Annotated in this window: 57 protein-coding genes and 2 pseudogenes (1 of these 59 running past the window's edge); 18 read left to right on the plus strand and 41 right to left on the minus strand. The window is 37.7% G+C overall.

Going from position 1 to position 57,671, the window contains the following annotated elements; all coding sequences use genetic code 11:
• Positions 1 to 172 precede the first annotated feature (172 nt).
• On the plus strand, positions 173 to 529 hold the full coding sequence (gene tnpB, locus BHU72_RS01870) for an IS66 family insertion sequence element accessory protein TnpB (protein ID WP_069700937.1): 357 nt from the start codon (positions 173 to 175) through the stop codon (positions 527 to 529).
• 92 nt (positions 530 to 621) lie between these two features.
• Positions 622 to 2,151: pseudogene (gene tnpC / locus BHU72_RS01875) on the plus strand (IS66 family transposase).
• Positions 2,152 to 2,288: 137 nt separating this feature from the next.
• Here tnpC and BHU72_RS01880 read toward each other — a convergent pair.
• The 10 genes and pseudogenes from BHU72_RS01880 to BHU72_RS01920 all read right to left on the minus strand — a co-directional run bounded on the left by BHU72_RS01880 (position 2,289) and on the right by BHU72_RS01920 (position 12,295).
• A complete protein-coding gene (locus BHU72_RS01880) occupies positions 2,289 to 3,467 on the minus strand; it encodes a sensor histidine kinase (RefSeq protein ID WP_176720375.1) in 1,179 nt (392 codons plus the stop codon).
• Between the two features lie 137 nt (positions 3,468 to 3,604).
• Positions 3,605 to 4,795, minus strand: a complete 1,191-nt coding sequence (locus tag BHU72_RS01885) for a beta-ketoacyl synthase N-terminal-like domain-containing protein (protein WP_069700939.1) — start codon at positions 4,793 to 4,795, stop codon at positions 3,605 to 3,607.
• 30 nt (positions 4,796 to 4,825) lie between these two features.
• Positions 4,826 to 5,212 carry a response regulator gene (locus tag BHU72_RS01890; RefSeq protein ID WP_069700940.1) on the minus strand — a complete coding sequence of 129 codons (387 nt, stop codon included), beginning with the start codon at positions 5,210 to 5,212 and terminating at the stop codon, positions 4,826 to 4,828.
• A gap of 160 nt (positions 5,213 to 5,372) precedes the next feature.
• Positions 5,373 to 5,960 (minus strand): annotated as a pseudogene (locus tag BHU72_RS01895) (SpoVR family protein); the annotation flags it as partial.
• Positions 5,961 to 5,992: 32 nt separating this feature from the next.
• The gene (locus tag BHU72_RS01900; protein ID WP_069700942.1) at positions 5,993 to 6,967 is read right to left on the minus strand and encodes a hypothetical protein; all 975 of its coding nucleotides are present in this window, start codon (positions 6,965 to 6,967) and stop codon (positions 5,993 to 5,995) included.
• Positions 6,960 to 8,834, minus strand: a complete 1,875-nt coding sequence (locus BHU72_RS01905) for a DUF3696 domain-containing protein (protein ID WP_069700943.1) — start codon at positions 8,832 to 8,834, stop codon at positions 6,960 to 6,962. Before BHU72_RS01905 ends, BHU72_RS01900 begins: the two co-directional genes overlap by 8 nt.
• 478 nt (positions 8,835 to 9,312) lie before the next feature.
• Positions 9,313 to 9,786, minus strand: coding sequence for a hypothetical protein (locus BHU72_RS01910; RefSeq protein ID WP_069700944.1), 474 nt, complete (start codon positions 9,784 to 9,786; stop codon positions 9,313 to 9,315).
• Positions 9,787 to 9,897: 111 nt separating this feature from the next.
• Positions 9,898 to 10,293 (minus strand): recombinase family protein, encoded by a 396-nt coding sequence (locus tag BHU72_RS16455; RefSeq protein ID WP_083248211.1) that lies wholly within the window; start codon positions 10,291 to 10,293, stop codon positions 9,898 to 9,900.
• Positions 10,236 to 10,913: a recombinase family protein gene (locus BHU72_RS01915; protein WP_069700945.1), complete on the minus strand. Its 678-nt coding sequence runs from the start codon at positions 10,911 to 10,913 to the stop codon at positions 10,236 to 10,238. Before BHU72_RS01915 ends, BHU72_RS16455 begins: the two co-directional genes overlap by 58 nt.
• 143 nt (positions 10,914 to 11,056) lie before the next feature.
• A complete protein-coding gene (locus BHU72_RS01920) occupies positions 11,057 to 12,295 on the minus strand; it encodes a recombinase family protein (protein ID WP_069700946.1) in 1,239 nt (412 codons plus the stop codon).
• A gap of 239 nt (positions 12,296 to 12,534) precedes the next feature.
• Here BHU72_RS01920 and BHU72_RS01925 point away from each other — a divergent pair, with 239 nt between their 5' ends.
• Entirely contained in the window at positions 12,535 to 12,894 is a 360-nt protein-coding gene (locus tag BHU72_RS01925; protein ID WP_069700947.1) for a helix-turn-helix domain-containing protein, read from the plus strand.
• 126 nt (positions 12,895 to 13,020) lie between these two features.
• Here BHU72_RS01925 and BHU72_RS01930 read toward each other — a convergent pair whose 3' ends face one another.
• On the minus strand, positions 13,021 to 13,248 hold the full coding sequence (locus tag BHU72_RS01930) for a hypothetical protein (protein WP_069700948.1): 228 nt from the start codon (positions 13,246 to 13,248) through the stop codon (positions 13,021 to 13,023).
• 121 nt (positions 13,249 to 13,369) lie between these two features.
• Here BHU72_RS01930 and BHU72_RS01935 point away from each other — a divergent pair, with 121 nt between their 5' ends.
• Positions 13,370 to 14,836, plus strand: a complete 1,467-nt coding sequence (locus BHU72_RS01935) for a recombinase family protein (protein WP_069700949.1) — start codon at positions 13,370 to 13,372, stop codon at positions 14,834 to 14,836.
• A 445-nt stretch (positions 14,837 to 15,281) separates the two neighbouring features.
• Here BHU72_RS01935 and BHU72_RS01940 read toward each other — a convergent pair whose 3' ends face one another.
• Complete coding sequence (locus tag BHU72_RS01940; protein WP_069700950.1) at positions 15,282 to 16,217, minus strand: hypothetical protein; 936 nt, start codon at positions 16,215 to 16,217, stop codon at positions 15,282 to 15,284.
• 38 nt (positions 16,218 to 16,255) lie between these two features.
• Positions 16,256 to 16,642 (minus strand): hypothetical protein, encoded by a 387-nt coding sequence (locus BHU72_RS01945; RefSeq protein WP_176720376.1) that lies wholly within the window; start codon positions 16,640 to 16,642, stop codon positions 16,256 to 16,258.
• A gap of 851 nt (positions 16,643 to 17,493) precedes the next feature.
• Between BHU72_RS01945 and BHU72_RS01950 the strand changes: the two genes are divergently transcribed.
• On the plus strand, positions 17,494 to 18,093 hold the full coding sequence (locus tag BHU72_RS01950; protein ID WP_069700952.1) for a copper amine oxidase N-terminal domain-containing protein: 600 nt from the start codon (positions 17,494 to 17,496) through the stop codon (positions 18,091 to 18,093).
• 249 nt (positions 18,094 to 18,342) lie between these two features.
• Here the strand turns inward: BHU72_RS01950 and BHU72_RS01955 are convergent, their stop codons facing one another.
• From BHU72_RS01955 to BHU72_RS02000, 10 genes are all read right to left on the minus strand, one after another.
• Entirely contained in the window at positions 18,343 to 19,071 is a 729-nt protein-coding gene (locus BHU72_RS01955) for a Fic family protein (RefSeq protein WP_069700953.1), read from the minus strand.
• Positions 19,072 to 19,518: 447 nt separating this feature from the next.
• The gene (locus tag BHU72_RS01960) at positions 19,519 to 20,271 is read right to left on the minus strand and encodes a hypothetical protein (protein WP_069700954.1); all 753 of its coding nucleotides are present in this window, start codon (positions 20,269 to 20,271) and stop codon (positions 19,519 to 19,521) included.
• Positions 20,268 to 20,993 carry a hypothetical protein gene (locus BHU72_RS01965; RefSeq protein ID WP_069700955.1) on the minus strand — a complete coding sequence of 242 codons (726 nt, stop codon included), beginning with the start codon at positions 20,991 to 20,993 and terminating at the stop codon, positions 20,268 to 20,270. The genes BHU72_RS01960 and BHU72_RS01965 overlap by 4 nt, the downstream gene beginning before the upstream one ends.
• A gap of 43 nt (positions 20,994 to 21,036) precedes the next feature.
• A complete protein-coding gene (locus BHU72_RS01970) occupies positions 21,037 to 21,444 on the minus strand; it encodes a hypothetical protein (protein ID WP_141709225.1) in 408 nt (135 codons plus the stop codon).
• A gap of 312 nt (positions 21,445 to 21,756) precedes the next feature.
• On the minus strand, positions 21,757 to 21,996 hold the full coding sequence (locus tag BHU72_RS01975; protein ID WP_069700957.1) for a hypothetical protein: 240 nt from the start codon (positions 21,994 to 21,996) through the stop codon (positions 21,757 to 21,759).
• A 105-nt stretch (positions 21,997 to 22,101) separates the two neighbouring features.
• The gene (locus tag BHU72_RS01980; protein ID WP_069700958.1) at positions 22,102 to 22,833 is read right to left on the minus strand and encodes a SpoVR family protein; all 732 of its coding nucleotides are present in this window, start codon (positions 22,831 to 22,833) and stop codon (positions 22,102 to 22,104) included.
• A complete protein-coding gene (gene yhbH / locus BHU72_RS01985) occupies positions 22,784 to 23,989 on the minus strand; it encodes a sporulation protein YhbH (protein WP_069700959.1) in 1,206 nt (401 codons plus the stop codon). The genes BHU72_RS01980 and yhbH overlap by 50 nt, the downstream gene beginning before the upstream one ends.
• A 177-nt stretch (positions 23,990 to 24,166) precedes the next feature.
• Positions 24,167 to 24,397, minus strand: coding sequence for a thioredoxin family protein (locus BHU72_RS01990; RefSeq protein ID WP_069700960.1), 231 nt, complete (start codon positions 24,395 to 24,397; stop codon positions 24,167 to 24,169).
• 9 nt (positions 24,398 to 24,406) lie between these two features.
• A complete protein-coding gene (locus BHU72_RS01995) occupies positions 24,407 to 24,658 on the minus strand; it encodes a hypothetical protein (protein WP_069700961.1) in 252 nt (83 codons plus the stop codon).
• Between the two features lie 67 nt (positions 24,659 to 24,725).
• On the minus strand, positions 24,726 to 26,195 hold the full coding sequence (locus tag BHU72_RS02000; RefSeq protein ID WP_069700962.1) for a dihydrolipoyl dehydrogenase family protein: 1,470 nt from the start codon (positions 26,193 to 26,195) through the stop codon (positions 24,726 to 24,728).
• A gap of 117 nt (positions 26,196 to 26,312) precedes the next feature.
• Between BHU72_RS02000 and BHU72_RS02005 the strand changes: the two genes are divergently transcribed.
• Positions 26,313 to 26,861: a TVP38/TMEM64 family protein gene (locus tag BHU72_RS02005; RefSeq protein ID WP_069700963.1), complete on the plus strand. Its 549-nt coding sequence runs from the start codon at positions 26,313 to 26,315 to the stop codon at positions 26,859 to 26,861.
• A 37-nt stretch (positions 26,862 to 26,898) separates the two neighbouring features.
• On the opposite strand, the gene BHU72_RS02010 is transcribed toward BHU72_RS02005, so the two are convergent.
• On the minus strand, positions 26,899 to 27,609 hold the full coding sequence (locus tag BHU72_RS02010; RefSeq protein WP_301553472.1) for a response regulator transcription factor: 711 nt from the start codon (positions 27,607 to 27,609) through the stop codon (positions 26,899 to 26,901).
• 41 nt (positions 27,610 to 27,650) lie between these two features.
• On the minus strand, positions 27,651 to 29,030 hold the full coding sequence (locus tag BHU72_RS02015) for a sensor histidine kinase (RefSeq protein WP_069700964.1): 1,380 nt from the start codon (positions 29,028 to 29,030) through the stop codon (positions 27,651 to 27,653).
• A 207-nt stretch (positions 29,031 to 29,237) separates the two neighbouring features.
• Between BHU72_RS02015 and BHU72_RS02020 the strand changes: the two genes are divergently transcribed.
• The 4 genes from BHU72_RS02020 to BHU72_RS02035 are packed head-to-tail and all read left to right on the plus strand — an operon-like array spanning position 29,238 to position 32,299.
• Positions 29,238 to 29,558, plus strand: coding sequence for a hypothetical protein (locus tag BHU72_RS02020; protein ID WP_069700965.1), 321 nt, complete (start codon positions 29,238 to 29,240; stop codon positions 29,556 to 29,558).
• 15 nt (positions 29,559 to 29,573) lie between these two features.
• On the plus strand, positions 29,574 to 30,359 hold the full coding sequence (locus BHU72_RS02025) for a hypothetical protein (protein WP_069700966.1): 786 nt from the start codon (positions 29,574 to 29,576) through the stop codon (positions 30,357 to 30,359).
• Between the two features lie 13 nt (positions 30,360 to 30,372).
• Positions 30,373 to 30,963, plus strand: coding sequence for a hypothetical protein (locus BHU72_RS02030; protein ID WP_069700967.1), 591 nt, complete (start codon positions 30,373 to 30,375; stop codon positions 30,961 to 30,963).
• Positions 30,956 to 32,299, plus strand: coding sequence for a 4Fe-4S binding protein (locus BHU72_RS02035; RefSeq protein ID WP_069700968.1), 1,344 nt, complete (start codon positions 30,956 to 30,958; stop codon positions 32,297 to 32,299). The genes BHU72_RS02030 and BHU72_RS02035 overlap by 8 nt, the downstream gene beginning before the upstream one ends.
• 115 nt (positions 32,300 to 32,414) lie before the next feature.
• Here the strand turns inward: BHU72_RS02035 and BHU72_RS02040 are convergent, their stop codons facing one another.
• The 6 genes from BHU72_RS02040 to BHU72_RS02060 all read right to left on the minus strand — a co-directional run bounded on the left by BHU72_RS02040 (position 32,415) and on the right by BHU72_RS02060 (position 37,942).
• Entirely contained in the window at positions 32,415 to 34,310 is a 1,896-nt protein-coding gene (locus BHU72_RS02040) for a PrkA family serine protein kinase (protein ID WP_069700969.1), read from the minus strand.
• 211 nt (positions 34,311 to 34,521) lie between these two features.
• A complete protein-coding gene (locus BHU72_RS15565) occupies positions 34,522 to 34,674 on the minus strand; it encodes a FeoB-associated Cys-rich membrane protein (protein WP_141709226.1) in 153 nt (50 codons plus the stop codon).
• A gap of 9 nt (positions 34,675 to 34,683) precedes the next feature.
• Positions 34,684 to 36,684, minus strand: a complete 2,001-nt coding sequence (feoB, locus tag BHU72_RS02045) for a ferrous iron transporter B (RefSeq protein WP_069701048.1) — start codon at positions 36,682 to 36,684, stop codon at positions 34,684 to 34,686.
• Positions 36,685 to 36,824: 140 nt separating this feature from the next.
• Positions 36,825 to 37,037 carry a FeoA family protein gene (locus tag BHU72_RS02050; protein WP_069701049.1) on the minus strand — a complete coding sequence of 71 codons (213 nt, stop codon included), beginning with the start codon at positions 37,035 to 37,037 and terminating at the stop codon, positions 36,825 to 36,827.
• A 99-nt stretch (positions 37,038 to 37,136) separates the two neighbouring features.
• On the minus strand, positions 37,137 to 37,517 hold the full coding sequence (locus BHU72_RS02055; RefSeq protein WP_069700970.1) for a metal-dependent transcriptional regulator: 381 nt from the start codon (positions 37,515 to 37,517) through the stop codon (positions 37,137 to 37,139).
• A gap of 215 nt (positions 37,518 to 37,732) precedes the next feature.
• On the minus strand, positions 37,733 to 37,942 hold the full coding sequence (locus tag BHU72_RS02060) for a zinc ribbon domain-containing protein (RefSeq protein ID WP_069700971.1): 210 nt from the start codon (positions 37,940 to 37,942) through the stop codon (positions 37,733 to 37,735).
• A 220-nt stretch (positions 37,943 to 38,162) separates the two neighbouring features.
• Between BHU72_RS02060 and BHU72_RS02065 the strand changes: the two genes are divergently transcribed.
• The 4 genes from BHU72_RS02065 (at position 38,163) to BHU72_RS02080 (ending at position 41,383) form a co-directional block, all read left to right on the plus strand.
• The gene (locus BHU72_RS02065) at positions 38,163 to 38,585 is read left to right on the plus strand and encodes a hypothetical protein (protein ID WP_069700972.1); all 423 of its coding nucleotides are present in this window, start codon (positions 38,163 to 38,165) and stop codon (positions 38,583 to 38,585) included.
• Between the two features lie 12 nt (positions 38,586 to 38,597).
• A complete protein-coding gene (locus BHU72_RS02070; protein ID WP_069700973.1) occupies positions 38,598 to 39,221 on the plus strand; it encodes a gluconate 2-dehydrogenase subunit 3 family protein in 624 nt (207 codons plus the stop codon).
• A gap of 39 nt (positions 39,222 to 39,260) precedes the next feature.
• Entirely contained in the window at positions 39,261 to 40,826 is a 1,566-nt protein-coding gene (locus BHU72_RS02075; protein ID WP_176720377.1) for a GMC family oxidoreductase, read from the plus strand.
• A 68-nt stretch (positions 40,827 to 40,894) separates the two neighbouring features.
• Positions 40,895 to 41,383 (plus strand): ferritin-like domain-containing protein, encoded by a 489-nt coding sequence (locus BHU72_RS02080; protein WP_245671836.1) that lies wholly within the window; start codon positions 40,895 to 40,897, stop codon positions 41,381 to 41,383.
• Positions 41,384 to 41,498: 115 nt separating this feature from the next.
• Here BHU72_RS02080 and BHU72_RS02085 read toward each other — a convergent pair whose 3' ends face one another.
• The 3 genes from BHU72_RS02085 to mgtE all read right to left on the minus strand — a co-directional run bounded on the left by BHU72_RS02085 (position 41,499) and on the right by mgtE (position 45,600).
• Positions 41,499 to 42,251, minus strand: coding sequence for a lysophospholipid acyltransferase family protein (locus BHU72_RS02085; protein WP_069700975.1), 753 nt, complete (start codon positions 42,249 to 42,251; stop codon positions 41,499 to 41,501).
• Positions 42,252 to 42,260: 9 nt separating this feature from the next.
• Positions 42,261 to 44,015, minus strand: a complete 1,755-nt coding sequence (locus tag BHU72_RS02090; protein WP_069700976.1) for a UbiD family decarboxylase — start codon at positions 44,013 to 44,015, stop codon at positions 42,261 to 42,263.
• 220 nt (positions 44,016 to 44,235) lie between these two features.
• Complete coding sequence (mgtE, locus tag BHU72_RS02095; protein WP_069700977.1) at positions 44,236 to 45,600, minus strand: magnesium transporter; 1,365 nt, start codon at positions 45,598 to 45,600, stop codon at positions 44,236 to 44,238.
• A 446-nt stretch (positions 45,601 to 46,046) separates the two neighbouring features.
• Between mgtE and uppP the strand changes: the two genes are divergently transcribed.
• Together uppP and BHU72_RS02105 are read left to right on the plus strand one after the other, a co-directional pair.
• The gene (gene uppP / locus BHU72_RS02100; RefSeq protein WP_069700978.1) at positions 46,047 to 46,853 is read left to right on the plus strand and encodes an undecaprenyl-diphosphatase UppP; all 807 of its coding nucleotides are present in this window, start codon (positions 46,047 to 46,049) and stop codon (positions 46,851 to 46,853) included.
• Between the two features lie 105 nt (positions 46,854 to 46,958).
• The gene (locus BHU72_RS02105) at positions 46,959 to 47,957 is read left to right on the plus strand and encodes an arsenic resistance protein (RefSeq protein ID WP_245671835.1); all 999 of its coding nucleotides are present in this window, start codon (positions 46,959 to 46,961) and stop codon (positions 47,955 to 47,957) included.
• Between the two features lie 137 nt (positions 47,958 to 48,094).
• Here BHU72_RS02105 and trmL read toward each other — a convergent pair whose 3' ends face one another.
• Positions 48,095 to 48,556, minus strand: coding sequence for a tRNA (uridine(34)/cytosine(34)/5-carboxymethylaminomethyluridine(34)-2'-O)-methyltransferase TrmL (trmL, locus tag BHU72_RS02110; protein ID WP_069701052.1), 462 nt, complete (start codon positions 48,554 to 48,556; stop codon positions 48,095 to 48,097).
• Positions 48,557 to 48,767: 211 nt separating this feature from the next.
• Here trmL and BHU72_RS02115 point away from each other — a divergent pair, with 211 nt between their 5' ends.
• Together BHU72_RS02115 and BHU72_RS02120 are read left to right on the plus strand one after the other, a co-directional pair.
• Positions 48,768 to 49,571: an IclR family transcriptional regulator gene (locus BHU72_RS02115; RefSeq protein ID WP_069700979.1), complete on the plus strand. Its 804-nt coding sequence runs from the start codon at positions 48,768 to 48,770 to the stop codon at positions 49,569 to 49,571.
• 71 nt (positions 49,572 to 49,642) lie between these two features.
• The gene (locus tag BHU72_RS02120; protein WP_069700980.1) at positions 49,643 to 51,577 is read left to right on the plus strand and encodes an aconitate hydratase; all 1,935 of its coding nucleotides are present in this window, start codon (positions 49,643 to 49,645) and stop codon (positions 51,575 to 51,577) included.
• A 76-nt stretch (positions 51,578 to 51,653) separates the two neighbouring features.
• On the opposite strand, the gene BHU72_RS02125 is transcribed toward BHU72_RS02120, so the two are convergent.
• The 6 genes from BHU72_RS02125 to queG all read right to left on the minus strand — a co-directional run.
• Positions 51,654 to 52,184 carry a hypothetical protein gene (locus BHU72_RS02125; RefSeq protein ID WP_069700981.1) on the minus strand — a complete coding sequence of 177 codons (531 nt, stop codon included), beginning with the start codon at positions 52,182 to 52,184 and terminating at the stop codon, positions 51,654 to 51,656.
• A 346-nt stretch (positions 52,185 to 52,530) separates the two neighbouring features.
• On the minus strand, positions 52,531 to 52,845 hold the full coding sequence (gene arsD, locus BHU72_RS02130) for an arsenite efflux transporter metallochaperone ArsD (protein WP_069700982.1): 315 nt from the start codon (positions 52,843 to 52,845) through the stop codon (positions 52,531 to 52,533).
• A 10-nt stretch (positions 52,846 to 52,855) separates the two neighbouring features.
• Positions 52,856 to 53,110 (minus strand): SGNH/GDSL hydrolase family protein, encoded by a 255-nt coding sequence (locus tag BHU72_RS02135; RefSeq protein WP_069700983.1) that lies wholly within the window; start codon positions 53,108 to 53,110, stop codon positions 52,856 to 52,858.
• 183 nt (positions 53,111 to 53,293) lie between these two features.
• Positions 53,294 to 55,144 (minus strand): TRC40/GET3/ArsA family transport-energizing ATPase, encoded by a 1,851-nt coding sequence (locus tag BHU72_RS02140; protein WP_069700984.1) that lies wholly within the window; start codon positions 55,142 to 55,144, stop codon positions 53,294 to 53,296.
• 81 nt (positions 55,145 to 55,225) lie between these two features.
• Positions 55,226 to 56,290 (minus strand): ACR3 family arsenite efflux transporter, encoded by a 1,065-nt coding sequence (gene arsB / locus BHU72_RS02145; RefSeq protein ID WP_069700985.1) that lies wholly within the window; start codon positions 56,288 to 56,290, stop codon positions 55,226 to 55,228.
• A gap of 364 nt (positions 56,291 to 56,654) precedes the next feature.
• On the minus strand, positions 56,655 to 57,671 hold the 3' portion of the coding sequence (gene queG / locus BHU72_RS02150) for a tRNA epoxyqueuosine(34) reductase QueG (RefSeq protein WP_069700986.1). 36 nt of this gene lie beyond the right edge of the window; the window shows 1,017 of its 1,053 coding nt (coding positions 37–1,053); its start codon lies beyond the right edge, outside the window — the gene reads right to left on this strand; it ends in the stop codon at positions 56,655 to 56,657.

Here is a 57,671-nt window from a genome sequence, read left to right on the forward strand (position 1 = left end):
CGATTACACATGTGGATCAAAAACCAGTGGAGTTTGCAAAACTATCATTCGACACAAGACCCACGCAAACACTAGGCTTCATCACCATTCATTTTCCGATTGCAACAGTAGAAGTAAAAGAAGGTACTTCTAAAGAAACACTTGAAACTGTTTTGCTAGCTTTAAAATCTATATGCTAGGCGACATCACAGTAGCAAAGGAAATCTACTTTGCCTGTGGCTATACAGATATGCGCAAATCGATAGACGGGCTTGCTACCCTTGTTCAAGAAACCTTCGGAATGGATCCTTTTACCCCTAGACTCTATCTGTTCTGTGGCAGAAGACGTGATCGCCTCAAAGCACTGCTTTGGGAAGGCGATGGATTCATCCTCTTGTATAAACGTCTTGAAAACGGAAGCTTCCAATGGCCCCGATCGACAGAGCAAATCAAATCTCTTACCTGGCAGGAATTGAAATGGTTATTAGATGGCTTAGCAATTGAACAACCAAAGGCGATTAAACCAGTAAAACCAGGCGCAATTTGTTGAATAAAAAGTTGCTACAAACCGCGCCAATACTGGTTTTTTGCCTGTTTTCATGGTATAATTTAACCATGAAAATGATGGGAGACAAGCCGTTCATGGATGCTAAGGATACCTATATTCAACAACTAGAAAACACCATAAAGAACTTAGAACAACAACTCCAGAACCTTACCGAGATGGTCATTAACCTCCGTAAAGGTAAGTTCGGTAGCTCCAGCGAAAAGACACATCGTGAAGAGATCAGTGCCCAACTCAACCTGTTTAATGAGGCGGAACTAGAAGCAAATCCTCATATTCCTGAACCCATCGTAAAAAACGTACACGGCTATACGAGACGTGATCCAAAAACCAAACGCGAGATACTACTAAAGGATCTTCCTGTAAAAGAAATCCTATGCGATATTTACAAAGATGATCAGTACTGCGGGAACTGTGCCACCACCCTTAATCCGATTGGTAAAGAGTTTGTGCGTGAGGAACTCGAATACATACCTGCCAAATTACAAATCATCCGTTATGTCCGCATGTCCTATGAATGTTCAAAGTGTAAACATACGGATACACCGTATATAGAAAAGGCGTTAACACCGTCTTCCTTAATGAATCATTCTTTAGCATCTCCTAGTACAGTCGCTCATGTCATGTACCAGAAGTATGTGAATGCCGTACCACTCTATCGTCAAGAAAAGGACTGGGAGCAACTGGGTTTTGCCCTATCCAGAGCAACAATGGCGAACTGGATGATTCGCTGTTCGCAGGATTATCTGTATCCTGTCATCGATTACCTACGGCAACAGCTCCTAAAGCGGGATGTCCTTCATTGTGATGAGACTCCGGTCTAGGTATTAAAGGAAGAAGGCAGAAAGCCGCAGTCCACCTCTTACATGTGGCTGTATCGTTCAGGAAATGATGGGAAACAACCAATCATCTTGTTCGATTACAAAACCACCCGTAGTGGTGAAAACGCTTCCGAATATCTGAAGGGATTTAAAGGATTCCTACACTGTGACGGATACTCTGGGTATAACAAACTTAAAGATGTCATCCGCTGTGGTTGCTGGGCTCACCTACGTCGCAAATTTGTCGAGGCAATCCCCGACAACCAGGCAAAAGATGCTCCACTCACAAATGCAGAAATCGGTCGGGACTACTGTAACCAGCTTTTCAAAATAGAGGAAGAGCTGTCTCAGTTTACACCCGAAAAAAGATACATAAAGCATCTGGAAAAAGCAAAACCAATTCTAGATGCCTTTTGGAGTTGGCTACATTCTGTTCATGCACTAAAGAATTCTACTCTCGGCAAAGCAGTAACATATGCAATGAACCAGAAACCATTTATGGAAAATTATCTACTTGACGGTAGATGTGCCATATCCAATAACGCTGCTCGTCCCTTTGCAGTAGGGAGAACGAATTGGCTATTTGCAGCTACTCCTAAAGGAGCAACTGCAAGTGCGGCAATATACAGCATCATCGAGACAGCAAAAGCAAATGGACTGAACATATACAGCTACCTGAACTATCTTCTCTTATACATGCCGGATACTGATTACCGGAATAGGCCAGAAGATTTAGAAGATTTAATGCCTTGGTCTCCGCGTATACTAGCTGAATGCAAGAACTAGTGCCACATGGTATTAGTTCTTTTTTGGCACCCTGTTATTGAGCGGTTACAAAAAAATTGCTTTTATCACTTATCTTACCTCATAAAAAGAAAGTCCACAAAGTGGTTTGCACTTTGTGGACTGCTTTGTCATACAGTTTAAATCGCTCTTTTCAAAGTTAATTGTATAATCTTCTCTTCCGAATCATCGCTTTTGTTTATAATATTGAACTTCCCATCTTGATATAACATCAGCTTGCTACACGCTAATAGCCCTATTCCAAATCCGTCTTGTTTTTTTGACTCAAATATCTTAAAGATATCTGTCTCAAAGTTGTAATCAAGGGTTCCATTGCTATCTATTATCTTGATGTCAGCGTTGTTGTCATCTGTATCAATATCAAAGTTGATAACGCATGGTATATTCAGTTTTCGAGACTCTTCTGATGCGTTTTTTATGATATTAAACAACACTTGCTTTAGAAAAGTTACATTTGCGATTACGCTTGCATTGCCGTTTATATTTATCTTAATATCATCGCTGTAATAAAACTGAGTATAAACCTTTTGTATGATGTTCGTCATATCACATGATTCAAGTTTCAGGGTGCCATGCTTTATAAATTCGCCATATTGCGTGATAAGAAGATTGATATTTCCTATAGCAGTATTTATCTGATTTGTAAATTTTTGCGTCCTTGCGTCATTATTTTCTAGCATGATGATATCATTAAAACCTTTCACTACTGTTGCGTTGTTTCTTATCTCATGTATTAAGTCGGATGAAAAAACATTCAGTGATTTATCCATGATGATTTTTTCAATCAATCGTTTGTGCTTATTCAGTGTTATGTTGTAAGTATATAAAAGGGTCGAGATTAAGGAAATAATCATAATATAATTCCCAATAACTCCAGGTATTAGTCCGTGAGTTCCCACTACATTTAAGCTCGTGATAGTGCTACCTGTCAACATCGCTATCATTGTAACTTTGACAAATGTTCGCAAATTGATGTTGTGTAATAAATTGACATATCTAAGGACTAGTAGAGGAAATAATAGAGTGAATAAAACGTAAACCTTGTAAACAGTCGCTAATGTTCCGTATTGTGGGAAGTAATAGTCATCAACAATATTGAGTTGAAGAATCCCTAGACTAGTAAAATTTATTACAATTACCATCAATGAACAAGCCATGGATATGAGTAATATAAACGTAGTGAATCTATTTTGAATAATCGTGTATAAAATGGCGGCTAAAGCTGGTAAAAGGAGCAATTGGCCAACTCTAAACACACGAAATAACCATAGAGCTGTGTCTGGACTAAGTTGTATCATAAATAATATGGCAAGGCTGAACTGCCATAAAGATATTGCTACGAGTAGCGCATATACCGAATTTGTAGTTTTATTGTTACCGTATATCTTTCTCAAAAAAGCTATTAGAACAATTGTATAGAGTGAAATTAGTATAGTTAATATAGACATTTGTATTTCCCTACCCTCACAACGCCATTGGTGCCGCCGTATCCATGTGATGTAATGATGAAATCATCTACATTGGTGTGTTTTTTCTCAAATAAGATACCATCATGATATGTGTAATTGCCCTTGCGATATGTTTTAGGAATAAATCCTTCCTTCATTCCAACTAGCGAGGCTATAATTTGACAACCGGCGCTTGCCGCATATGAATGCCCGTACACCCCTTTGATAGACGTGATAGGAATCTCTTTGTTTGTTAGCTCATAGTAATTCTGTAACTCTATTGTATCATTTTCACAGAGACCTAAGGCCTGACTATTTATGTATGATGGTAATCTGTTCCCAATACTCTTAACTAGGATACTTTTTAATTGAGTCCCCTTGGGATCACTTTGAAAGATATTCACTGCATCATTATTAATATAAACGTTCTCTATAGCTCCGTAACATAAATTGCCATTTCTTTTCATAAAGCGTTCTTCTGTCTCCAGTATGAGTAAAGAGCTACCTTCAGAAGGGGTAAATCCGTTACTCGAAAAATCAAATGGGCTTCCTACATCATCAGATGTCTTGCCAATTCCAACGAATTTCATTTTTGCATTCAGTGGGATTGTTCGGTCGCAAATGTTTGCATCTGTTCCACCAACAATTGCTATATCAGCAAATCCAGCTTCCATCAATAATTTTGCATAAAAGATAGCATCTACTCCTGTGGAACAAGAGTTAGTAAGGGTAGATGTAATATTAGTAGTACCGACATATGATGACACGGATAGAGCAATACTATTGTTATTGGCTCTAGCACAATCAAACATCGAGGGATTATCGCTGTATGTTATATCTATAATGTCAGTCATGGTCGTTAAAGTTGATCCGATTAGAACAACTGCATTGCCGAAATCTTCTCGTTTCAAATCGCACGTAGTTAATGCTTGTTTGAAAGCATTCAAAGCTAAGATGCTAGTCCTAGGATACTTTCTGTAAATGCCCGTGGTAAATTCAGAATCTAATTTAGCATTGTCCAATCTACCAGCATATGTTTTTCTACCTTTTTTATCACCGAAATCTACTTCTTCAAAACTCTTAATACTAGAGTCCATGTTTTTTATGAATATATCGTTGTTCTCTCCGTTAAATGAACAAACGCCATAACCAGTGATTAGAATATTTATAAACTTCACTCCCCTTTGCTCTATAGCGAATGATTATTTTCAATTAGAGTTGCATTTTGTATCCGAGGCTGAATGCTCAATAATTTCTTTCACTACGTCCTGCAAATTATGAATGTCAAATGGCTTCGAAATAAATGCATAAATACCATATACTTTTAGAGTATCAATATTATCTTCACTTATATAGGAAGAACTGATTATAATTTTCGCCTCTGTATTTACTTCACGTATTGCTTTGCAAATATCATACCCTAATAATTGACTTCCAAAAAACAAGTCAACAATATAGATGTCTGCCTTTCTCTCCTTTAAATCTTTGTAAAATTCATTAGGATTTGAAAAGCAATCAATCTCAACTATATCTTCAAAAATTGTTGTGTAAATCATGTTAATCTGTTCATTGTCTTCTACTGGTATTAGTAACACCTGTTTATTCCTCCTATAAAGGGGTTCGCTTTTTATATTACAATCTTTTAACTTTTTCGACAATTTCTTGTAAAATCCTTTAAATTCTATTTAAATTAAACTACGACATATCCAACAAAAAATAATGACCTTCTGAACGAAGGCCATTTCAAAAGAACTTTTAAATAAATCTCCTATGGGTCCGTTTACCATCGTATGTGAATACGACATTGCGAGTCTCGACTACTGTCTTTAAGTGGACGTTTCTTCCCCATAAGTAATGTAAATGAGGGATCGTCTTCTCTAGATACTTAATATCAAGTTCAATACCTTCGTACTGGTGCTCTATGAATAGTTCACCGTTAGACATATAGTCCCCGTCTTTTACAAGCAGAACTGGGAACCCACCATTGGTTTTCGAATTTGCTAGAGTATCACGAATGTTCTCCCATCCTTTGTCTACAACCTTCCACTGAAGACCGACTTTTCCGAACAAATATAAGTCTAGCTTTTCCACTAGGTCTTTCGTTAAATAATTGCGTAAGAAAGACTGGTCAGAGTCAACTTCACGAATCTCAAACATAGCATCTCTACCATGTTTACCTTCAATATCTTCGAACATCTTAAGGCCTAAATAGTAGGGATTGATACTAGTCTTGGATGGTTGAATCACCTGTGCATTTAACTTCGCATAATCAATTGATTCCTGACCTGTAAGTGGCAGCTCACGCAGTATTCGCATATGCCAATAGGAAGCCCAGCCTTCGTTATTCTAAGGTGCTTATATTCTTTTAATCAATATTATATAGGTATGCTCATATCATCATGAATTACAATCTTTGCAAATTCTACACTATTCATACCTAACCAATAATGCAAATGAAAGGTATAGTCAATATCTCGTCTCCAAGCCTTGTCTTCACCCCTCTTCTTCTGAGGATCTTCGGGCCCTTTGCCAGTTCTTAACGCATGTGTATCTACCATATTTTCTTGAAAAATTTTCACTGATAAGATAAATTTTTTACCAAAATCCCATTTAGAAATTGCTTCAATTGAATTATTTAGTCCAGACTCTATATTCCGTTGGTATATATATATTAACAACGCCATTTTATATTGTTCATCACTTTTAGACGTTTTCCACATCTTAATGGGGTCGATTGATTTATATAATCCAAGCATATTTTTACTACATTTAAAATTATAGTCTATATCATATGGAAAGTGTGGTATTTTTTTACTAAAGTTATTTTGATTACATTTTAAAATCTTCGCTGATATATTTAATTCTTTAAACTCAAAATTCAAAATTCTGTTAATGTATATTTGTTCGGTCTCGCTACTATTTATATAATAGTCTACTAAAGCCATCTGTACCATTAGATTAAGGCTAGATATCCTGTACTCTTCAGGCAGGCTTTGAATTAATTCGAGTGGATTACAAGTACAGTCCTGATAAATTATATCCTCATTTTTTAAATAATGCTCAACTGTTGTAGTTTTTAATAACCCTTCTACTACATCGATTATATCTTTCGCTTGTATTTCAACCAATCCATACGATAAAATTGATGATTTAATATTATCCCACAATGGATAATCACCTGTATCAAATAGTATTTCCATTGTTCTTTCAGTGATTAATATATTAGCCCAATCCGTATTTTTAAAATCATTCCATAAAAGTAGGTTATTTACGTAATCCTCAAATTGTTGCATATTTCCATCCTGTTGAGGGCATGCAAAGTTAAACGGGTCAATATAAATATTAATCATACTGACTCTCCCTTTTACGCTTTATCATGCCTGCTCTTAATATCGCTGCAGCATTATCTTCATTTTCATCAAAGAAACCTTTTGGCCATTTCTCAATTACTCCATACTTGTTTATTTTAACTGGTCTATATAGAGATTGTCCTCCCTCTTTCTCCACAAAGTATATAATTATCTCTTTAGATAAATTATCTTTTTCTGAAATTGCAGAATGAAATCTTAACCTATTTATGAAATATTCGCTATGCGTTTCTATGATACATTGTTTTTTTAGTTTTATCATTGATACAAAAAAATCAGCTAGTCTATTTTGAACTCGTGGATGAAGATGTAGTTCAGGTTGTTCAAACACGAGCGTTGAACCAGTATCTGCCAATAAAGACTGTACTAATATTGGTAATACCTGACTCACGCCTACACCTACGTGGGTTAAATCATGTAATGTCTCTGCTCCAGGAGCTGAAACCTTTAATTCATGTCCTAATTTTCCTTTATCGGCAGTTTTTACACCGCTTGCAACTCCCATGTATTTTAGCCAATCTAATACTGCTTCTGACAAAGGAACTTGTTCTTCATATGTCTCTATAATATTATTAAAACAACTACTTGGTATATACTTTATCAACATGTTTCTATGAATCTCTAGTACAGCAGCAGTGTTTTCTCCTCTAAATCCAATATCCATTGAATCAGTACCTCCAGAAAAAGGATATACTGGTTTCGGATCATCTCTTAGTGGTCCTAAATATTTCACTTTTCTTCCAAAATACATTTTTATGTAGTCAACAGCTGCATTTGATATATCTGGCAATGGAACAGATGTTAAAGAATATTCTGATCTATTACCTAGCATAATCTTTTTTAAATCAGTTGATATTTTAGCTAAATGTTGTTCAAGTAATCTACGTTCATACTTTTGGGGTAATGACCTTAAACATTTTTTAAAGTTTTCAATATTAAAGTTATTTTCTAATTTATTTTTTGATTTGTTAAACCTATTTTTTATAGTGTCACTATCAATAATTTTATCAAATATGTTAAGCTCTTTTAGGAATACTTCTTTTAGTGAGTCATTAGAGCTTAGAATCTCGTTAAAAGTTTTTATATTCTCAGAATCTAAATATTCATAATCGGAAATTAGATATTGTATTATTCGCTCAACTTTTTCTTCGATAACATCATATATATATGTGATTCTGCCAGGTAAAAAATGCATTAACGATGCCCCAACTAATTTGCTGTTGCTTAAAAAACGTCTCCCATAAAGATTTTTCCCTAAGTTATTGACCTTAACTACTTCATAGTCATTAAAGTGTGCATTTAATGAATCTCTAATTTTGTAATTCTTTAATCTATTCTCTATTCCTTTCTCGCTACGTTTTAAGTGTATTTCTGAATCATGATCAGCAAAAACTGACCTAACCCTTAGCTGCGAACTCTCCAATCTTGGTTGGAGCTGGTGAATATCTTTTTCATCGTAAGCCCCTTTTGCAGAGAATATATAACGACAATCTATCTCTTTAATGTCTTCGCTATTATGACTAAATTCTATATAGTAATTCCTGTGAGATGGAATCATTTTACTTTCTTTATTTAAAGGTGATAGATTAAAGCCAATAAGTATTTCATCCTCAACTGCATTGTTTGATATCACATCATCAAATGCCCCTAGTCGTATAATGTGACCATTTAATATCACTGCCTTAGAATTTACTGGATTTTGAAGAGTTTGTGTAGTTAATAATATGCTTTGAATAATAGTGCTTTTACCAGAACTATTAGCACCTGCAAAAATCGTAAGGGGTGCAAATTCTAAAGTAGTTTCTTTATAGATGGATTTAAAATTCCTTAAGGTCCAGTTTTTAATCATAGTCGTATACCCTCACTTTCATATTTTTCATTCATAAATTTTTTAGATTTTACAGCATGTCTTATTTGATTACTACACTATACTATCATTTCACAAAAGTTTTGTATTATCTTCTACATTAAACATGTTTCACCTTTGTTGCAATTTGTCGCATATTGTCGAATCGAAATATTTTTTATCATTTCTTTCCAAACACCGATAGACATCTTCTATCTTTACTGTTATTTCTTTCCTAATAACCGAATCAGTGTTTATAACCTTGTCCATCTGTCTATAATGATGAACATGGACAAGCGAGGACAACCTATACAGGGTAGGACAAGCTATCAAAATGTTGCTATATCAACTCGGTAATTGGCAGCGTTCGGGATGCCAAACATGCTTAATCCCCGAACATCCCCAAACTTGTCCCACTTTCATTCTTGCCTAATTACCGAAATTGCTCATAAAAAGAGCTTGCCCGAAGGACAAGCCAGTTTTATGTAATATCAGAGAAGTTAATTTGATCTCTTTTTAACTCTAGCATTTGGTTATAGGTAAACTTTGAAGATGCTAGTTCATATTTTAAATTTATTTCAATTTCGTACTTATCTTTTCTTAGAGCCTTGACAACAATCGAATCTACTATATCCGTGACAAGCATTCTCCACTCTCGGTCGGTAACATCGCTGCGATGCTTACCTAAACTGCTTAATATAGGAATCCAATGCTCTTTATGGGTAAATACTTCCTTGATTTTCTCTATATTATCTAAAATATCGTTAATTCGATTTTGTATGTTTATCTTTTGCTGAACCAAGTGGTTTCGATATAGTGTGAAGCTTTCGAGAATATCACTATTATCTTGATTGTATACTCTTCTAGACAGACGGCTTAATTTAAATTCGACTACTGTTATCTTATTGTTGTAACTATCGATATCATCAGAAATAGCGGCTTTTTCTTGTCGCATTTGCTTGATGTCATTTTCTAAGCTTTCTTTAATTTTATTAATAATTTTCTCATTGTCTGTATTAATGATTAACTCTAATCGCAGACGATTTTGGATATTTAAATCAAGGCGTTAGGACACTAATCTGACTTTTTTACAAGAACGGTTCGTACACAAATATAGCCTACTCCCAGATCTACCACTATTTGTTTCTTGATTCACGACTTTCAGTTTATTATTGCAATGCCCACAATATATCAAATCTCTAACAAGATAAGGTGTTTCATAAAATTTCGGATCTATTTCTTTCTGGCTTTTCTTATGCATTAAGAAGTAGCATCGGTCCCAGGTTGCTTGAGATATTATTGGCTCTATATTTTCTAGTTTGGCTAGTATTGGATCTTTGTCAATATTATCGTCATGATTTGCCCTTAAACCCCATCTCTGTAAACCGATATATTTGGGATTTTTCAGAATGTACTCAACCTTTTGCCTAATCCATTTTTTATCATTAGTAAGCTCATAAATATATTTGGCAACTTATTGCAACTTTGGCCTTCTGCATATAATTCGAAAATCTTTTTTACGGTATTAGCTTCGGAGGGTATCTGCTCAAAGGATTTTTCCGTAGGATTATATTGATATCCATAAGGGATTCTACCACCTAATGGTTTACCTTCTTTAGCACTAGCTTCCGCTTTACTTCGAGTTCTATCTCTGTTTTGATCGACCTCGTATTTTGCAATTGCACTTTTTAGAAAACCAAAGATATCTTCTGGTTCATCATCAACACTGGGTGGTGAGTCTGAAAGTATAACAATAGGTTTATTAGCAGCTGCAAAAACTGAGCGTATCTCACTAGTTTCAAGAGGGTCTCTACTAATGCGATCAATTTTGTACACTGCTACATAATCGAATATGTCATCAGTCAGATCATTGATCAATTCATTTAGCTGCTTGCGTTGGGATTTTGCTTTCTTAGTTGCTGATACACCTTGGTCTGTGTACCATTTTACTATTTCTATTTCATATTGCTTCGCAAATGTATTCATTGCATCAATCTGTAAATCTAAGTCTTGCTTGTTTGTAGAAACTCGCCCGTAGAAAGCACATCTTTTGCCTAATTGAAATACGTCATTAAGATTCAATATTACCTCCTCCAGTCATATTATTAAGAGGATGTTTAAACTCAATGTCAACAGAAGTTCCTTCAACGTAAATATGATTGATTATGTCTTGTAAAATCTCTGGTGATCCCAGTTCTATAGAATCTATTGCAAGCTCAACTGTTCTAAATGATTTGTTTTTCTAATTCGTATATTTCTTTAGTGAAATGTTCTATCTCATTGCGCTTCGTTCTATATTCAGTATAGATATTACGTATTTCAGTATTATCTATTTCGCCTACATTCAATGTCGACTCAATTGCATGAAAGAGCATATCCTTTAGTTTCTCAATTTCTTTGATATTATCACTTATTTTCTTCTCAATAGATACAACGTGACGTTTGCAATATCTAGAAATAAGTTCATTGTAGTCTGACGTAAAGATAGTGGAAATATATTCGGTAGTATCTTGTAAAACTAAGCTTTCAAGATCATCTTTCTTTAGATGTGTTTTGCTTTTCGTGCAATGATATATGGGTTTAGATTTTCTACCTTTTAATGGATTATAACAACGCTTGCATATTACGATTCCGATTAGGAAGTAATTAAGGTTTAGTGGTTCCTTTGCTTTTTTATGTTTTTTTGTAGATTCAAGAATGTCATAGACAACCTGCCATTTCTCTTCATCTATAATTTTTAACATTTTATATTCTTGAATCATTGGTTCAGCGTTAGGAACCTTAAAGATTCTAATTCCTTTATATGTGGAGTTCTGTAATAGTTCTCGAATGTATGTTGGGGTCCATTTTCGTTCAGTGCTATGTGATTTAGCAAAGTCAGCCAATTCATTTAAGGTATGGCCGTTATAGAGCATTTCATAAAGTTCCTTTACTAAAGAAAGCTTTTGCTCGTTTCTTTCTATGGAATTATCAAAAGTATCGTAGCCAAATGGAAGGGGACCTTTATAGTTTCCTGAACGAAAGGCAGCTACATTTTTGGCCCTGATGCGCTCATGAATCTGTTTACCTTCCAATTGAACCATATAGCCAACGAATATCTCATAAAACTCTCCATTTGCTGAATATTTCATCTCCTGTTCATCATCAGCAGTAAAGAAGACGTTAACATTATATTTTTTGAAAATACGGTAGAGTTTGATGTGTTGAATGACATTCCTTGCTAATCGATCTCTTTTATAGACGAGTACATTTTTCACTTTACCTTCTCTTATATAACTTAGTAGTACCTTTAATTGTTCTCTTTCGTCGATGTTCGTTTTTCTCGCCGATATGGCATCGTCAATTAGTTCTTTATCGATGATAAGATGATTAGCTGCTGCTTTTTCAAACGCTTTATACCGCTGCATTTGAATAGAATGCTGTTGCATTGTAGTAGAACGTCTATAGTATGCAATAGTTTCCATAGGGTCACCCCTTGCTTTTTATTAAATCCTATGCAGAAAAAATGGGATTAGCCCTTTTTGTCCGACTTTTGCTCGACATAGTTAATTAGCTCTTTTTTCGCAATACTAACCCGTATTTCAAACCATTTTTCATTAGAGGTCTCATAATATACAACTGTCCTTTTCGTAATGTGCAATGATTCTTTCTCTCGCTTTTTCGTTATATAAATCACCACTTTCAAGATTGGAGGTATTAACTAATGAATTATTTTGGCCCTAAGTTGCGTTTAATTCGAATGCAAAAAGGTATTGGCTTAAACCAATTAGCAAATAAGCTTGATATTTCTTCAGGGTATTTAAGTAATTTGGAACGAGGGAAAACAGATACCATTCCTCTTACCTTACTCAATAGACTAGAACAGGAATTGAGCTTGTCCGTTTCTGAATTAATTGGTGGAAGACATGATAACCACGCCCAAGGCCAACCCTTTGACGAATACGACTATCGTTTGAAAATCTGCTTCAACGAGTTAGCTGAACTTCAGAAAAAAGACATCGGTTTTGCTGACTATCTAATCACTATTGTTGAAAAAGGGTTGGAACTTTCTAAAAAGCAATGAGGTAAATCTAAGCGCTTTAGCTATAAGTTGCTCAAAGAAATATAAAAATATTCATTATGTGAGCACTGTTTTTATCTATGAATAGAAGCTAACAAAAAAACAAAGCCTAATCCGAAATGGATAGGCTTATTTTTGTTTGTCTGAGAAAGTAACATTAAATTTTTTAGCTTGCTCCAGACCTAATTGCTGTTGCAATACTTGTTCAGCAGCAGCTTTTCTCACCTTGCGTGACCAACGTTCGATTTTATCTATGATTTCTCTTTTTACGGCTTGGTTTGAAACATCATCAATAGATGAAAACGTTTGATCACCATATTCGCTTTGGTATATAAATGTAATCTTTACTTCGGACATAAAATCTCCCCCTGATAAAGCCTATGAAGAGACTAGGGAGGGACAACCCATTTATTTTTGCTTGTTCATCATTAAATTTACTTAGGCATATATATAAGACAAACGGCAAGGAGGGATATACATGGCTAATAACATAGAAAAGAATGTAGATCGATCAATAGCTATTTATTGCCGTGTATCCACCGATGAGCAAGCTCGTGAAGGTGTATCTCTTGATGAACAACAAGTCCGTTTAAAAGCTTATTGTCGCGCTATGGGCTGGGACCTTACCCCACTTGTATTTGTGGATGACGGGTATTCTGCAAAGTCAACTGACCGTCCACAATTGAATAAATTGCTGGCGAAAGTTAAAGCTGGTGAGCTATCCAAAATCATGGTCACTAAGCTTGACCGCATGAGCCGAAGATTATTGGATTTACTTAAAATGATTGATTTATTTCAAGAGCACGATGTATCTTTCATCTCAATTAGTGAGTCCTTTGATACAAATACACCTTCTGGAAGACTGACATTACAGGTGTTAGGGGCCGTGGCAGAGTTTGAACGCGAGCGTATTCGTGAGCGTGTTTTTGAAAATATGATCCATGCTGCTAAAGGTGGCAAATGGCTCACGCAAAGCCCTTATGGTTATAGATTATTTGATAAAGAATTAGTCATTCATGAAGAAGAGGCTAAAATTGTTAAAAGAGTTTATGAGGCCTATCTTGATAAAGGAATGGGTTGTTTTGCTGTTGCTAAAATGCTAAATAAAGAAGGTATCCCCTCCCGATTTAATAAAGAATGGTCGTTACGATCAGTAAAGTTGATGCTTACCAATCCAGCTTACAAAGGAACTTTAGTATGGAATCGCGTTGATTCAAGCAAAAAGAATCGTAAAGTAAAAGACGAAAGTGAATGGGTATCTTTGGACGAATGCCTACCAGTCATTATTGATGAGGATAAGTGGGAGGAAGTGCAGAAGCGTGTAAATGGCAATCAAATTGCTCCCCGTGCTGTATCTAGTCCTCATTTACTTGGTGGTCTTCTTAAATGTGGGAATTGTGGATCTGGCATGAGTATCGGTTGGTCAGGGTCAAAAAATAATCGTTATCGAGTTTACCGTTGCTCCGCAAATAAGAATAAAGGGACATGTACAAGTAAACAGTATCGGGCAGATGATGTAGAGCAGTGGTTCAAGGAAGGATTAAAAAGATTAGTTGATTCACTCGATGAAACTTTAGTGCCTATGATTATTGAACAACAAATGGAAAAGGACCTAAGTTATATACAAAATAGAATTGAAGTAGCTAGAAAGCGTTATGGACGAAAGGTCGAAGCTTATTCAGCAGACCTGATTACTATTGAAGATCTGAAATTGGAGAAAGATCGGATGGAGCAGGATATTGAGTTGCTAAATGGACTTAAGTTGATACAGGAAGATCAATTTGATATTGAAAAAATTAAAAAAGAAATACAAAAAAAGACATCCAAAGTTTTGGAGTCTTTGGATGTTCTTACAATTGAAGATGCTAAATCGCTTATTTATACATTTGTTGATAATACTAAGGTACTAGATTATGGGTCTATTGTAATAACTATAAAAGTTTAAGATTAGTGTAATAGTCAAAGATTCAACCATGCTTTAATATTACAACATTATGTATTTTACATCTGTGTTTATAAATTGTATTTAGTTTTTAAACTGTTTATTGCTGCCATTACTTTGTCAAAATCAGTTGTCCATCTTTATTTTCATCAGTCATTATGTGTGGAGAAATACTATAAGAAATTTTCCCATTGTACTCCATTAAAACATAAATTGCTGGCCTCAAATTGCAATCTTTATTCCAGTCCACAAATCATAGCAAACCAAGTAGTTAATATCTTTGCCATGACTTGAAGCTACTTTTATTATTTCAGCATGTGTATATACGGGGTTTTTCAAAATATCACTCCTTAAGGATTTTTCTCTAAAAGTGTATAACCATACCAGTTCATATCTAAAAACAACTTATAAGCCTTATTGCAATTTAAACCTTTTATTTTACCAAAGATCAAATCTTAACATCAACTGATCGCCATTTACCTTCTTCTTCAACAAAATATATGATTATTTCTTTTTCAGTTTCGCTAGTATTGCGCTCCAGTAAATACGTCAATCGCAATGCAAAAACATCCGTAAAGTTCTTATATGTACCAATATAAAATGGTCGGTGATAGTTGATACTACTATTCTTATTATCTTTAATAGATTTTAACAAATGTTGGGTATCTTCATCGTAAACCAAATCATTAAGGTCTTTCTTGATATTAATGAAATAATCTCTAAACGCAGCATAGAAGCTAAATATTCTATCAGTGGCTTCTGGTTTTCTATCAAAGAAGCTGTATTTTCGGGTCTGAATCATAACATCTGTGAGATTAAGCTCATATTGCTTCTCTTTGTCCCAGTACCAGATAAGCTTTTGAGGGCGTATATTAGGATCAAACTTATCATCTCTCTTTTCATAAAGAATCATATTTGAGTTATCATCGTTTCTTCTTGAACCTTCACTTAAATACAAAGGAACACCATTTTCATCTACAAGGTATAAATCCATACCCATCCACCGGTCTGTTTGACTCTTATTATCACTTTTCAATGCTATACCTGAAATGATAATGGTCCAGCCATGAGGACTCTCTACTAATCGTTTATCATAAAATAACATTAGCCTCATAGCAATGTTCTGGAGTTTAATAGGAAGCTTACTAGCAAAATCAAACTTCCTCGCTATCTTATCAAAATCATCTGGTGCAGCTGTTTTGTTTACAAGTAAAATCTCTTTCCATTGAATGACTTGTTCATTTCCTTCTTCTAGCTCCCAGCCGCTGATTTTAATAGACTTCGTTGTGACTGTATGCTGCTGATAGAAATATATAGTAACGGCGGCCCACGCTATGAAAGCTACGACTATAACACCTAATAAAATCTTGTACTTTTTTCTCATCTCGCACCTCTTATCTATAACTTTTGCAAATACTGATTTTAAAAGCCTTTGATTACTTCTATGGTATTTGTATAGTGTTCATCGATAATCATCATTTGCTCTGAAAGTAAATCAATAAATGATACTGGCGAATTCGATTCACTTTTATACTCATCTCGTATTGTTTCATATACCTTTATTACAGATTCTAACTGTTGTCTTTCCTCACTCGTAATTGAATAATCACCGTTTCTTAGAAACTTTAAGTTCATACTATGTAAAAACATATCTACTCTTAATAAGCTATATTGAAATAAAATCCATTTCGGAACGTTTTGGTCCATTTCATATGGTCTAATTCGATTTAAACATCCATTTATACTTCTGCTTGCTCCAATAACAACTCTCCAAGAGTTATATAAATCTATTTCCATGTGTTGGTTCAAATCACCATTAGAATGGTCAAGGAAAATATGCAACGAATTAGCGAGGCTTTCTCCATAAACTGATATCTCCCATAAACTATTTTGGTTTATGCTCTGGTTTTGAGTGATTTTGTGATTGTATATATGATAAACGTAAATATTAAATATAATGGATACTATTAAGGATAATACAAGAATATTTGATGATTTAGGTTTCATCTGCAACCTCATTTCTAGCAAATTTAAGGCATTTTGGTATAACATATGTATATTTTTATTCGCTTTGTTTCCTTAAATTTCCTTCTTTTCTAAAATAATTATGTATATAACGCTTTATTGAATAAAAAAAGACAGTTATCTGATGACAACTGTCAGTATCTATACATTCATACCCATTACGACCATAACAAAAATTATTATTTAATCAGATGCATTAAAGAGCCTAAACTTTGTTCTAAAGCCTCGGATACAAGCTGATAGAAGTCGTTTTAATGCTCAATCGTATGCGCTAACATTATACTTAATTTGTAGCGTTCTGTACAAAATCTTTTTTTATACTATAGGCAGCTATAAAAAGCCATTCAATGCAATATTAAAATATTACCACGTTTGCTAGCAACATCATATTGATGATAATGCGTTTAATGATACAGTAAGTATGCAAACACTAGAGCAATTGACCTAGCTACTGGCATGAAAAAATGGAGTGTACGTTTTTCTGATAATTCTAACGTTAGTTTCCACACAGGAATATATCACTCCGATTCAGCTGTTCGAAATGGTGTTGTTTACGTAGGAAGCCGCAAGCGATTTTATGCCATTCGTGACAAAGGAAATACCTATGAAATTTTGTGGTCAGTTCCTTTAAGGGGTTGGATAATACTGCTCCAATTATTACGGATAAAACAATATATATTAGTCAGTTTAGGAGTGATTTAATTGCACTTGACCTTAAGACAGGCGAAGTTCTGTTAGACGTCCCTCCCATCATCATTGATAATACTACAATGATGCCCATTCGCTTTATCAGTGATATCTTGGACTTTGATGTTCGGTGGGATGAGCAAACCCGTTCAGTATACATCATTAAATCTTATAGGGATTATGGTATAGGGACCTTGATAATAGATGGCCAAGTCTTTCCTCAAGGTATAGGTATTAAAAAAAGCATAGGTTTGATGGTTAATCCAAAAATTTTATTCCGACATATTGGGGCAGAATATTCTGTGCTTTATCCCGCATCACCTGAAGCATATGCTATTTTAGATAATCAGAAAAATATTTTTAGTATCCCTCCTAATTTTAAAGAGCATGTTGCTTTTTACAATGGAAAGGAAATTCCCGTTGCGTCAATTTTTGGTCCAGGCGAGATATTGTATGTGCAACTAAGCTTCTTCGAACAGGCTTTTGGTTGGAAGTACACTTTAGATATATTTACTAATACTTTAGAAATAATAACTGATCAGCATTAATCTCCAAAAGAAATGTACAGAAAAGCCCCCTTATCGAACAGTGAAATAGAAATTGTTCTACATGGGGGCTTTAATAAATTATTATCCAAATATCTAAATTAAAAGCTGCATTTATATGACCTTACTCTTCTATACGCTTATATATCGAGATACCCTTAGAAGAAGGAAGCCCAAGCGCAATAGTTGATACTAGAGAGATGATATTACAATAAAAATGGCCATCCCATGATGGCCATTTTTATACAAACCCTACTTTATTAATTTCAAATACACATCCAAACTACGTACTAGCGCCTCGGATACTAGCTGGTAGAAATCATTATAATCCTCAGTGGTATGCGCTTTATCTAGTGCATTATAATACTGCAAACGTTCTTCTTTCTTAATAATCAATGGAGGATATCCATGCTTCATTAACTCTAAATTTAATAGCATTCTTGCAGTTCTGCCATTGCCATCAACAAAAGGGTGTATCTTCACGAATACAATATGCAATATAGCTGCACGTTGAATTACGTGTAAGCTTTGCCCTTCTTCATGATACCACTTAAGCAATTTCCCCATCTGATCAGGAACGAGCATAAAATCTGGTGGTATATGCATTGCACCACTGATTAGAACGTTTTCCTTTCTATATATTCCAGCATTTTGTTCATCGATTCCTTTTAAAATTATCTGGTGAATATTCTTAATCTGCCACTCCGAGAAAGTTTCCTTATTATGAACAATATCTTCAACATACAGAATCGCTTCCTTATGGTTAGTAGCCTCCAAATGCTCTTTCATCGTCTTGCCGCCAACCGTAATACCTTCTAAAACTACCTTAGTTTCTGATAGGGTAAGGGTATTACCTTCGATAGCATTGGAGTTATAGGTCCACTCAAGTAGTATGCTTTCTCTTATGCTCTTTACCGTATGTACTGGGAGTGGCCTTTTTTGATCTAATAGATTTTTCTTTTGTTCAATTCTCTCAAACATAATTATCATCCGTTCACTATGTAATAACCATATTATACTTGCTTCCGTCAAACTTTACAAACAAGCTAAACTGTTCTCGTTCCTATATCTACAATCTATAAACAAACAATAATACCATGGGAATTAATTACACTATTTCCTTAGCAGTCGATAAAGTATACTTACTTAAATAACAATGACTTTGTATCTTATATCTAGGGGTTGCATAATGAATGGCTTACAATAAACCTAAGCTAATTTTATTCACTATTATTTTTCTAATTCTATTTACCTTCATCATATTAGTTTCCATCTATGATGAAAACCCAGCAGCAGAAATTAAGTCGAGCCTCATTATGACTCATGCTATTTCTTTTCTATTATTAACTTTGAATATCTACCTCAGGATGAAGTATGAAAAAAGAGCTAGTATTACTGCTATTTGTGCATTTTCTATAATCCATTTATTTACTTTTTATCGATGGGATACTCCAAGTCTTGTACGTTAAGATTAGAGAGATGCACGATATTTGCTCCTCCGGAAGCCATTCCTTGTGCAAACTTTGGAAAAGTGACCTCTCCACTTTCATTATAAGGAATCCATGCATACTCGAGACTGTATGGCTGCATAAAGTTATAAAAATGCCGTCTTGGTTGCTTTGATTTTTCTACTTTTTCGTATGAATCAAGAAACGCGATCCATTCATTCGGAATAGGAACTACAGCGTACGATTTCTCTTCTTTCTCATAGAGAACAGTGGTATGAAGTTGGATCCTAGGTGTATACCGATGCACACTATCACTTACATAATACCCTCTACGACCAATTAAATAAAAATCTATCGTAGCTATGTCATTATCCGGACTTATGTTCCAGATTAAAGCATAGCTAGAAGGAGCTTTCGGATTCGTCTTCCATAAAAATGGTAGTTGGCTGGTGTCAATTCCTTCTATTCTCCAGCTCCGATTCTTCCATGTCCAGCAGCTAGTTGCATATCCATTTTCAGTAATGAAAGGTACTAATACATGCTTCTCATCTAAGAAAACAACATCTTGAATTTCCATTGCTTTGGGATTAAAATAATATCGGTTTAATGCTTCTATTGCTTGATCATCGTTTAAAAAATCTGTTGGTCCTGAAAAATAGTAATAATAAACTCCCACTGTTATTATTAGAAAGGCCGCAATACTTGTTTGAATCCAGATTTTATTCTGTTTCATTCCTTATCACCACCTTTCAAGAATGATTCATTACTACGAAAATATCGTTGTTTATCCTTCGAGTCTATTAAAATACCTTTCCCATCCCTTTCTACATATATCAACGTAAATAATCCGCTACCCCACTTAGATGATGTACCACTTAGTGAATAGGGGTATTTCTCAATTCTTTTATCTGGCTCCACATTAATAACGGTTTGTGTATACCAATCAATACTCATTAATTGTTCTTCCTCAAATAGAGGAAGGAACTGCTCGAAGCGTTCTTTATCAAATGTTACATTTTCAGCAGTAGGATGGATGGGAATAATTACTGCCTCGTCATACTGGGAAATATACGTTGAGAGATTTCCTTTAGGATAAACTACTGAATTTAAGAAAACTGCTATGATTGTCATTGCAATGAAGATAAAATTAGCAAAGAATCCTAGCCATGCAAAACGACGATAACGATTCCATGCCCCTTTTCGCGAAGAAGCATACCCATAGAGAATCCAAACTCCTAATGGCAAGATCGGAATTTTTATCATTGTTTGTAAGTTTGCATAGTTTAGGTCAAATGTAATTATGCCTACAAAAGTGGCGACATAAGCCTTCCAAAGTTTTGGCTTCACTTCTTGTTTTTGATAATAATAGTAAATCAAATAGATGATAAAGCTCCATGATAAAATAGAAAACACTACTTCTATAATATTATTAGGACCATTCCAGGTGACGTGCATTTTGTAATCTCCTTATTCCTTTTTACTCTTTCAAAAAGCAAATCTACGTGCCAATTTCCCTTAGCTTTTTTACTAGTTTTTTAATTGAATTAGCCTGTAGTAGCAAGAGAAGTCCAAGCATAATTTTTATTGCTTCTACCACTATACTGGAGTAAATTGGCCAGTGTATCTGTGGTATATTCATAAACTCTTTATCCATCATGGCAATTTGGGAAATATATCGAATCTGTTCTGGTATACTAAAAACTAATAATAATACACCTAAAATCGAATACGCGATTGGTTCAATTTTCTCTATATCTATATTTGTTGGTTCTTCTTTCGCCTCTTTCAATACCAGATAGCTTGATATTCTTTCTGCAAAAATCCATAGAATTATACCGAAAACAAATACTACGATTACTGGTATAGATAATGAGGCTAATATTCTATTAAAGTTTGGATCGTACATACCCATAAAACTCGGAAGAGAAATAGTTACGACATTACCAAGATACCTAAACCCAAGAACTATAAAACAAATGGACAGGACCCTTATAACCATAAATGCAATTGACTTCATTGATACGATCAACTTCCTCTCTATTTCTTTTCTATTAGCTATTTGTTTGCTCTTACCTGCATTTGCATAAATAACGTTTCTACATACCATTCGCTATTTGCCTTTAATTTCCTTTTTTCAAAATAATTAGGTCTAATAAAGCTTGTTTTAAATACAAAAAAAGACAGTTATTCTATTAAAAAAGACCTCCATAGAGGTCATTTAGCTTGTAAATATCTTATTGAAATGTTGCTTTTTATCAAACATAACTAATCTCTTTTTCTCGACTTCTTTTATTAACTTTTGTTCTTCCTCTAGCTGTTGTTGTGTTACCTTTTCTTTTATTCTCTTTTCTAGGTTTAAAATTGTATTAGCGATAACTATACACCAATTACCTTCTTCAATCCACTCAATATCTTTAGAACCACATTTGCTCGGAATATAATCCATTTCCCAATCCATTTCTATGTTCCCAATATCAACTACATCTAATGATTCGTTGTTATCAATATCTACTAGTATAATTACTAAATTCCAAGACCGATTTGTGCTCTCATCACGAGCACCTTATGAGAAGGAAGCCCAGCCTTCGTTGATTGAGATAATATCGCGCTGCCATGACTCAAGAATTTTACTATTTTCCATAATAAAATAGAGTAGGTCCTTTTCAGATATCTCGCAGCTGTATCTACTCTTTAGATTATCAAAGCTATTTCTCTCCTCTTCATCCGTGGCATCAAGGCCCCAAAGATCATCGTATGCAGTTTCTTTCCTGGAAGCTTTTAGCTGATCTCTTTTCTTTACATCAGCATTTGACGTGAATAGATCTTCCTGTCCTTTTCTCTCAAATAATGACGGATCTATATGCTCTTGAATCGCAATTACTGAATCTAAGAAGTCTTCCACTGCTTGAATCCCGTATTCGGATTCGTACTGCCGTATTCTCTCAGCCGCTACGGACATGCTTTCTACCATATATCGCGAAGTATTTCGGAAACGATTGTTATTCTTGAAAAAGTCACTATGACCTAACACGTGTGCCGAAACAAGCTTATTCTGTATGAGATTATTCCCTTCTAGTAAAAACGCGTAGCATGGATTTGAATTAATGACGAGTTCATAGATTCTATTTAGATTAAAGTCATATTGCATTTTCATTCGGTGAAACGACTTACCAAAGCTCCAGTGGGAGAACCTTGTCGGCATTCCATACGCTGCAATGGTGTAAATGATATCTGCCGGACACACCTCATAATGCATGGGAAAATAATCTAAGCCAAAGCTGTCTGCAATTGCCATGATATCCCTCCTGCTTTACGAACATCGTTTTCAGTGCCTTATGCACATCTGCCCGTTCACGAATCACAGCCTTACGGAATTTCGGATGCTCAAGATGATTATAGACAGACATTAAGCTAGAATGGCGGTTGTACTGGTTTACCTCGCCATAGCCAAGCATATTACTGAGGTCCATAAGCTCTTTAATTAATTTGACACAACGATTATTATCCGATGTTAAATTGTCTCCGTCAGAGAAATGAATCGGATAAATATTATGTTTGGATGGGCTGTACTGCTGATGAATGAGTTCAATGGCTAAACGATAGGCAGAAGAACATATGGTTCCTCCACTTTCCCCTTTTGTGAAGAATTCTTCCTCGGTAACAACCTTTGCTTCGGTATGATGGGAAATGAACACAATATCAACCTTCTCGTATCGAGTGCGCAGGAAGCGAATCATCCAGAAAAAAAAACTCCGCGCAATGTACTTCTCAAATTGTCCCATCGATCCACTGGTATCCATCATCGCTAGTATGACTGCATTGGAGTGTGGAACCATGATCTCTTCCCACGTCTTATAGCGCAAATCGTCTGTCGAAATGTTGTGAATGCCTGGGCTGCCATCTCGCGCATTCCGCTTGAGATTCTCCAAGATTGTACGTTTCTTATCAATATTTCCTGTTAGCCCTTTTTTCCGAATATCATTAAAGCGTATTTCGTCAATGGTGATTTGTTCGTTTTCCTTCTTCTCTAAGTTCGGTAATTCAAGATCCTTGAAGATCATTTCTTCTAACTCATCAACAGATACTTCTGCTTCGTAATAGTCAACACCCGGTTGTTCCCCAGCTCCAGAATCTTGCCCATCACCTGGTGCTGGTCGTCCCGCTTGTTGATCCTTAGCGATTACGTCCCCAACCTGGCTATCGCCATCTCCTTGTCCTCCATGTTTTTGCTTGTTAAAATTGTATCGAAAGCGATATTCATCTAGAGAGCGAATAGGAACTTTTACAACGTCCTTACCCCTAGACATAATAATCGATTCCTCGGTAATCAAATCCGGTATATTCTTCTTAATGGCTTCTTTAATTTTCTCTTGATGGCGAACCTGATCGAGATGCCCCTTACGATGAAGAGACCAGTCATCCTTCGATAAGATAAATAATCGGTCATTCATGTTGACATTCACCCCCATAAAACCTCTACTACTATATGTATGCGTAAGATTGGGAATGTTTCAATATAAAAATACTCCCCAAAGGCTAGTATAGATTCGTTACATCTATGTCCTGTAGGGAGTACTCTATTTAATGATTTTAGTTTATGTGATTTGTTTAGCTTAGTAAGTTGTTAGTTATTTGATTGCATCTAACTTTTCGCGGAAAGCCTTTTCATCGAGTGGTCCAATATAGTTCCACACTTCTTCGCCACTAGCATTATACGTGTACAACGTTGGTACATAACGGACTTGGTACTGTGTTAAGAATTCTTCATTCGAGCTACGGTTTGCATCAACTTTTATAAAAGCAATATTACTATACTCTTCTTCTGCTACTAACTTGTTAAATACGACATCCAGTCGCACACAAGACGGTCAGGTGTCTGTATAAAAATACAGGAAAATTGGTTGACCATTCTCTAAAGCTGTGTGAAAGCGATTGACTGCATCGCCGCGGTCTTTATAGTCACCAGTTTCGTTTCCATTCTGGTTAGTAGGCGGAAGTTGATCTACGCCCTTTTTCTCATCATCCTGATTACCACAGCCCGCTAATATTGTTATTGCTAGTAATGCTATTAGCATGACGAGAGCATATCTTTGGATAGCTTTTAGATTTACAAATGCCATTGGAATTCCCCATTTCTTTTTTATAATTTATCACAAAGATTCAATACAGTCGATAAGCAAGCTTTTCCTAACGAAACCACTGGATATATTTCTTCGCAAGCTTTGGTAGAAAGCCAGAGAATAATTTCTTGCGCCAATATTGGTCAGCGGCCCTTTGGAGAATTGCCCCATGGGTTGGGTACGGGTGTATTACCTTGGAAACGTTTCCGATTGGGTGCTTATATTGCTTGGCATAGACGAGCTCTTGCATCCAAGTACTTGCGCCTTTCCCGACGGCATGTGCACCGAGAATGAAACCCTTTTTATCTGTAATCACTTTAAGGATACCGACCGATTGACGATCCGTGACAAAACGATCCACATCATCTACGTTCACCTTGTAGACTTCAAGATTATCTACGTGTTTACAACGCGCTTCATCTTCCGTTAAGCCCAAGTGATAAATTTCCGGGTCCGTATACGTAACCCATGGCAGCGAATCATATTGCGCTTTATTCCGTAAGCCAAACACGGCATTCGCAATCACGGCCTTCCCTTCCATCCCCGCAGCGTGGGTGAATAAGTATTTCCCAATTATATCTCCCACGGCAAAAATATTAGAAACAGAAGTTTGCAGAGTGTCTTTAACAAGTACATGTCCATTCTGCGTCTCGACACCAATCTTCTCTAAACCTAAAGATTCAATATTGCTTGTTCTACCGGCAGCGATTAGTAGCTGGTCTACTTCTAATGTTGTTTCTCGTTTCACTATATTCTTATCGTCAGTAGCAAGGTACTGAATGTGCAATCGGATACTACCCGAAGGATGAATTGGTTCAACCTTAGTAACCTGCGATTGGAAGTGGAATATCATTTCTTTTTCTAATTCTTGTAATGCGACCGGGATAAGCTCTTTATCTTCCTTAGCTAAGATTGTATTCGACCGAACGAATACATTGACTTCAGATCCTAGTCTCGAAAATGCTTGGGCCATTTCAAGTCCGATGGGCCCACCCCCGATTACTGCTAAACGCTTTGGCGCCGCATCTAAATCAAAAATCGTTTCATTCGTGATATATTCTACAGTTTCTAACCCTTCGATTGCTGGAATGGATGGCCTTGATCCAGTCGCTATTACGATTCTCTTGCCCCATATCTTCATTGTTTCTTGGTGCTGGCTCGCAATTTGGATTTCATTGCGTGTAATAAAAGAGCCTTCTCCATGATACACATCGACACCCATGTTCTCGAATCGCTCGACACTATCATGTTTTTCAATAATCTTCTGCGCATCTATTACACGCTTTTTCGCCACTCCGAAATCTATGTCTCCTGATAAATGCAGTCCGAATTCTTTGGCCGCCTTTCTAGCATTGTAGACTTCCTTTGCCGCTTGTAACAGTGCTTTCGATGGTACACAACCATAATGCAGGCAGTCGCCACCAGGCTGCTTTTCTTTTTCTATTAACGCTACCGATGCTCCTAAGCCAGCAGCTCCTGCTGCCACTGTAAGACCTCCGGCACCGCCACCGATGACAACGATGTCGTATTTTTTCATAACAGCATGAACTCCTTCTAATCGTTTCGAGCTTATACTTGTACTATACCATTTTCCAAAAGCTTATGTTAGAATTCTATGTGATTATAGACGAGAGTTTGCAAATCGGAGGAACGTATGACAGAACAACTATTAGATTTACTTCACGAATATAGAAGCTGGGCAATGGTAATTAGCATAATGCTAGGAGTTGTCATAGCGATTATGGGTGTCTTACCTAGTTATTTCTTAACTGCCGCTAATTTGGTTTTCTTCGGATTTTGGACTGGGACCTTGATTTCTTTCATTGGGGAAGTTCTCGGGGCAATTCTTGCGTTTATCTTATATCGAATGGGATTCCGTAACTTTTTGCAAAAACAATTAGAAAAATACCCGAAAGCACAAAGGCTCATTAATGCAGAAGGCAAGGATGCATTTATGCTTGTCCTCACCCTGCGATTATTGCCTTTTATGCCATCGGGTCTTGTAACCTTCGGAGGTGCTATTGGAAAGATTTCATTGCTTTCTTTCGCCATAGCAAGCTCCATCGGAAAACTACCGGCATTATTATTCGAAGCATTCTCTGTGTATCAGGTGACGCAATTCAATTGGTTAGGGAAGGTAATACTATTCTTAGCTTTACTATATTTCGTATATCTACTATTTAAATCCCGGAATTCTATATAAGTAATTTCTTTTCTTATTACTCTACAGATCACTAAAACTATACGAATTTATATCCGACTCCCCACACGGTTTTCAGGATTTCGTCGACAGGCACACCCTTACTTCTTAGCTTCTCGCGCAGATTCTTCACATGAGAGTCGACGGTTCGTAAATCACCGAGATAATCATAGCCCCAGATAAGCTCTAGTAGTTTCTCTCTAGAAAAAACTTTCCCAGGATTTACAAGGAATGTCTGTAAGAGTTGAAATTCCTTTGGCGTTAATTCAATTTCTAGCCCTTGATAGAACACCTGATAAGATTCCACATTGATTCTCAAACCCTTGTGTTCAAGGGTTTGATTCGTGTCATCTGGCTGGTCTTTTACTTCCGTAGTTCTTTTGGCTGTTCGTCGAAGAATTGCTTCTATCCTCGCTAATAACTCCATTTCCTCAAATGGCTTGACTATATAATCGTCAGCGCCAATCGTTAAACCTTTTACCTTATCCATGACTTGATCTCTTGCTGTCAGCATGATAATAGGAACATCACTAAAGCTTCGGATCTTTTGGCAAGTCTCCCATCCGTTTAGTTTCGGCATCATCACATCCAATAGCACTAAATCAAATGTAAATGCTTTTAACATTTCGATTGCTATTTCTCCTGAATCTGTGGTTTCTATCTCGTAGCCGTTTTTCGTCAAGTAAATCTCAATTAAGCGCTGCATTGGTGCCTCATCATCGACTACCAGTATTCTAGTCTTATGTTCCAACGGACGTCCTCCTTTTTTTTGTAAAAGTAACCGAAAAATATTTATTCATTCGGTAGTTGAATCTCGAATGTAGTCCCTTGACCTTCCTTGCTTGAAACGCTTATTTCCCCTTTATGTAATTCTATAATCTTTTTTACAATCGCTAGTCCAAGTCCTGAACCACCAGTATCCCGAGAGCGAGATTTCTCAGCGCGGTATAGTCTCTGCCATATAAACGGTATGTCATCCTCGCGAATGCCGCTCCCTGAATCGGAAACTGTTACTGTAGTATGTGTCATTGATTGTTTCAATGCAATTTGCACAAAACCACCAGGGGCTGTGTAACGTAATGCATTATCCAAGAGATTTACAATCACTTGTGACATCCTCTCACCGTCAAGGTTGATATTGCACTTTTCCTCTTCATGTTGAAAACACAAGGTGACTTCTTTCTCTGCATAAATCGGTGCTAGCTTCCCATACACACTATTGATAAGTTCTACTAAATCAATCCTGTATTTCACAATATTAAAAGATGGTTCATCCATTTTGCTTAGTGTTAGTAAGTCCTGCACTAAACGTTGCACCCTCTTCGATTCATCATAAATAATTTGATGAAATTGCTGAATCTCTTCTTGGTCTTTTACTTCATTTTTTACTAGTAGCTCCGAGTAACCTTTTAAATACGTTAGCGGTGTACGCAATTCGTGGGCTATATCTGATAAGAATTCATGGCGGCTTGTCTCATAATGATTCAGGTTTTTCGCCATTGCATTAATTGCTTGGCCTAGCTCCGCTAATTCGTCCCCACCTTTAGGCTTGATTTCAATGTCAAAGCTTCCTTTTGAAATACTTTCCGTTGCGTTTTTCATTTCTAGTAAGGGCCTCGTAATGACTCGTGACAATAGATAGATTAAAAGTACCCCTATTAGACCACTAATTAACCAAACCGCAACGACGATTTTAAATTGGAACGTTACAGCATCTCGTATGGGTTTCGTAGGTGTAAACATATATACAGCGCCAAACAGTTCGTTATTTTTAATAATTGGAGAACGAGTGACAATATAAGGCTTGTTTCGCCAGTCTATCTCGATGGCCTCCTGATGATGAATTCGTGCATGACCAAGTGGTTGTACGTATATATACTGGTCTTCCGTGACCGCTTCCGAGGCAATTAGAACCCTGCCATTCTTATCAACGACAATTACGTCAGTAATTGCATCTCTTTCCATAGAAGCTACATGCTCAAGTGTATGTATATTATAGTGCTCTGCTAATACTTCTGCATGTCCATGTCCCCGGTGCATTAACTCATCTGTTACGTATTCAATGAAAAACGTGTTAAATAGACTATGGGTTATGAAGACAACACCAGTTACGATTATCAGCAAAAGGATAGAAAAAATAATACTCAATTTCACCGATATGCGGTGTAACATATTCAACCCCCTTATCTATTCCAACGATAACTCTTCACTGATTCTACAAATATTTTGACTAAAAAGCAAAGATTTTCATCTCCATAAAAAAACCATAAATGCTACAAAGATTCAGCAAACTTCTCTGTTACAGTATGTTTATACAGAAATTATTGCTTTTATCAAAATAATTGATAGCACGAGTATAAGTTAGGAGGCCTTTTATTTATGAACCGATTACTAATTCTTGTTTTCGTATTTTTCATGATTATTGTCAATGGTATCGCGTTTAATGTATTTGACCCTAGTAATCATGCCCATGGAGATGAAACATCTTCCCATGGCAATTCATCAGAACATAGTGAGCAAGACAACCATGAACCTGAAAACAACTCTAATGAGATGATGAACGACCATGAAATGGATAGCATCGATCATGATATGGGGAATGAAAATCATGATATGGAAAATCAAAACCATGACACAAAAAATGAAAACACTGAAGTAACAAAAAAAGAAGAAAAAAAGAAATCCCATTCGGGGCATTAGAAGGGAGAAACATTCATGAGCATTACTGCTGAACAGACTCAACAACTAATTAGTATCAATACATCCCGTTCCTTTATAGATAGAACAGTCGATTATGTCTTATATTTTGCAACATTTGGTGGAATTGCGTTTATTGCGGGAGCGCTAGTTCATGCTTTAACGTTTTCAGTATATAACATGATTCTCCTAGGTATTGGATTGATATTAACTCCATGGAGTATTATTGCTCGAGAAAAAAGGCAGAAGCAAGCGAATCTAACGAAAGCGGATTACGAACGCGTCATTGTTACAATTGCCGTATCGGTAAGTGCAGGATGTATCAGTGGAGGAATCCTTCATTGGCAGGAAAATCCTGCGTTTGGCTTATTTATTGTTATTTCCGGATTTGTCTTTGCTTCGATTGCAACCATGCTTTATGCGACAAAACCACTAAAAGAGACAGTGATTAACTTTTTACTGAGCATTTCTATCTTTTCTGGGATTAGCTTTGTATCTGGAAGTGTAGTACACGCTATGAACGATTGGTTTACAAATTCTTCACTTATTTTTGTAGGTATCATTATGACACCAGTAGCCCTTTTGATTAAAGGGAAATTGTCTGCTCAAGCTAGTAAAACTTCCTTAAAAGATTTTCTGATCCTACTGTTCTTATCATTAGGAATTGGAGCAATTACTGGTGGAGTTATCCATTATGAGATAGATCCTCATTTCTCTAGCATGCTAATTATTGGTGGTTTTCTTTTATCCTATATTTCATCGTTATTTAAAGATAAAGGATCTCTTGTTGACTTGAGATCATAAGGAGCTGAATCGAATGAAATACAAAAAGTTATCTCAACGTATGGTTATTGCCATGCTGATTATACTAGTTATCCCTATGCAAGTGTTTGCAGACGCATCTCATGTCAAAAAAGATCCTATCCTCATCAACGATAATGGTTATGAAATTGAATTATATGTTAATCCTGACCCACTCAAAACGGGAAAAACAAAATTTGAACTGGTCGTTAGGAAAGATCAGGTATTGGTCACTTCTGACCTTCAATTAGAATATGAAATGGATGAAAGTGAACATCAAAAGGACGCTCACGGTGGCCATGGGGATACAGCGGGTCATGATGGACCAATTCATATAGATCTTCCTTATCTTGCGGAACATGAAATGCATTCTGCTGTTGTTGAAATAGACTCAAAAGGTTTATGGAATTTCAATTTATTGGTTGCGCATGGCGATACACATGATACCAATCATACAGCCGATTACGATGAAGTACATTTTCAGTTAGATGTACTCGATGCTGGACCGAATTTAATCTTCCTTGCTATGCTTGGAAATATAATGGCGATAGCGATGGTCTCTTCCACTATGATACAGAAGAAAAAGGAGGCGACTTCACATGAATAAAAATCGTGACCTATTAAAAGGCTGGATTGGTACCTTCATGCGTAGCAAATGGTACCCTGGTGTATTTACCTGGCCAGCAATGATTATCTTCGGAGTCATAATATATCAGACTTTATGGGGCCCGAATTCTGCCCATGATAACTTCGGTTCTGCAATGACTTGGGTTTTATGGTGGCCAATTATCCCTATAGTGTTTATTCTCTTAGGACGTTTCTGGTGTGCCGTATGCCCGTTTGCCACAATTAGTGATTTTGTGCAAAAATATTTCGGTGCAAATTTACCTGTTCCAAGGTTTTTACGAAAATACGGAATTTGGATTATTGATGCACTGTTTATCTTGATTACTTGGGCGGACCATGTGTATGGAATCGTTGGTTCACCTAGAGGTTCTGGATATCTCTTAATGCTATTATTCACCGGGGTAGTCGTTACTGGTATATTCTTTGAGCGCAGAGCTTGGTGCCGTCACTTATGTTTCCTTGGAGGTTTGTCCGGTAACTATTCTCGTGCTGGGATGCTTGAACTGAGAGCAACTCCTGATAAGTGTAAGACCTGTACCACTCAAAGCTGTTACAAGGGTGGAGAACAAGCGCCAGGTTGTCCAATGTTTGAATTCCCTAAGACGATGGATACGAGCGCACAATGTAATCTTTGCGGATATTGTGTGAAAAATTGTCCGAATGATAGCATTACATTAAAAACGAGAAAACCAACCAAAGAATTATGGAATATTCGTAAGCCACACTTACAAGAAGCGTTCCTTGCGATTATCATTATGGGTATCGTATTCGTACAGAATATTACAATGTTAGATATCTGGCCGACGATGCTTACAGCGCTAGAGGGATTCACAGGTACTACGAGCTACTACGTCAACTTTACAATTGCTTTTATGATAGCCATGTCTTTACCTGTGCTGATTATGCTAATTCCAGCGGCCATCGCCTCTAAAGCGGTTCAAGAAGGGATTTGGAAGAACCTAGCACGCTTTGGATATGCGATTATCCCATTAGATTTAGCGGGTCATATAGCTCATAACTTGTTCCACTTATTAGCAGAAGGTTTAGCGATTGTCTATACAGGGTTAGCAATGTTCGGAATTGAGATTGAAGGATCACCCGCTATATTAGATACTGCTGTCATTCAAGTGATGCAATATGGCTTAGTAGTCCTTGGAACAGTAGCTTCTATTTATGCAGTATACCGTATTGCGAAATCTAGCTACCCAGAAGGAACTTCTACGAATAAGCTTGTTATCCCTTATGCAGTCATCATGGTGTTCTTAGGAATCATTAACTTTGTCTTATTCTATCTGCCAATGGCTCATAGAATGTAATGACTTACGATTAGTATTCATAAAATAAAACAAACTCCCTACACTGAGAAGTGGATTTCTCCCCTGGTAGACAGGGGGAGTTCAAATATCAGATAGGGAGTTTTGCTATTTTTCTTTAACGATTCAACAGACTTCCTGTATATCGCAGCAGTTCATTCGCACAAGTGGAGCAATATCCATAATCATCAATTAAGCGCTTTACGACTTCGTTAACTTTTTTAAGCTGTAGTTCATCTGGTGTTTTCGAAGATGTGGTAATCTTCACTACGTCCTTTAAATCTGCAAATAGTTTTTTCTCAATGGCTTCCCTTAGTCGTTCGTGGGAATCGTAGTGAAAGCGTTTTCCTTTGCGAGCGTATGTGGAGATACGAATCATAATCTCTTCCCGGAAGGCACGTTTGGCATTCTCTGATATTCCGATTTGCTCCTCGATCGAACGCATTAACTTCTCATCAGGATCTATTTCTTCACCAGTAATCGGATCGGTAATCTTATGTGTATTGCAATATGCTTCTACATTGTCTAGGTAGTTCTCCATAAGTGTCTTAGCAGACTCTTCGTAGGAATAGACGAACGCCTTCTGTACTTCCTTCTTGGCTAACTCATCGTACTCCTTACGGGCAACGGAGATAAAGTTCAGATAACGATCGCGTTCTTCCTTAGAGATGCTCGGGTGCTGATCTAATCCATCCTTCAAAGCTCGTAGTACATCTAACGCATTAATACACTCCGTGTCACGTTTTATCAAGGCGCTTGAGATGCGATTGATGATGTATCGCGGATCGATACCAGTCATTCCTTCATCAAGCCATTCATTCTGCAATTCCTTGAGGTCCTTATCCTTAAATCCTTCTACGTCTTCTCCATCATAGAGGCGCATTTTCTTGAGTAGATCCATTCCTTGCTTCTTAGACTCCTTAAGACGAGTAAGAATTGTAAAGATTCCAGCAGCTTTTAACGCATGCGGTGCAATATGGATATGGTTGAGGTCACTTTGCTGAATTAACTTCTCATAAATTTTGACTTCATCCGATACTTTTAAATTATAAGGGATTGGCATGACGATCATACGAGACTGTAATGCTTCATTTTTCTTATTGCTGATAAAAGAGCGATATTCCGCTTCATTGGTGTGAGCGATAATCAGTTCATCAGCTGAGATCAGCGCAAATCTTCCTGCTTTGAAATTTCCTTCTTGGGTTAAGCTTAATAAGTGCCAGAGAAACTTCTCGTCGCATTTCAGCATTTCTTGGAACTCCATGAGACCCCGATTTGCCTTATTTAACTCTCCATCAAACCGATACGCCCGAGGATCTGATTCAGAACCATATTCCGATATGGTAGAAAAATCGATGCTCCCTGTTAGGTCAGCAATATCTTGTGACTTCGGATCTGACGGACTAAATGTTCCAACACCTACGCGATTATCTTCAGAGAATACTATTCGTTCCACCGTCATCTTCTCAACATCTCCATCATATTCATCTTGGAGACGAACGCGACAAACAGGGCATAAATTGCCCTCAACCTTAATCCCGTATTCCTTCTCAAAATCTGCACGCAATTCATTCGGTATTAAATGTAGTGGCTCTTCATGCATCGGGCAACCTTTTATCGCATACACAGCACCTTCATCCGTTTTCGTGTATTGTTCAAGTCCTTTTTTCAGCATGGTCACAATTGTCGACTTACCACCACTTACAGGACCCATCAGTAACAATATTCGCTTTCTAACGTCTAAGCGCTTCGCTGCTGAGTGAAAATACTCCTCTACTAAGCGTTCGATAGCTTGTTCAAGGCCAAACATTTCTTTGCTAAAAAATTTGTATTCACTAGTATTAGAGCCTACGTTCATACCTGCATCTGAAATCATATTATATATTCTTGTATGAGCAGTATCTGCCACGTGTGGATTATCCTTTAGAATTTCAAGATACTCTGGGAAAGTGCCCTCCCATTTGAGCTTAGACTCCTGATCACGATAAGATGCAATCTTTTGTAAGATGTTCAACAAGCACCCCTCCTAAAAATTATAAGTTGCCTAGCTTATAATGTACTACTATGTGTATGCGGCTTATAGGGGAATGTTGCTGATTGTCTGATAATATCCAAGCTTAAAATATTTGTAAGCGCAAAAAAACTGCCGAGAATTATTTCTCGACAGTTTGAACTAACTGAAAAATATTTAGATTATAATGTACTGCTTTTCAATCATTACGTTACTAATGATTGTCACAACCGCAATTGTGTTTACTGCTAGCTCCACCACTTGGGCAGCCAATGCATTTGGCGCCTTTTTTCTTTTCAATGACAATCTTTGCGATTGCGGCGCCAACGATTGCTACTATAACAAGAATTACAATTGCATCTGTCATAATACCCTCCTAAGCACTTATGCCTATTGATTGATCTGCCTTTTCGTTACCTTTTATCATAAGATATACAACAGTACCGATGATTCCTCCTACAGCAATTAAGCCTGGTAAGAAGCCAACACCTAAAGCACCTGTTGTTACCAAAGTTCCTAGCTGATACGTCATGAACGCTACGACATAACCCATACCGAATTGGAACGCAACGCCACCCCATAACCACTTTCTATTCTCCATCTCAGAGTTCATAGCACCAATAGCGGCAAAGCACGGTGGTGTAAACAAGTTAAACATTAAGTACGCAAGTGCTGCTACTGAAGTTAATCCCATAACACTCGCAACACTTTCTCCACCAGATAATAGAACGAATTCTTCAGTATCAATAAAGTTCGTGATTCCGTATACTACTGCTAATGTACCAACTACGTTTTCTTTTGCAATAAAGCCAGTAATCGCTGCTGCAGCTAATTGCCATACTCCAAAACCTAATGGTATTAATAAAATAGCAAATGGTGATGCAATACTTGCTAGAATGCTTGAGCTTTCTACACCTTCACTGACAACTTCAAATTGCCAGTTGAACGTTTGCATTAGATGCACTACTGCATTCGTTAGAAGGATGATTGTACCAGCCTTGATAATAAAGGCTTTACCTCTTGAAAGCATCGTGATTACAGCTCTTTTAAGACTTGGTATTCTATATTCTGGTAATTCCATAATAAAGAATGATTTCACATGCGTTTCACCAGTGATTCTAACTACTATGAGAGCCCCTAGAATAATAATAGCAATCCCCAAGAAGTACATACTCGTTCCTACCCACGCAGCATCTTCGAAGAATACTGCTGCAAATAGTGCGATTACAGGTAGCTTTGCACCACATGGCATAAAAGGTGTTAACATTGCAGTTGTTCTTCTTTGTCTTTCATTTTTAATTGTTCTCGTTGCCATAATGCCTGGAATACCACAACCAGTACCAATAATCATAGGGATAATTGATCTACCTGATAGTCCCACTTTTTTGAAGAAACGATCCATAACAACAGCAACACGAGCCATATAACCGCAATCTTCTAATAATGCTAATAAGAAAAATAATACCATGATAAGTGGTAAGAAGCCAAGAACAGCTCCAACACCGCCAATAATACCATCTAATAAGATTGCAGTAAGTACCGGTGATACATCTTCACCAAGCATTCCTTCTGCCCAAGCATATACTTCATCAATCCAACCAACAAGCGTATCTGCAAAAAGTGGTCCTAGATGCGTCTGTGAAATTGAGAAGACTGCATAGATTACTAATGCAAAGATTGGAATGCCCAGCCATTTATGGGCTAATATTCTATCAGCAACATCCTGCTTCGTTTGAACATTACTAATTACTTTTCGATCCTCTACTTTTGCAACAATGCCTTTGACAAAGTCATAACGTTTTTTATCAAATTCATCCACAGATTTTTTGTCTGACATATTCACACCTTTGCTATTAAAAGGCGCCGTTTGAGTCTGACCTTTTACCTCTACTACTTTAGATATAAGTGTTTCTAAACCATTGTCAGTTCCATTGGTTGATACAGTTTCAATAACAGGACAACCCAATAATTCAGATAACTGATTTACATCTATAGCAGTTTGCCTCTTCTTCGTTAAGTCACTCTTATTTAATGCGACAACAACTGGTATTCCTAATTCAAGAAGTTGAGTGGTGAAAAATAAGCTTCTACTTAAATTGGTAGAATCCACAATATTAATAATAGCATCTGGATTCTCATTTTTCACGAAACTACTAGTAATGCTTTCCTCAGAAGTGAACGGAGACATTGAATATGCCCCTGGAAGGTCTACTGCTGTAATCTGGACATTGGAAGTATTAAGATTTTTCTTAATCTCGCCTTCTTTTTTATCAACTGTTACACCAGCCCAGTTCCCTACTTGTTCTGCTTTCCCTGTTAGTGCATTGAATAACGTTGTTTTACCGCTATTCGGGTTTCCTGCTAACGCTACTTTCATGTTTTTCTCCATATCTTCAATACCTACCTCCAAATCTTTCATTTAGTTAGCCACGGCTAACTTCTCCTCGAATAAAGATACTCGAATTTGTAAAACTCTATACAATGTTAACCATAGTTAACTTTGTTTCAAAAAAAATATTAAATAATAATAGCTTCAGCCAAATCTCTATCAATACTATATCTTGCATCCTTTATTGAAATGACATAATTCTCAGAAAGAATAGAGATTATAGTTACTGGTTCTCCTTCGTAACATCCAAGCGTAAACAAGAAACTCTTAAGCTCTTCATCATGTGTCTTAATCCCTTTAATAATATATTCTGTGTTAAGCCTTCCCTGCTCAAGATTCATTACAGGACCACATGGTTGTTCTGTTTTCTCTATAGTTCTAGTCACAGTTCTATCGCTAATAATATTCTCCATTGTTATCCCTCCCAAGTTAGTTATCTATCAATCTTTTATATTGTTTTTTCGTAAGTATCCTTTGATAGCTTCTAGCATCTCATCACTTAACACATGCTCTATTCTACATGCGTTCTCATCCGCTTCTTGCGCTGTTAGCTCAAGAGAATGTTCAAAAAAAAGTGATAACAATCGATGATTCGTATATATTTTCTCGGAGAGCTGTTTACCCTTTTTTGTTAATGTGATCGTTCCGTAGGCTTCCTTATTGACTAATCCTTTGTCTTTAAGAGAATTCATCGCCTTTGTTACACTCGGCTTTGACACACCTAGACGCTCTGCAATTTCTACACTTCGGGCATGACCGTAGTTTTTTTCTAGTAAATGAATGGTTTCTAAATACATTTCCATAGATTCACTGTTACTCATTGTATCACTCCGTTTAACGTCACTTCCACTATAATGGCCTTGTTAAACATTGATCCATTGAATCGTTTCGTTTATTCGATAACGATTCTCAATATATATCATAATATACCATAAATCCGTTTCTAATACAATATATTTTAATAAATTGTTGCACATTAAACGACATTTAGGATATATGTCCTTTTTAAGGATTCACCGAATCCATCTATTTAGCCTCAACCAAAGTTCGAAGAGCCTGGACAGGTGGAACAACCTGTATCTTTAATACCACTGGAACTTACAGGTCCTTTAACATTTGCCTTGAACACAGGAGCCTTCTTCTCACTCCCACATGCTGGACATTTTGCGTTCTGTCTTTCTTCGTAGGAAGCACGAACTTGATACTCATGCTTACAATCTTTACACTGTAAATCAAAAATCGGCATTTCAATTCCACCTTTATCTTCTTTTCTCTAATTCATTTTTCTCTGATTCAATTTTTGATTCAATTTTTGATTCATTTTTCTCTGATTTCATTATATCTCATTACAATATTATAGAAAAATTAAATCAAAAAACCAATCGAAATATTATTTAGGAATCATGGCATACTAATTCTAAATTCATTTACGTATAAGACTGACGTGTATTAGGAGAGTGTATTCTATGGATTGGTTACCGTGGTCACTTGAACGTACAATTGCTCTATTTCTTAGCTTAACGTTTCTATTAATAGGCATACAGGTCACACTGTTTCATTACCGGCAAAACTTCCATCGCTGGGTGATGTGGGGCCCTGTCATATTCGCACCGATTATGTTTGTAGTAGCTGGAGCCTACGCATTAAAACCACAAGAATGGCTATTCTGGCTTTATGTCGGATTATTGGTAATCGGCTTAGCTGATGGACTCATGGGATTCTACTATCATGTGAAAGGCATCGGAAGCCGTGTAGAAGGGTATAAGCTGCGGAATTTCATGATTGGTCCACCGATTATTCTTCCGCTTTTATTTGTCGCTCTATCGACTCTTGGCTTGTTAACAATCTACGAGCAAGTAGTCAATCATTTTCAGCTTATGATTCCATAACGGAGGTGGAGTATGTCTACAGAAACACGGAAAAAATCGCACTATTCTACATATCACGTGATGGAACATCAGGAGTTCTGGGACCCGCATACTCAGGAAATTGTTAAGGGTCGAATAGAGTTCAACTATACCGCCAAGGCCTTAAGTACTTTACAAATGGAAAAATTAAAAAAAATATGTCGTCTCCTAGTAGATGACAATAACGATGAAGTAATGGAGTATGTACTCCAACATATAGATCATACCCTCGCGTCAGAATGTCCAGAAGCACAAAGGGAAGACGGAATTCCTACTATTAAAACGTTACTACTCGATGGCTTAGATCATCTCGATGCCATATCACAGCAATATAATTATCTAGAATTTCTGCAATCCAATGAAGCATCCCAACATGCTACCTTACAAGAAGTCAGTAACGGTACAGGACCTTTACAGGAACAATGGCCAGCCAAAGTTCGGAAAGCCTTCTTCAAAAAACTACTGAGTTTGACAGTCGATGCCTATTACTCTCACCCAAACATTTGGTCTGAAATTGGTTACGGTGGTCCTGCGTATCCACGTGGATATTATCGGACGAATAAAGGGCAACTCGATCCATGGGAACCAAAGCCAGACATCATTATTCCTAAATCATAGTATTCTATCCTGATTTCTATCGATTGAGAGGAGGTATACATGTTGCAATGGAAATATCAAAACCAAGAAGCTGATATTGTAATAGTTGGTGCCGGAGCTGCAGGTGGTGTGCTAGCAAAGGAACTAGCAGAAGCTAACTTTACAGTCGTTGTCATAGAAGCTGGACCAACTAGAGATCCTCAGCACGATTTTGCTTCCGATGAGCTATCGATGCAGCAATTAGCATGGAACGATACACGCATTGTCGCTGGCAACAACCCCTTAACTATGGGACATAATAACTCTGGACGTGGTGTCGGCGGTGGAACCGTACATTTTACTGGCGTTTTCTTGCGTTTTCATGACACGGATTTTCGGATGAAATCACTACATGGCGTTGGAGAAGATTGGCCAATAAGCTATGAAGACTTAGAACCATTTTACGCAAAAGTCGAGAAAGATATTGCCGTGTCAGGTCCTAAGTATTTCCCTTGGGGCAATTTCAACGGTCCATATCCATATCCAGAAAGGGACCCCTTAAGCCCGAATACATATATGTTTATGGATGGCTGTAAGACCTTAGGGATTGTAGCAAGCGTGGCTCCCCTGGCAATTCTGTCTGCCCCTTTTGAAGGCAGACCCCCTTGTATAAACCGTGGGTTCTGTAATCAGGGCTGTATGCCGAATGCAAAATTCAGTACTCTAATTCAACATATACCAAAGGCAATTCTTGCGGGAGCGGTGGTGATAGACGACGCGACTGTCACTGAAGTGATGTCGAATGCAACAGGAAAAGTGACCGGTGTCCGATTCACCCATAACGGTATAGAATATATACAGCGTGCTAAAATCGTTATTTTGTCTGCCTATGCCGTGGAGACACCGCGACTGCTGTTACACTCCGCTACACCACAGCACCCTAATGGGTTAGCCAATAGTAGTGGTTGGGTTGGCAAGGCAATCATGCCGCACAGTAGTCATGATGTATATGCGAAATTCAAGGAAGAGATTCGACTATATAAAGGCACCCCAGTGCTAGCGACTACTCAAGATTTCTACGAAACGAATATTCATCGCGGCTTTATTAGCGGATATTCGCTACACGCTCACGGTGCTAGACCATTAGGAATTGCTGGCGAATTAGCATCACGAGCAAATATTTGGGGTAAACAGCTCCGTGATACGATGCTTGATTATAATCATTATGGTCGTGTTACTATGGTAGGCAACGTCATGCCCGAATACTGTAATGACGTGACTCTATCGGATGAGAAAGATCATCTTGGAGTGCCACGTGCAAAGATCACCTTCAGCTATGGAGAAAACGACTTACGCCTCATTGATCATGCAGTTGAGATGATGAGCAACATCTTAGAGGCTGCAGGTGGAAAGGTTGAATATGTAGTTCCTGATACTGCCCACCTTATGGGTGGATGTCGTATGGGTAGTAATCCATCGAAATCTGTAGTGAATTCTTATTGCCAAAGCCATGACGTGAATAATTTATTTATATGTGACGCTAGCGTGTTCGTCACTTCCACTGGCGCCAACCCGACTGCTACGGTAATGGCTATTGCAGAAAGAACGGCTGAATACATCAAGAATCATGCATCAGATTGCTTGTAACAAAATCGCTGCATAGATATAATAGTTTACAAATAGAATAAGTAGGTAAAGGAGTTGATTTTGTGTCCATGAAAGAATTAGAAATTATTAAAAAAGCTGTTTTAATCGAAAAAGAAGGTTACGAGTTCTACAAAATGGCTGCAGAAAAAGCGACTGAAGAAGATGTGAAGGATGCATTTATGTTCTTAGCGAATGAAGAAAAGGCCCATCTAGATTGGTTAATGTCTTTATATGAGGATATTAAAGCAGATAGAAACATTACACTCGATATTGAAAACTTGAAAGAACCTGATCAACCTAAACGTATATTCACTTGGAAAAACGTATCTCCAGAAAGTGGCTCATTAGCTGTCTCTGTCTTTGGCATCGGTGCTAACATGGAGAAGAACGCCATCGACTTCTATCGAAAAGCAGCCAAAGAATCAGAGATTCCTGAAGCAAAGGCATTATTCGAGAAGCTAGTAGACTGGGAAGCAGAGCATATGGATGAATTCCAGAAGAACTATGATCAACTAAAAGAAGAGTGGTGGGATAAGCAAGGTTTCTCCACTTCGTGATACAACCAAATTAACTAAACAAGAGAACTTGGCATCCATTGTATGTATTGCGGATGCCAAGTTCTCTTGTTTTTAAGCTAATAATTTTATAAAGAAAATACTCTATTTTTGATTTTTAAAATGTAAATTTCTGAATTTCTGAATTTCTAAGCTCTAATAAGTTGCTCTCTATAAGCACTTTAATATCTTCCAACAGGTTCTCTCTCTGCTCTTCCGATAGCTGATCCATTACAATTGGAGGACTGATTTTCACCTTTACGTCAGCAGCTTGAATTCTGACAGGTTGATTCCCTTCTAACATCTTGTAGGTACCATTGATTGTGATAGGCACAATCGGAACGCCACTTTTTTCAGCGAGACGTAGACTACCTTTTTTAAAGACCCCAAGTCCAGAACCTTTACTTCTAGTGCCTTCTGGAAATATGACTAACGAGCTACCCGCTTGTAAAGTTTTTACTGCATCCGCAAGAGCTTTCACAGACTGCCGATTATTACTGCGGTCAATGAATATGCATTCAAAACGTCTCATCCATACGGATAGAAGCGGAATATTCTCTAATTCTTTTTTTGCGATGAAACCTATTGGTTTCTCTAAGCTACTAATTAATAATGGAATATCGAAGTTGCTTTGATGATTACTGATGATTAGACACGGCCCATCTGGAACATGTTCTAACCCTTCCACCTGCACTCTACTACCCGTTGTATGGATTAAGTATTTCGCCCAGCTTCGCGCTACATAACTGAGATATTCCTTCTGCTCTTGGGTCTTCCCTGCTTTTCCTAACCGTTCATAGCGAATCGATTGAAAGAAGGTATACACCATATACAAACTCACTTTTATTGCGTAGGCAATCGTACGAAACATGATATCCTCCTAAATTCCGTATTCCTTCCAACGGTCTGATACTAGCTTCACAATATCTTCCCTTGGGGTCACTTCTTTAGGATACACTGGTTTCATGCGCGCATCAACAATAATTGGTCCACTATATTTAATTTTGTTATGTTGTACCACTGAGTTCGCAAAAATATCACTGGCAGGATTGAAGCGTGTAAAAGTTGTCCATAAGAACGATGTCTGATCCTTTACCACTTCCGTTGCGTCATCCACGATAAATACAGTTACCCAATTTCCTAACTTTTCTTGCTCTTTCACGAGTATCGCTGGCAGGTCTGGGTTCTTCTCAAAGGATTCTCCTGAGACAACAAGACATCCTCGACAGTAAACCTTCACATCATGAATGCCTGGTAGTGTTCCGCCATTGTATTCACGAGCTAACTGACGATGTGGCTGTCCAATTCCCATCATAATTGCCTTGCTACCCTTATTAATTTCTTCTCTACCTGTATAGTCTAAAGTATCCATTGAAGAGTCATTAATAATTAATAAGTCTCTCTCTGGATGGAAACGCTCCAGAACCGCTTCAAATAGTTCCTTGAAGTTTGCTAAATTCACGTTGGCATCTGTCACGACTAAGAATTTCGTTAATGTAAGCTGTCCTTCACCCATGATACGGAATGCATGTCCTAGGGCTTCTTTATAATAGCTTTCTCTCACTACCGCACCAGCCAAGGCATGGAATCCAGCTTCACCGTATGTCCATAACTGACGGACGCCTGACATGACGACTGGGAACATTGGTGACAGTAGGCTTTGTAGATAATCGCCAATGTAGTAATCTTCTTGACGTGGTTTACCAACGATTGTAGCTGGGAAAATTGCATCTTTTCTATGCCATACACGTTCAATATTAAATACTGGGAAATCATGTTGTAATGAGTAATACCCATAATGGTCGCCAAATGGACCCTCAGGTCTGCGAACGTGCGGCGGAACAACTCCACTAAAAGCAAACTCGGCCTCTGCTACTAAGCGATGGTACGAATCATTAGGTTTCGTTAAGTCTAATTTCTCGCCCATTAAGAAAGATGTAAATAATAATTCAGGTACGTTCTCCGGCAGTGGCGCAATCGCGGAGATAATCAGCGCTGGTGGCCCGCCAAGGAACAGTGTTACTGGTAATGCTTGATTCCGAACTTCTGCTTCGTGATGGTGAAATCCACCACCCTTATGTATTTGCCAGTGCATACCGACTTGTTTCGCCTCGTGAATTTGTACACGATACATGCCTAGATTATGTTCTTTCGTTTCTGGATGTTCTGTATATACTAACGGTAACGTAATAAACGGTCCGCCATCCTCTTGCCATCCCGTTAATGCAGGTAATGTCGTCATATCGAAGTTCTCATGGTATGTCTCAAGCACTGATCCTGATGGTTTGACCTTGGAACCGACTTTTGCTAAATCCATGAATAACTCGCGTTCGCCCCATAATGCCTTTACCGTTGGTGGCATAAGCTTCTCTATAGCGCCAATTAAATTCTTTACGATTTGTTCTGGCTTTGGTCCAAAAGCCAACTCTACTCGTCTTACTGTACCGAATAAATTTGTTACAACAGGAAAGTTACTTCCTTTTACGTTTTTGAACAGCAATACTGGGCCGCCATCCTCAATGACGCGTCGATGAATCTCTGGGATTTCAAGATATGGATCGACTAATGCATCAATTTCAACAACATCCTGCTCTTTCTTTAACACGTCTAAAAACGTTCGTAAATTTCTATGCACAATATCACCTCTATATATGTATCATTCGTTACTTCTAACTTGTCTAAAAATTACACCAGCCTATTATATCATAAAAACCCTACTCTTGTTCAATACGCACTTGAAGGACCTCATCTATGCTATAGTAAGATTAAAAAAGTAGCAGACTATCGCTATCGATAAATCTGCTACTTTATATTTTCATATATTGAAAGATGCTGTTTTCATGGAAAATGACGTTTTATTGGATATATTGTAATAGCGATGTTGCAATTGTAAAGTAAATCATCAGACCAATGATATCATTAAATGTTGTGATAAACGGGCCAGATGCAACCGCCGGATCAATATTAAATCGCTCAATAAATAGAGGAATAATCGCTCCTACAATCGTTGCAACACTTAAGGTGCAAAACAGTGAAAAAGCTACAATAAATGCTACAATTAGATTGCCATAAACAATTGGAATAATCACTAACAACGTAACGCCACAAATAGCCCCTAAAATAACACCAGTGCCAAATTCACGCTGTATCAGCTGTCGTAAGCCTGCGCGGTTGACTTCCCCAATTGCTATACTACGAACCATTACAGCAAGGGCTTGTGTACCGGTGTTCCCTGCGGAACCCATAATCATTGGCATAAATCCAGCTAACACGACAGCTTTTTCAATTGTCGCCTCAAATTGACCAATGATTCCCGCAGTAATTAGGCCAAGGAACATCAGCATCAAAATCCAAGGAGCTCGTAATTTCGCCGCTTGTAACGAAGTGATATTCGCATCTACGGAACCCTTGGTTGCAGTAATCTCCCCGAAGTCCTCTGCAATTTCTTCTTCAATAACGTCCATGACGTCGTCTACTGTTACAATCCCGACTAATCTACCATCCTCTTTGACCACTGGAATCGCGATAAAGTCGTATTTTCTTATGATTCTTGCAACTTCCTCTTGGTCAGTCTCAACATTCACAGATACAACGCGCGTACCCATGATGTCTTCAATTCTTTGATTCAACTTTGAGAATATTAAGTCACGTAAGGATAAAACCCCTACTAATTGGTTTAATTCATTCACAACATATAAGTAGTAAATTGTCTCTGCATCAGGTTCGTGCTCGCGCAAATATTCCATCACTTTATCGACTGTATCGGTGGTAAACAACGACACATACTCAGTCGTCATAATTGCCCCTGCAGTATCGGGCTTATATGTCATTAATTCTTGAATTTCCTGCATGTCTTCCGTATCAAGATGATCTATAATATCTTGAGCTTCTTGATCTTCTAATTCTCCAAGGAAGGAAGCAAGATCGTCCGCATACATATTCGTTAATGTTTCTGCGATATACTCTTGGTCTAGCTCTTTCACGATATCCTTTTGCTGATTCAGTTCCATCCCTTGGAAAATCTCAGCAAATTCTTCAGGTGTCAGGTACTCATACACCAAAGTTCTCTGGCTTTCGTGGAAATTATTAAAAATATCGATTTGGTCAGTCGGATGCAATTCTAGGAATAGCTCACGAAACTTTTCTTGATTATGCGCATCGATAGCCTGGATTATGAGACGTGTGTATTCTTCACTTGTTTGTTGATCTAGTTTTACCATGACGATTTCCTCCCTTAGGCAAGGAAACCCATTTCATTAAATACACATTGAAAATTAATTTTAGCAGATAATAACCATTCATTATCAGACATTAATCGTCAACTATATTATAGAGAAACTGGTGTAGAAATGGATTTTCTGCTTATTAGTGTTCCCACAACATGATTGATATGATTCCTATAACTAGGCGAACCACTGTCCACTTCTAATCACCCTTTCTTTTTAATATAATAAATGAGAAAAAACACCCTCAACGAAGGTGTTTAGTCGAGGTTGTTTATAGCCACATCTCAGTTTATATGACATGACAAGCTATGTCAATATGTGGGTTGGGTGATATAATTAATAAATTTTTAAGTGATTATACATGGAGTTACATGGTATCATAGGTTTGAGTTTTCTTGATATCATGCTATATTCTATGAAGTTACATAAGGAGTGTTATTGTGAATTGGATTGAAGCAGTAATTTTAGGGATTGTGCAGGGGATTACAGAGTTTTTGCCAATTTCAAGTTCGGCCCATCTAGTAATCGCACAGGATATGTTCGGTTTATCTGTCCCTGGATTGGCATTTGAAGTTTTCTTACATATTGGTTCTCTTTTAGCTGTTATGATTTATTTTCGCAAAGATATTATACGCTTGCTAAGTGAATTCTTCCAGTTTATTAGAACTAGAGATTGCCGATATCAAGCTTCTTTTATGTTCAGTATCTATATTATCATTGCGACATTTCTCACGGGAGTATTAGGTATCATATTAGAAAAACAAATGGGTGATGCACTTAAGTCGATGACGACAGTTTCTGTTTCTCTATTCATGACAGGTGCATTTCTAGTTTTGATTGAACGTGTAATCAAATACGGGAACCGCAAGGAAGGCAATATGAATTTCTATGATGCGTTCTGGGTCGGTCTTGCCCAAACAGTTGCCATTATTCCAGGCATATCACGCTCAGGGAGTACTCTAGTTGCAGCTTTATGGTGTGGCCTAGAAAAAGAAACTGCCGTACGTTTTTCTTTCCTTCTATCAATTCCTGTGACCCTAGGTTCGATTGTGTTAATGCTACCTGATATGAGTAGTGAGAACTTTAATGCAGGGCTATTCGAATTGACTGCCGCCTTTGTCGCGTCGTTTGTTTTTGCAATCATCGGAATTAAGTGGTTAATCGCGTTTTTACAGAGAAGTAAACTTATCTACTTCGCGTATTATTGCTTTTTAGCAAGTGGATTTGTATTTTTCTTTTTAAGATAACTTTTCAATCAATATTATATATTTCAATATGCATACCCCTATACGTATATAGACTTCTGTAGTATGATGTACTACAAAGGACTACTACGGATAGGGGTGTTTTATTTGGTCTCTGCAACACAATCTTGGATTAAAACGTTATTTATGCTACCGAATCGCAAAATCGTCTTTACAATACCTATAACAATCATCCTTGGAATTCTTGTCGGATCCCAATATGACACGAAATTTTTGAAAGATTATGTTCTAATTGTCTCGATATTAATGGTCTATCCATTGATGATTGGACTTAAGGTAAGTGAAGTGTTTAATTTGAAATACATGAAGTTGCTTAAATTAGCACTGGTGATTAACTTTACTTTTATCCCGTTAGTCGCCTATCTCCTTGGCTGCACGTTTTTGCAGACAGAACCGGACTTATTCGCGGGACTTGCCATAGTAGCGCTTCTCCCAACTGGCAACATGACGATTGCTTTTACAATGCTCGCCAAAGGGAATGTCCCGGCCTCGATTCAATTAACAGTCGTTGGTTTGTTAAGCGGGGCCCTATTAGCGCCTTGGTATTTGCTAGCCATGGTCGGCAAATATGTGCCAGTTGATATTGTCATAATCATGCAGACCATCCTTCTAGTCGTATTCGTACCATTACTAGCAGGGTTAATAACCTATCAACTAATAATGAAAAAGGTCACGGAACAAACCTTCAAAGAAAAAATAAAACCTATACTACCTGGGTTTACAGCGTACGGTATGATTTACATTATATTTACGAGTATTAGTATCAATGCAAACCGCATTTTAGCAGACTGGCATTTATTAGTCGTTGCTATAGGGGTGCTGCTTGCGTTCTATATAATAAATTTCAGTTTCTCCTTATGGTTAGGATATCGGACATTTCCGCGGGAAAATGGCATAACCCTTGTCTATGGCACAGCTCTTCGTAATCTATCGATTGGACTTGGTATTGCTGTTACAGCCTTCGGCGCAAATGCCGCTTTAATGGTCGCTTTATGTTTCTTGTTCCAGCAGCAGTTTGCAATTCTATTGGCGAAGTATCATGGGAAACTGTACGAAGAAAAAGCCAGCAAAACGAATGCAGAATAAAGTGAAGATGAAATTCATATGAAAATTAAATGAATTTATATGAAAATTAAGATAAGGTAATATAAAAGCAAGATGAACGCGAAGATGAAAATGAAGTCGATGAAAATGAAATATTTTTATAAAGAAAAAAAGAGGGACTATCGCAGTCCCTCGAAATTCATTTGTCGTAACGCCTCATAAGTAACAATCGCCACTGCATTGGATAGATTCAAACTGCGTGATTCTTCTCCCATGGGAATTCGGATATTGCGTTCTGGATTCTGAAAGATAAATTCCTCTGGCAAACCCTTCGTCTCTTTCCCGAATAGAATCATATCTCCCGCCTGATATTCTACTTGAGCATAATGATCTTTAGCTTTTGTTGTCGAATAGAACATGCGACGTTGCCCTTCATACTTCTCCATAAAAGCTTGTAAGCTGAGATGTTCCTCGATTTCAACTAGATGCCAATAATCAAGTCCAGCTCTCTTCACCTGTTTCTCATCAATAGAGAATCCCATTGGATGAACTAAATGTAATTTTATATTCGTTGCCGCACAAGTACGCACGATATTCCCTGTATTCTGTGGGATTTCTGGTTCTACTAAGACGATTTCTATAGACAAGATAACTCCTCCAAATTTAATTATAAACGAACAGTGAGCATTTCTTTTGTAATTTTGTTCTTATCTAGGGCAATTACTGTTCTAATATTGTAACACATGTTGCAAGCGAATTTTAACATGTAAAAAGTACTTTTCCAATAGAAATCGATTATGCTATAATACAAAATAAAACTAAGTTGCACTTAATGAAACTTGAGGTGAGAAAATGCCTACCTCCGAAAATCTAAATGCCGATAAAATGACCGTCCGTTCTGTAGAACGAGCACTAGATATTTTATCATCCTTTATCGGTCATGAAAAAAGCCTAACTCTAACGGATATCTCTAACAAAGTGAATCTGCATAAGAGCACTGTGCATCGATTGTTAAATTCCTTAGAGCATCGAGGATTTATCGAGAAAGTGCCTGACCAAGATCGATATCGCTTGGGTATGAAAATCATCGAATTATCTAGCTACGCCGCTCGTTCCAGTGATTTAATTCAAACAGCGATTCCAGAAATGAAAAAGCTCAGGGATGAAATGGGCGAAACCGTCAGCTTATATGTGCGTGATCACGGCGAACGCGTTCGTTTGCACGCCATCGAAAGCACGCAGACTGTTCGTAGAATAGCAATCATCGGTCAACGCATGCCTTTGTATGTGGGTGCCGCAAGTAAAATCCTGATTTCTTATAAGCCTGTCGAGGAACAAGAGAATATCTTCAATAGTTCTTACTGGCCGAAGAAATTCGACATGAAAACCTACCGTGAAAATCTTCAAATTATACGCAATCAAGGGTATGCCACTAGCTTTGAAGAACGCGAAAGTGGTGTCGCAGCTGTTGCCGCTCCCGTATTCTATGAAACTGGGAAAATCGCTGCTGCATTAGCCTTATCTGGACCAATTGATCGGTTCCCAAATGAGCTTTTATCAAACATTGCAAATAAGGTGAAACTATCGGCAAACCATATATCCAATATGCTTGCCTATAACCAAATAACTAGTCACGACACGCGCTTTAGGAATTAGATGTATTAAGGAATTCGATCAATAAACAATAAAATCTTTAGATTAAATAGATTCAATAGAGGAGTGTACTCATGGGACAAAATTTAGCAAGAAAAATTTTAAATGAACACCTCATGGAAGGTGAAATGACCGTTGGCAAAGAAATCGGTATCCGTATTGATCAAACATTAACGCAAGACGCAACTGGTACGATGGCGTACTTACAATTTGAAGCAATGGGCCTACCAAAGGTTATGACAGATCTATCTGTGAGTTATGTAGACCATAACACATTGCAAACAGGCTTTGAAAATGCAGACGACCATCGCTATCTACAAACAGTTGCATCAAAGCACGGAGTATACTTCTCTCGCCCTGGTAACGGAATTAGTCACCAGGTACATGTAGAGCGTTTTGGTATCCCTGGTAAAACCCTACTTGGTTCTGATAGCCATACCCCAACTGGTGGCGGTATTGGTATGATTGCCATCGGTGCAGGTGGTCTGGACGTTGCCGTTGCAATGGGTGGCGGAGCATTCTTCACACCAATGCCAAAAATTCTAAATGTGAAATTAACAGGCAAACTACAGCCTTGGGTTTCTGCTAAGGACGTGATTTTAGAAGTATTACGTCGCTTATCTGTAAAGGGTGGCGTTGGTAGAATCCTAGAATATACAGGTGAAGGTATTAAATCATTAACAGTACCTGAGCGTGCCATTATAACAAACATGGGAGCTGAGCTTGGCGCTACGACTTCCCTATTCCCGAGTGATGAGATTACACTAGAGTTCTTAAAGGCACAAAACCGTGCACAGGATTGGGTGGAACTACTTCCTGATGCTGACGCAACGTATGACGAAGAAATCGAAATCAACTTAAGTGAACTTGTCCCTATGACTGCTAAGCCTCATATGCCAGACAACGTGGATACTATTAAAAATATTGGTCCTATTACTGTCAACCAGGTTGCTATCGGCAGCTGTACAAACGGTTCCTACATGGATTTAATGCGCGTAGCAGCAATCCTGAAAGGTAAGAATGTACACCCTGATGTAAGTCTAGTCGTTGCACCAGGATCGAAGCAAGTATTCGAAATGATTGCAGCTAACGGCGCTTTAGCAGATTTAATCAAAGCAGGTGCGCGTATTCTTGAAGCAGCTTGTGGACCTTGTATCGGTATGGGTCAAGCTCCTCAGACGGATGCTGTGTCTGTCCGAACATTTAACCGTAACTTCGAAGGCCGTAGCGGTACGAAGTCCGCACAAATCTATCTAGCGAGCCCTGAAGTTGCTGCTGCTGCTGCTCTAACAGGTAAGCTAATTGATCCTAGAGAACTTGGCGATTATCCAATCGTTACGATTCCACCAGAGTTCATTATTGATGATAGTATGGTATTAGCTCCTGCAGTTGATTCAAGTACGGTCGAAGTGTTACGTGGACCTAATATCAAGCCAGTACCATTAAATGACGCAATGCCTGAGACAATCGCTGCAGCAGTTGTGTTAAAAGTAGAAGATAACATTACAACAGACCATATCATGCCTGCTGGTGCAAAGATTCTACCATTACGATCAAACATCCCAGCAATATCTGAATACGTATATTGCCAAGTAGATGAAACATACCCTAGTCGTGCAAAGGCTGCTGGTATGTCATTCATCGTTGGTGGACACAATTATGGTCAAGGCTCTAGCCGTGAGCATGCTGCCCTTGCTCCAATGTACTTAGGAGTAAAAGCGGTAATTACGAAATCGTTCGCTCGTATTCATAAAGCAAACTTAGTGAACTTTGGAATTGTGCCATTCACATTCAAAAACGAAGCAGACTACGAAACGATAGATCAGATGGATGAGTTAGAGATTCCAAATATTCGTGAGCAGATGCAAAACGGAACGGAAATTACTGTGAAGAACGTAACGAAAGGAACAGAATTCACGGTCGAGTACGATTTATCTGAACGACAAATCAGTATCCTTCTTGCAGGCGGACAGTTAAACTACACGAAGATGCAAGCCGAAGCGAAGTAGTATTATCTTTGAGCAATTTAAATAAAAATGCACATACAAAAAGAGCCGCCATAGGACATGGTGGCTCTTTTTCTATTTATATTAAGTCCCAGCGATGCTGCCATGCATTCCATTCTTCGCGTAGTGGATGTTTCCCATCGTTCATAATAAGTACGCGCACCTGTTTTATCAGTGTCTGAAAGGACGTAAAGGCAATCATCTGATTCGCTAATGTTGTATACACACATAAGAAGTATGGCCCTTCGTGCTTACTAGTCAGAAAATCGACAGCAGTATCGATGGGTGTATACTTCTTTCTTTTGCCTTCCCATTGATCGATAGTCACAAGTCCCGTTGCCCCTGCTTCTTCGATGAGGTCTTTCAGTTGGTCAATCCTTTTGTAATAGGGTGTTTCTTCTTTAATTCCTAAACGTTTCAACGTCTGCTCATTTTGCGGATAAAGCACTAGCTTGTTGAATCTTCTTTCGTCTGCTATCGCAACTAATTTCTGCATCCCCTGCAATGTCATTCCTTCAAAAGAATCCATCACAAATACTATCCCTTTAAAATCACTATCGTCTGGTGCTTCAAATCCAAATGGAACTTGTATGTTTCTCCTTGCCGCCATAATACAGCACTTCCTTTCATGCTACTATTCCTACCTAATATCCTTGCCACTATTTTATATCTACTACTCTATATCTACTATCCTCTACTTTTAAAACATTTTTATTCTGGCATGCAACAAGTCCTTAAAACGCAGGTGAATTCTTTAGTTGCCGTGACGCATAGACACAATAATTTATTACTGATGTGTTGCTAATGCACAGCTACTTATAAAATTCTGGTATACAAAAAACTGCTATTTCAAAGATTAAACTTTAAAATAGCAGCTTAGAGGACTTCATTAGTTTATGGATGAATAACTTATTAGATATACGAACTACTTATTATGCGACCTACTTAATATACGACTACTTGATATAACTCATGATTTCTTCTTTCGTAGGATACCCCTTTTGAGAAATCAAATTTCCATCTACAAAAACTAGTGGGAGTTGATCTGCACCTTCGTTTTGAAGAATCTCTGCAACCTTCGTGTTATTCATGAATTCAAACGGCTGAGCACTAATCATGAAGCGTTGGACTTCGACCTTATCTGCATAGTTCTTGCTTAATTCTAGAATCGTTTCTTGGAGCCTTAATAGCTTTTCATCAACACTTGGGCCACATACCCCGCTACTACAGCACATTGCTGGGTCATAAATTTGAATCTTGACTTTAGACATCCAATCACCCCTAATTTATCGTATTGCTTTTCTTCATTTCCTTTAGAACTTCATCCACACTTAAATCTGCCGCAGACATTCTCAGTTCGCCATTGATAAACAGCGCTGGCATAGGACGACCTTCTGCTTGTAACTTCTTTATGTCATCATAAAACGGAACAGCCTCTTGTGAGAACACATTAATAAATTTCACACTGGCATCTGCTGATATTTGTTCCTGCGCTAATACGTTCGTCATTTCTGCAACTTCTTCTGGTCCTTGCACCGACGGTGCACACTGTGAGCTAGGGCCTCAACCGCAAGCTGCTGATGATGGGAATCCTATGATAATTGCTTCAATTTTATTGCTACTCATTTTAAATACCTCCGTTAGATGTAATGTTTTTACTATCGAATCGCCGTTTCATGTTTCCTGGTAGTAATCTACTTCCTAGGATAACGCGATTAATTAAATCTCACCATATAAACCTATGGCGGCTTGTTTCAGCATTTCTAGACCTACTACTTCCTTCTCAAACATACTTAATTGCAGTATTTCAGCATCCCCGAAACGTTGTTTCATCTCTTGTAGGTTGCGTTGCTGCAACTCCCAACGGGAATGTAAGAATGGTGTATTACAGTGCTCTAATGGCAGAACAAGGTTCGCTACCACCAGGGATGTGCCAATTTCTACTGTACGCAATTCCTCTGAGGCACGTTGCGCCTCCAAAATTGGCGTAGCCTCTGGGTATACGACAAAAGACATAGAGGTCTGGTTCTGATCGCGCATTTTTGTTAACGCAGTTTCAAATCTCGCTCGAATGACTGCATCCTTATCGGCGATATTCCCCTTTTCCTTGGCATCCATCTTTTTGTTCCAATTGATTGGTAACTCAAGTAAACGCAAAGTATGTCCTGTAGGTGCTGTATCAAAAACGACTACCTCGTATTGATCCTCAAAGCCAACCATATATTGAATGAATTTGTGGAAAGATGCCATCTCTTCTGTACACGGAGAATCCAATTGTTCCGTAAGAACAGCCACCATATCCTCGGAATACTTATCTTTTGCATCTGCGATAATCTCATCACGATACTCTGCAAGGGCTTTTTTCGGATTGATTCGTGTTGCATGAAGGTTATCAATGTGTTCAACCACTGTAATTTGTTCCTCAATTGGCTGCTCGAATACATTGCTTAAGTGAGATGCTGGGTCAGTCGTCACTAGTAGCGTTTTTCTACCTTTTAACGCGGACCATACAGCTGTTGCGCAAGCAATTGACGTTTTCCCTACTCCGCCTTTACCAGCGAATAACATGACTCGCTGTTTATGCCCTTGGGCAGGTAACACGATATGTGTTGCATCAGGATTACTGATAATATGTTTCTTCCCTTGTTCTGTTGTCTCCCCATTTGCTTTTTGGAAAATAGGATCTACATATTGCGCATCATATAGAATTTTGCCCAATCGAAGTAAAGCGTCTTTGCCGCGAATTTCTACATTTAGCAGTGGAACCTTTTTAATAAGGATATCCAATTCCTTTTCCGTAGCTTCTAAATATCGTTGCTGCATTTCACTACGTTTCTTAAAGAATGGGCTACTATGAACTTCTGGTGGCAATATACCGTTAATGATTAACTGGCTCGGAATAATACCAATTCGCTTTAATTCTTCACTCGACCGCTTCATTTCATTTAATGGCGTAGCTTCCGGGTGAGCAACGAACACGAAAGTCGTAATATCTTGATCTCGCATCAATGAAATCGCACGTTCATACTTCTCCCGTGCCCCTTGTAATAATTGTACTGGACCCATGCAGGTCTGGCCACTTCCTTGCTCCGCTTCCTTAATATGTTTCGCCCAATCAATAGGCAATTCTAGCATTCTCAGTGTATGTCCCGTTGGTGCGGTATCAAAGATAATTACATCAAAATCGGAAGATTCCATAAAATCAATGAATCGATCAAAGGATGCAATCTCTTCTGTGCACGGAGAATTCAATTCTTCCTCTACCACATCAAGAATCTGCGGTGGGAGGATTTGACGCATCGGTTCCAATGTGCGATTACGGTACTCGACTGTCGCCTGTACTGGGTCAATCTCCATTGCTGAAAGGTTCGTAATCTCTGAAATTTCAGTGATTTTATGACCGATAGGTTGCATAAATACATCTGCTACATTGGACGCTGGGTCAGTCGTTACAAGTAGTGTCTTCTTGCCTAGGTTTGCATAATATACTGCCGTTGCTGAAGCTGTGGATGTCTTCCCTACTCCACCTTTACCAGAAAAGAAGAAAAACTTTGTCTTTGGAGCTGTCATATATATCCTCCTCAGTGTTTCTTACACTCTATCTTTTGCATATTCTATATTTTTTATCTCAAAGACATTATCAAGTCTTCTTTATTTAGCTTTAACAATTTCCTGCGGGAACCAGTGGTTTGTGTTATTGGCAAATCGTACAAGTGCAAGCATTACTGGAACCTCCACCAATACACCAACAATTGTCGCTAAGGCCACTGGAGACGTTGGTCCAAATAGTGCTATAGCCACAGCTACGGAAAGCTCAAAGAAATTCGATGCTCCAATCATCCCTGCTGGCGCTGCAATGTTATGTGGTAATTTCATAGCCTTCGCAGCAAAGTATGCAACGAAGAAAATAAAGACCGTTTGAATTGTTAATGGAATTGCAATTAGTACAATGTGTAATGGGTTTTGTAATATCACATCACCCTGGAAGGAGAATATGATCACAAGTGTTAAAAGTAACCCTAGAATCGTAATATTATTAAATTTAGGTATAAAGGTATTCTGAAAATACTCGAGTCCCCTGTTCTTCACTACCAACATTCTCGTAACGATTCCTGCTACTAATGGAATCACAACGAAGAGTATCACTGATAACGCTAGTGTCTCCCAAGGTACTTTTACACCACTAACACCTAATAAGAAGGCAACAATCGGTGTAAATGCCACAAGTATAATCAAATCATTGGTGGCTACTTGAACTACTGTATAGGCAGGATTCCCCTTGGTTAAATGACTCCATACAAACACCATTGCTGTACAAGGTGCCGCTCCAAGGAGTACAGCCCCCGCTAAATAATCTTTCGCTAAATCAGCAGGAATAATCGATTGAAAAACCACATAAAAGAAAAAAGCAGAAATGCCAAACATCGTAAATGGCTTTATCAACCAGTTGGTAACCCATGTGACATAGAGGCCCTTTGGACTTTTTCCAATATCCGTTACGCTCTTAAAATCGACCTTCATCATCATTGGATAAATCATAATCCATATTAGGATAGCAATCGGTATTGAAACATTCGCATATTCGAACTGTCCTAAGAAATCCGGAATAAAAGCAAAATACTTCCCAATTAATATTCCTACGACCATACATAAGATAACCCAAATGGTTAAATTCTTCTCAAAAAAGCTAATACCTTGTAATTTTTCTTTTGCCATATCGTATCTCCTAACCAATAATTTTTTTCTTTCTTTGACACAAATATTACTGATTGACCGTATTAAGACTTAAAGAAAACTTGGCATTCGCAAGCTTTCTGGCGAAGAGAATGCCTTAGTTGCACTGACGCATAAACACAGCAGTTTACTGCTGATGTGTTGCTAATGCACAGCTATACTATCAACATTAAATTTATAAATTCTGATAGTGTAAAAAACTGATTTAAAACGCATTCACTTATTTACAATCACTTGATTGTAATGTATTGAGAGAAACCGTAACTTGTTCATAGCAGTAAACTGAGAAATAAATATAAGTATATAAGCAAATGATTATATATAGAATTTACCAGAAAAATGCTTATTAGTCAACAGATTTCATTGAAAACTGGTTTAAAATGTTACGGGCTAATTCTCTCATGTCGGTACGTGGATCTTTCTCAATCATTTCCTGTAGTGCTGGAATTGCCGCCGTTATCTTACGTTTGCCGATTAACAATAATGCATTTCGTTGCCACGGCTTCTTTCCACGCCACGCACCAGAAGAATGACCATACTTGTGGCGAAACGTTTGATTGGATATATGCAATAATTCGATTAGGTCCGGATACTTAATTTCATCTAGCTCATTGAATTCTTGGTGATTGTGGTGTGGCGCTCGTTTGTTGTGCGGACACACACTTTGACAAATATCACAGCCATAGATGTGATTATCAAGATTCTCTTGATAATCGTCACCCATTTCACCCTTTGTCAAAGTCAAATAGGCCAAGCATCTCTGACTATTGAGTCGATATGGTTCATATAATGCACCGGTAGGACAAGCATTGACACATTTGTTACAGGTCATGCACTCTGCCTGTAATTGGGTATCAGTAGGCAGTTGCAATGTTGTCAATAGGCTCCCAATCACAATATAAGAACCTAGATGAGGATGTATAATATTGCAATTGTATCCATAAAACCCTATTCCTGCACGAATTGCAACTTCACGATCAACCAGTGGACCTGTATCTACAAAGGCCAAATTGCTTGCTGTACCATCAATAGAACTATGAATAAATGATTCCAGTTGATGTAGTTTATTAAGTACAACTTTATGATAATCCTGCCCCCAAGCAATCTTAGCAAGTCGACCTCTCGTAAGTTTTTCCTGATTCGTCCATTGTTCGTTAGTTTCAGGAGCATGATAACTGATGGCGATCACAATGATTGTCTTTGCATGAGGCAGGTGTGTGCTTGGGTGTATCCGTTTTTCAATATCAGCTTCTTCCCAGCCTGTATGGTGGTTCAGACTTCTATGCTCTGCCAGATAGTCACGAATATGCGCAAATTCCGCCACAGATGCAAATCCTATGGCATCAATTTCTATTTCCCGGGA

The organism is Desulfuribacillus stibiiarsenatis (assembly GCF_001742305.1).
GTDB lineage: Bacteria > Bacillota > Bacilli > Desulfuribacillales > Desulfuribacillaceae > Desulfuribacillus_A > Desulfuribacillus_A stibiiarsenatis.

Bases quoted from the DNA above. Each gene is read 5' to 3' on its own strand.
- tnpB (WP_069700937.1), top strand. From the start codon at position 173: ATGCTAGGCGACATCACAGTAGCAAAGGAAATCTACTTTGCCTGTGGC.
- BHU72_RS01880 (WP_176720375.1), bottom strand. From the start codon at position 3,467: ATGATACAACTTAGTCCAGACACAGCTCTATGGTTATTTCGTGTGTTT.
- BHU72_RS01900 (WP_069700942.1), bottom strand. From the start codon at position 6,967: ATGATTAATATTTATATTGACCCGTTTAACTTTGCATGCCCTCAACAG.
- BHU72_RS01905 (WP_069700943.1), bottom strand. From the start codon at position 8,834: ATGATTAAAAACTGGACCTTAAGGAATTTTAAATCCATCTATAAAGAA.
- BHU72_RS01910 (WP_069700944.1), bottom strand. From the start codon at position 9,786: ATGCGACAAGAAAAAGCCGCTATTTCTGATGATATCGATAGTTACAAC.
- BHU72_RS01920 (WP_069700946.1), bottom strand. From the start codon at position 12,295: ATGGAAACTATTGCATACTATAGACGTTCTACTACAATGCAACAGCAT.
- BHU72_RS01925 (WP_069700947.1), top strand. From the start codon at position 12,535: ATGAATTATTTTGGCCCTAAGTTGCGTTTAATTCGAATGCAAAAAGGT.
- BHU72_RS01930 (WP_069700948.1), bottom strand. From the start codon at position 13,248: ATGTCCGAAGTAAAGATTACATTTATATACCAAAGCGAATATGGTGAT.
- BHU72_RS01935 (WP_069700949.1), top strand. From the start codon at position 13,370: ATGGCTAATAACATAGAAAAGAATGTAGATCGATCAATAGCTATTTAT.
- BHU72_RS01940 (WP_069700950.1), bottom strand. From the start codon at position 16,217: ATGAGAAAAAAGTACAAGATTTTATTAGGTGTTATAGTCGTAGCTTTC.
- BHU72_RS01955 (WP_069700953.1), bottom strand. From the start codon at position 19,071: ATGTTTGAGAGAATTGAACAAAAGAAAAATCTATTAGATCAAAAAAGG.
- BHU72_RS01960 (WP_069700954.1), bottom strand. From the start codon at position 20,271: ATGAAACAGAATAAAATCTGGATTCAAACAAGTATTGCGGCCTTTCTA.
- BHU72_RS01965 (WP_069700955.1), bottom strand. From the start codon at position 20,993: ATGCACGTCACCTGGAATGGTCCTAATAATATTATAGAAGTAGTGTTT.
- BHU72_RS01970 (WP_141709225.1), bottom strand. From the start codon at position 21,444: ATGTACGATCCAAACTTTAATAGAATATTAGCCTCATTATCTATACCA.
- BHU72_RS01975 (WP_069700957.1), bottom strand. From the start codon at position 21,996: ATGGATTGGGAAATGGATTATATTCCGAGCAAATGTGGTTCTAAAGAT.
- BHU72_RS01980 (WP_069700958.1), bottom strand. From the start codon at position 22,833: ATGGCAATTGCAGACAGCTTTGGCTTAGATTATTTTCCCATGCATTAT.
- yhbH (WP_069700959.1), bottom strand. From the start codon at position 23,989: ATGAATGACCGATTATTTATCTTATCGAAGGATGACTGGTCTCTTCAT.
- BHU72_RS01995 (WP_069700961.1), bottom strand. From the start codon at position 24,658: ATGGCATTTGTAAATCTAAAAGCTATCCAAAGATATGCTCTCGTCATG.
- BHU72_RS02000 (WP_069700962.1), bottom strand. From the start codon at position 26,195: ATGAAAAAATACGACATCGTTGTCATCGGTGGCGGTGCCGGAGGTCTT.
- BHU72_RS02005 (WP_069700963.1), top strand. From the start codon at position 26,313: ATGACAGAACAACTATTAGATTTACTTCACGAATATAGAAGCTGGGCA.
- BHU72_RS02015 (WP_069700964.1), bottom strand. From the start codon at position 29,030: ATGTTACACCGCATATCGGTGAAATTGAGTATTATTTTTTCTATCCTT.
- BHU72_RS02020 (WP_069700965.1), top strand. From the start codon at position 29,238: ATGAACCGATTACTAATTCTTGTTTTCGTATTTTTCATGATTATTGTC.
- BHU72_RS02025 (WP_069700966.1), top strand. From the start codon at position 29,574: ATGAGCATTACTGCTGAACAGACTCAACAACTAATTAGTATCAATACA.
- BHU72_RS02030 (WP_069700967.1), top strand. From the start codon at position 30,373: ATGAAATACAAAAAGTTATCTCAACGTATGGTTATTGCCATGCTGATT.
- BHU72_RS02035 (WP_069700968.1), top strand. From the start codon at position 30,956: ATGAATAAAAATCGTGACCTATTAAAAGGCTGGATTGGTACCTTCATG.
- BHU72_RS15565 (WP_141709226.1), bottom strand. From the start codon at position 34,674: ATGACAGATGCAATTGTAATTCTTGTTATAGTAGCAATCGTTGGCGCC.
- feoB (WP_069701048.1), bottom strand. From the start codon at position 36,684: ATGAAAGTAGCGTTAGCAGGAAACCCGAATAGCGGTAAAACAACGTTA.
- BHU72_RS02050 (WP_069701049.1), bottom strand. From the start codon at position 37,037: ATGAATCTTGAGCAGGGAAGGCTTAACACAGAATATATTATTAAAGGG.
- BHU72_RS02055 (WP_069700970.1), bottom strand. From the start codon at position 37,517: ATGAGTAACAGTGAATCTATGGAAATGTATTTAGAAACCATTCATTTA.
- BHU72_RS02060 (WP_069700971.1), bottom strand. From the start codon at position 37,942: ATGCCGATTTTTGATTTACAGTGTAAAGATTGTAAGCATGAGTATCAA.
- BHU72_RS02065 (WP_069700972.1), top strand. From the start codon at position 38,163: ATGGATTGGTTACCGTGGTCACTTGAACGTACAATTGCTCTATTTCTT.
- BHU72_RS02070 (WP_069700973.1), top strand. From the start codon at position 38,598: ATGTCTACAGAAACACGGAAAAAATCGCACTATTCTACATATCACGTG.
- BHU72_RS02075 (WP_176720377.1), top strand. From the start codon at position 39,261: ATGTTGCAATGGAAATATCAAAACCAAGAAGCTGATATTGTAATAGTT.
- BHU72_RS02080 (WP_245671836.1), top strand. From the start codon at position 40,895: ATGAAAGAATTAGAAATTATTAAAAAAGCTGTTTTAATCGAAAAAGAA.
- BHU72_RS02085 (WP_069700975.1), bottom strand. From the start codon at position 42,251: ATGTTTCGTACGATTGCCTACGCAATAAAAGTGAGTTTGTATATGGTG.
- mgtE (WP_069700977.1), bottom strand. From the start codon at position 45,600: ATGGTAAAACTAGATCAACAAACAAGTGAAGAATACACACGTCTCATA.
- BHU72_RS02115 (WP_069700979.1), top strand. From the start codon at position 48,768: ATGCCTACCTCCGAAAATCTAAATGCCGATAAAATGACCGTCCGTTCT.
- BHU72_RS02120 (WP_069700980.1), top strand. From the start codon at position 49,643: ATGGGACAAAATTTAGCAAGAAAAATTTTAAATGAACACCTCATGGAA.
- BHU72_RS02125 (WP_069700981.1), bottom strand. From the start codon at position 52,184: ATGGCGGCAAGGAGAAACATACAAGTTCCATTTGGATTTGAAGCACCA.
- arsD (WP_069700982.1), bottom strand. From the start codon at position 52,845: ATGTCTAAAGTCAAGATTCAAATTTATGACCCAGCAATGTGCTGTAGT.
- BHU72_RS02140 (WP_069700984.1), bottom strand. From the start codon at position 55,144: ATGACAGCTCCAAAGACAAAGTTTTTCTTCTTTTCTGGTAAAGGTGGA.
- arsB (WP_069700985.1), bottom strand. From the start codon at position 56,290: ATGGCAAAAGAAAAATTACAAGGTATTAGCTTTTTTGAGAAGAATTTA.